The 54,836-nt window shown below is 58.8% G+C and carries 62 protein-coding genes and 1 other RNA gene (2 of these 63 running past the window's edge); 30 read left to right on the top strand and 33 right to left on the bottom strand.

Features of this window, described 5'->3' with window-relative positions:
* The 13 genes from BCF46_RS01045 to cysE all read left to right on the top strand — a co-directional run.
* A protein-coding gene (locus BCF46_RS01045; protein WP_121020872.1) for a head-tail connector protein crosses the window boundary here: on the top strand, positions 1-511 show its 3' portion. 86 nt of this gene lie to the left of the window's left edge; only the last 511 of its 597 coding nucleotides appear in the window; its start codon lies off the left edge, out of view; the stop codon is at positions 509-511.
* The gene (locus BCF46_RS01040) at positions 508-843 is read left to right on the top strand and encodes a phage head closure protein (protein ID WP_121020870.1); all 336 of its coding nucleotides are present in this window, start codon (positions 508-510) and stop codon (positions 841-843) included. The genes BCF46_RS01045 and BCF46_RS01040 overlap by 4 nt, the downstream gene beginning before the upstream one ends.
* Positions 840-1,250, top strand: coding sequence for a DUF3168 domain-containing protein (locus tag BCF46_RS01035; protein WP_121020868.1), 411 nt, complete (start codon positions 840-842; stop codon positions 1,248-1,250). The genes BCF46_RS01040 and BCF46_RS01035 overlap by 4 nt, the downstream gene beginning before the upstream one ends.
* Before the next feature lie 110 nt (positions 1,251-1,360).
* Positions 1,361-1,795 (top strand): phage major tail protein, TP901-1 family, encoded by a 435-nt coding sequence (locus BCF46_RS01030; RefSeq protein WP_121020866.1) that lies wholly within the window; start codon positions 1,361-1,363, stop codon positions 1,793-1,795.
* On the top strand, positions 1,795-2,112 hold the full coding sequence (locus BCF46_RS01025) for a gene transfer agent family protein (protein ID WP_121020864.1): 318 nt from the start codon (positions 1,795-1,797) through the stop codon (positions 2,110-2,112). The genes BCF46_RS01030 and BCF46_RS01025 overlap by 1 nt, the downstream gene beginning before the upstream one ends.
* Entirely contained in the window at positions 2,109-2,300 is a 192-nt protein-coding gene (locus BCF46_RS01020; protein ID WP_121020862.1) for a phage tail assembly chaperone, read from the top strand. Before BCF46_RS01025 ends, BCF46_RS01020 begins: the two co-directional genes overlap by 4 nt.
* Positions 2,300-2,962, top strand: coding sequence for a phage tail tape measure protein (locus BCF46_RS01015; protein ID WP_121020860.1), 663 nt, complete (start codon positions 2,300-2,302; stop codon positions 2,960-2,962). The genes BCF46_RS01020 and BCF46_RS01015 overlap by 1 nt, the downstream gene beginning before the upstream one ends.
* 19 nt (positions 2,963-2,981) lie before the next feature.
* Positions 2,982-3,614 carry a DUF2460 domain-containing protein gene (locus tag BCF46_RS01010; RefSeq protein ID WP_121020858.1) on the top strand — a complete coding sequence of 211 codons (633 nt, stop codon included), beginning with the start codon at positions 2,982-2,984 and terminating at the stop codon, positions 3,612-3,614.
* Positions 3,611-4,486: a DUF2163 domain-containing protein gene (locus BCF46_RS01005; RefSeq protein WP_121020856.1), complete on the top strand. Its 876-nt coding sequence runs from the start codon at positions 3,611-3,613 to the stop codon at positions 4,484-4,486. Before BCF46_RS01010 ends, BCF46_RS01005 begins: the two co-directional genes overlap by 4 nt.
* Positions 4,483-4,929: an NlpC/P60 family protein gene (locus tag BCF46_RS01000; protein ID WP_121020854.1), complete on the top strand. Its 447-nt coding sequence runs from the start codon at positions 4,483-4,485 to the stop codon at positions 4,927-4,929. Before BCF46_RS01005 ends, BCF46_RS01000 begins: the two co-directional genes overlap by 4 nt.
* Positions 4,929-8,882: a baseplate multidomain protein megatron gene (locus BCF46_RS00995; RefSeq protein ID WP_121020852.1), complete on the top strand. Its 3,954-nt coding sequence runs from the start codon at positions 4,929-4,931 to the stop codon at positions 8,880-8,882. The genes BCF46_RS01000 and BCF46_RS00995 overlap by 1 nt, the downstream gene beginning before the upstream one ends.
* Positions 8,875-9,585: a DUF2793 domain-containing protein gene (locus tag BCF46_RS00990; protein ID WP_121020850.1), complete on the top strand. Its 711-nt coding sequence runs from the start codon at positions 8,875-8,877 to the stop codon at positions 9,583-9,585. The genes BCF46_RS00995 and BCF46_RS00990 overlap by 8 nt, the downstream gene beginning before the upstream one ends.
* 106 nt (positions 9,586-9,691) lie before the next feature.
* Complete coding sequence (gene cysE, locus BCF46_RS00985) at positions 9,692-10,501, top strand: serine O-acetyltransferase (RefSeq protein ID WP_121020848.1); 810 nt, start codon at positions 9,692-9,694, stop codon at positions 10,499-10,501.
* Positions 10,502-10,567: 66 nt separating this feature from the next.
* On the opposite strand, the gene BCF46_RS00980 is transcribed toward cysE, so the two are convergent.
* The 14 genes from BCF46_RS00980 to BCF46_RS00920 form a co-directional block, all read right to left on the bottom strand.
* Positions 10,568-11,872, bottom strand: coding sequence for a pyruvate dehydrogenase complex dihydrolipoamide acetyltransferase (locus BCF46_RS00980; protein WP_121020846.1), 1,305 nt, complete (start codon positions 11,870-11,872; stop codon positions 10,568-10,570).
* A 10-nt stretch (positions 11,873-11,882) separates the two neighbouring features.
* Positions 11,883-12,374 (bottom strand): hypothetical protein, encoded by a 492-nt coding sequence (locus tag BCF46_RS00975; protein WP_121020844.1) that lies wholly within the window; start codon positions 12,372-12,374, stop codon positions 11,883-11,885.
* A gap of 3 nt (positions 12,375-12,377) precedes the next feature.
* On the bottom strand, positions 12,378-13,748 hold the full coding sequence (locus BCF46_RS00970) for a pyruvate dehydrogenase complex E1 component subunit beta (protein WP_121020842.1): 1,371 nt from the start codon (positions 13,746-13,748) through the stop codon (positions 12,378-12,380).
* A 3-nt stretch (positions 13,749-13,751) separates the two neighbouring features.
* On the bottom strand, positions 13,752-14,753 hold the full coding sequence (pdhA, locus tag BCF46_RS00965; protein ID WP_121020840.1) for a pyruvate dehydrogenase (acetyl-transferring) E1 component subunit alpha: 1,002 nt from the start codon (positions 14,751-14,753) through the stop codon (positions 13,752-13,754).
* A gap of 160 nt (positions 14,754-14,913) precedes the next feature.
* Positions 14,914-15,153, bottom strand: a complete 240-nt coding sequence (locus tag BCF46_RS00960) for an FtsB family cell division protein (protein WP_245989799.1) — start codon at positions 15,151-15,153, stop codon at positions 14,914-14,916.
* Positions 15,154-15,332: 179 nt separating this feature from the next.
* Positions 15,333-16,226: a fructose bisphosphate aldolase gene (locus BCF46_RS00955; RefSeq protein WP_121020836.1), complete on the bottom strand. Its 894-nt coding sequence runs from the start codon at positions 16,224-16,226 to the stop codon at positions 15,333-15,335.
* 85 nt (positions 16,227-16,311) lie between these two features.
* Entirely contained in the window at positions 16,312-17,082 is a 771-nt protein-coding gene (locus BCF46_RS00950; RefSeq protein WP_121020834.1) for an SDR family NAD(P)-dependent oxidoreductase, read from the bottom strand.
* A gap of 3 nt (positions 17,083-17,085) precedes the next feature.
* The gene (locus BCF46_RS00945) at positions 17,086-18,264 is read right to left on the bottom strand and encodes a phosphoglycerate kinase (protein ID WP_121020832.1); all 1,179 of its coding nucleotides are present in this window, start codon (positions 18,262-18,264) and stop codon (positions 17,086-17,088) included.
* Between the two features lie 93 nt (positions 18,265-18,357).
* Positions 18,358-19,362 carry a type I glyceraldehyde-3-phosphate dehydrogenase gene (gap, locus tag BCF46_RS00940; protein WP_121020830.1) on the bottom strand — a complete coding sequence of 335 codons (1,005 nt, stop codon included), beginning with the start codon at positions 19,360-19,362 and terminating at the stop codon, positions 18,358-18,360.
* Between the two features lie 264 nt (positions 19,363-19,626).
* Positions 19,627-20,388: a hypothetical protein gene (locus tag BCF46_RS00935; RefSeq protein ID WP_121020828.1), complete on the bottom strand. Its 762-nt coding sequence runs from the start codon at positions 20,386-20,388 to the stop codon at positions 19,627-19,629.
* A gap of 178 nt (positions 20,389-20,566) precedes the next feature.
* Positions 20,567-20,710 carry a hypothetical protein gene (locus BCF46_RS19655; RefSeq protein WP_170157826.1) on the bottom strand — a complete coding sequence of 48 codons (144 nt, stop codon included), beginning with the start codon at positions 20,708-20,710 and terminating at the stop codon, positions 20,567-20,569.
* Between the two features lie 24 nt (positions 20,711-20,734).
* Entirely contained in the window at positions 20,735-21,733 is a 999-nt protein-coding gene (gene gap, locus BCF46_RS00930; RefSeq protein ID WP_121020826.1) for a type I glyceraldehyde-3-phosphate dehydrogenase, read from the bottom strand.
* 187 nt (positions 21,734-21,920) lie between these two features.
* Positions 21,921-22,304, bottom strand: coding sequence for a cell division protein ZapA (locus BCF46_RS00925; protein ID WP_121020824.1), 384 nt, complete (start codon positions 22,302-22,304; stop codon positions 21,921-21,923).
* Between the two features lie 3 nt (positions 22,305-22,307).
* Positions 22,308-22,757, bottom strand: a complete 450-nt coding sequence (locus BCF46_RS00920; protein ID WP_121020822.1) for a hypothetical protein — start codon at positions 22,755-22,757, stop codon at positions 22,308-22,310.
* Positions 22,758-22,970: 213 nt separating this feature from the next.
* Here BCF46_RS00920 and tkt point away from each other — a divergent pair, with 213 nt between their 5' ends.
* Positions 22,971-24,986, top strand: coding sequence for a transketolase (tkt, locus tag BCF46_RS00915; protein ID WP_121020820.1), 2,016 nt, complete (start codon positions 22,971-22,973; stop codon positions 24,984-24,986).
* A 73-nt stretch (positions 24,987-25,059) separates the two neighbouring features.
* Here the strand turns inward: tkt and BCF46_RS00910 are convergent, their stop codons facing one another.
* From BCF46_RS00910 to BCF46_RS00885, 6 genes are all read right to left on the bottom strand, one after another.
* Complete coding sequence (locus BCF46_RS00910; RefSeq protein ID WP_121020818.1) at positions 25,060-25,425, bottom strand: glutaredoxin domain-containing protein; 366 nt, start codon at positions 25,423-25,425, stop codon at positions 25,060-25,062.
* A 12-nt stretch (positions 25,426-25,437) separates the two neighbouring features.
* The gene (gene grxD / locus BCF46_RS00905) at positions 25,438-25,800 is read right to left on the bottom strand and encodes a Grx4 family monothiol glutaredoxin (protein WP_121020816.1); all 363 of its coding nucleotides are present in this window, start codon (positions 25,798-25,800) and stop codon (positions 25,438-25,440) included.
* A 3-nt stretch (positions 25,801-25,803) separates the two neighbouring features.
* Positions 25,804-26,028, bottom strand: coding sequence for a BolA family protein (locus tag BCF46_RS00900; protein WP_121020814.1), 225 nt, complete (start codon positions 26,026-26,028; stop codon positions 25,804-25,806).
* 73 nt (positions 26,029-26,101) lie between these two features.
* A complete protein-coding gene (gene purL, locus BCF46_RS00895) occupies positions 26,102-28,261 on the bottom strand; it encodes a phosphoribosylformylglycinamidine synthase subunit PurL (protein WP_121022211.1) in 2,160 nt (719 codons plus the stop codon).
* 174 nt (positions 28,262-28,435) lie between these two features.
* Complete coding sequence (locus tag BCF46_RS00890) at positions 28,436-28,726, bottom strand: hypothetical protein (RefSeq protein ID WP_121020812.1); 291 nt, start codon at positions 28,724-28,726, stop codon at positions 28,436-28,438.
* Positions 28,727-28,922: 196 nt separating this feature from the next.
* Entirely contained in the window at positions 28,923-29,828 is a 906-nt protein-coding gene (locus BCF46_RS00885; RefSeq protein WP_121020810.1) for a LysR family transcriptional regulator, read from the bottom strand.
* 150 nt (positions 29,829-29,978) lie between these two features.
* Here BCF46_RS00885 and BCF46_RS00880 point away from each other — a divergent pair, with 150 nt between their 5' ends.
* Complete coding sequence (locus tag BCF46_RS00880) at positions 29,979-33,386, top strand: indolepyruvate ferredoxin oxidoreductase family protein (protein ID WP_121020808.1); 3,408 nt, start codon at positions 29,979-29,981, stop codon at positions 33,384-33,386.
* A 39-nt stretch (positions 33,387-33,425) separates the two neighbouring features.
* Here the strand turns inward: BCF46_RS00880 and BCF46_RS00875 are convergent, their stop codons facing one another.
* Positions 33,426-33,653 carry a sulfurtransferase TusA family protein gene (locus tag BCF46_RS00875; RefSeq protein WP_121020806.1) on the bottom strand — a complete coding sequence of 76 codons (228 nt, stop codon included), beginning with the start codon at positions 33,651-33,653 and terminating at the stop codon, positions 33,426-33,428.
* Positions 33,654-33,736: 83 nt separating this feature from the next.
* On the opposite strand from BCF46_RS00875, the gene BCF46_RS00870 reads away from it, so the two are divergent.
* From BCF46_RS00870 to BCF46_RS00855, 4 genes are all read left to right on the top strand, one after another.
* A complete protein-coding gene (locus BCF46_RS00870) occupies positions 33,737-35,017 on the top strand; it encodes a hypothetical protein (protein ID WP_121020804.1) in 1,281 nt (426 codons plus the stop codon).
* Positions 35,014-36,366, top strand: a complete 1,353-nt coding sequence (locus BCF46_RS00865) for a cytochrome P450 (RefSeq protein ID WP_121020802.1) — start codon at positions 35,014-35,016, stop codon at positions 36,364-36,366. The genes BCF46_RS00870 and BCF46_RS00865 overlap by 4 nt, the downstream gene beginning before the upstream one ends.
* Positions 36,359-36,835, top strand: a complete 477-nt coding sequence (locus BCF46_RS00860; RefSeq protein WP_121020800.1) for a DUF3592 domain-containing protein — start codon at positions 36,359-36,361, stop codon at positions 36,833-36,835. Before BCF46_RS00865 ends, BCF46_RS00860 begins: the two co-directional genes overlap by 8 nt.
* A gap of 288 nt (positions 36,836-37,123) precedes the next feature.
* Positions 37,124-37,402 carry a hypothetical protein gene (locus tag BCF46_RS00855; RefSeq protein WP_121020798.1) on the top strand — a complete coding sequence of 93 codons (279 nt, stop codon included), beginning with the start codon at positions 37,124-37,126 and terminating at the stop codon, positions 37,400-37,402.
* Here the strand turns inward: BCF46_RS00855 and BCF46_RS00850 are convergent.
* From BCF46_RS00850 to BCF46_RS00820, 7 genes are all read right to left on the bottom strand, one after another.
* Entirely contained in the window at positions 37,399-37,614 is a 216-nt protein-coding gene (locus BCF46_RS00850; RefSeq protein WP_121020796.1) for a ribbon-helix-helix domain-containing protein, read from the bottom strand. The genes BCF46_RS00855 and BCF46_RS00850 overlap by 4 nt on opposite strands.
* Complete coding sequence (locus BCF46_RS00845; protein ID WP_121020794.1) at positions 37,611-37,784, bottom strand: DUF4169 family protein; 174 nt, start codon at positions 37,782-37,784, stop codon at positions 37,611-37,613. Before BCF46_RS00845 ends, BCF46_RS00850 begins: the two co-directional genes overlap by 4 nt.
* Positions 37,781-39,172 (bottom strand): class II fumarate hydratase, encoded by a 1,392-nt coding sequence (gene fumC / locus BCF46_RS00840; protein WP_121020792.1) that lies wholly within the window; start codon positions 39,170-39,172, stop codon positions 37,781-37,783. The genes BCF46_RS00845 and fumC overlap by 4 nt, the downstream gene beginning before the upstream one ends.
* Positions 39,173-39,268: 96 nt before the next feature.
* Positions 39,269-39,793 carry an SspB family protein gene (locus BCF46_RS00835; RefSeq protein WP_121020790.1) on the bottom strand — a complete coding sequence of 175 codons (525 nt, stop codon included), beginning with the start codon at positions 39,791-39,793 and terminating at the stop codon, positions 39,269-39,271.
* Between the two features lie 69 nt (positions 39,794-39,862).
* Positions 39,863-41,068, bottom strand: a complete 1,206-nt coding sequence (gene chrA / locus BCF46_RS00830; protein WP_121020788.1) for a chromate efflux transporter — start codon at positions 41,066-41,068, stop codon at positions 39,863-39,865.
* Entirely contained in the window at positions 41,065-41,850 is a 786-nt protein-coding gene (locus BCF46_RS00825) for a chromate resistance protein ChrB domain-containing protein (RefSeq protein WP_121020786.1), read from the bottom strand. The genes chrA and BCF46_RS00825 overlap by 4 nt, the downstream gene beginning before the upstream one ends.
* Positions 41,851-41,959: 109 nt before the next feature.
* Positions 41,960-42,289, bottom strand: coding sequence for an NIPSNAP family protein (locus BCF46_RS00820; protein WP_121020784.1), 330 nt, complete (start codon positions 42,287-42,289; stop codon positions 41,960-41,962).
* Positions 42,290-42,415: 126 nt separating this feature from the next.
* Here BCF46_RS00820 and BCF46_RS00815 point away from each other — a divergent pair, with 126 nt between their 5' ends.
* Positions 42,416-43,090 (top strand): ArsR/SmtB family transcription factor, encoded by a 675-nt coding sequence (locus BCF46_RS00815; RefSeq protein WP_121020781.1) that lies wholly within the window; start codon positions 42,416-42,418, stop codon positions 43,088-43,090.
* A 12-nt stretch (positions 43,091-43,102) separates the two neighbouring features.
* Here the strand turns inward: BCF46_RS00815 and ssrA are convergent.
* Positions 43,103-43,455, bottom strand: a transfer-messenger RNA (tmRNA) gene (gene ssrA / locus BCF46_RS00810).
* A 179-nt stretch (positions 43,456-43,634) separates the two neighbouring features.
* Here ssrA and BCF46_RS00805 point away from each other — a divergent pair.
* The 4 genes from BCF46_RS00805 (at position 43,635) to BCF46_RS00790 (ending at position 47,062) form a co-directional block, all read left to right on the top strand.
* Complete coding sequence (locus BCF46_RS00805) at positions 43,635-45,149, top strand: sensor histidine kinase (RefSeq protein WP_245989671.1); 1,515 nt, start codon at positions 43,635-43,637, stop codon at positions 45,147-45,149.
* Positions 45,146-45,751, top strand: coding sequence for a response regulator transcription factor (locus tag BCF46_RS00800; protein WP_121020779.1), 606 nt, complete (start codon positions 45,146-45,148; stop codon positions 45,749-45,751). Before BCF46_RS00805 ends, BCF46_RS00800 begins: the two co-directional genes overlap by 4 nt.
* 106 nt (positions 45,752-45,857) lie before the next feature.
* Positions 45,858-46,340, top strand: coding sequence for a GlcG/HbpS family heme-binding protein (locus BCF46_RS00795; protein WP_121020777.1), 483 nt, complete (start codon positions 45,858-45,860; stop codon positions 46,338-46,340).
* A 56-nt stretch (positions 46,341-46,396) separates the two neighbouring features.
* Complete coding sequence (locus BCF46_RS00790) at positions 46,397-47,062, top strand: ankyrin repeat domain-containing protein (RefSeq protein WP_121020775.1); 666 nt, start codon at positions 46,397-46,399, stop codon at positions 47,060-47,062.
* A gap of 247 nt (positions 47,063-47,309) precedes the next feature.
* Here BCF46_RS00790 and BCF46_RS00785 read toward each other — a convergent pair whose 3' ends face one another.
* The 4 genes from BCF46_RS00785 to BCF46_RS00770 all read right to left on the bottom strand — a co-directional run bounded on the left by BCF46_RS00785 (position 47,310) and on the right by BCF46_RS00770 (position 51,074).
* On the bottom strand, positions 47,310-48,545 hold the full coding sequence (locus BCF46_RS00785; RefSeq protein ID WP_121020773.1) for an alpha/beta hydrolase family protein: 1,236 nt from the start codon (positions 48,543-48,545) through the stop codon (positions 47,310-47,312).
* Positions 48,546-48,606: 61 nt separating this feature from the next.
* The gene (locus BCF46_RS00780; RefSeq protein ID WP_121020772.1) at positions 48,607-48,918 is read right to left on the bottom strand and encodes a cupredoxin domain-containing protein; all 312 of its coding nucleotides are present in this window, start codon (positions 48,916-48,918) and stop codon (positions 48,607-48,609) included.
* Positions 48,919-49,207: 289 nt separating this feature from the next.
* Positions 49,208-50,257: an ABC transporter substrate-binding protein gene (locus BCF46_RS00775; protein WP_121020770.1), complete on the bottom strand. Its 1,050-nt coding sequence runs from the start codon at positions 50,255-50,257 to the stop codon at positions 49,208-49,210.
* Between the two features lie 88 nt (positions 50,258-50,345).
* Positions 50,346-51,074, bottom strand: a complete 729-nt coding sequence (locus tag BCF46_RS00770; RefSeq protein WP_121020768.1) for a FadR/GntR family transcriptional regulator — start codon at positions 51,072-51,074, stop codon at positions 50,346-50,348.
* Between the two features lie 106 nt (positions 51,075-51,180).
* On the opposite strand from BCF46_RS00770, the gene BCF46_RS00765 reads away from it, so the two are divergent.
* The 6 genes in view from BCF46_RS00765 to acuI are tightly spaced (at most 15 nt apart) and all read left to right on the top strand, a layout consistent with a single transcriptional unit that may run on beyond the window.
* A complete protein-coding gene (locus BCF46_RS00765; RefSeq protein ID WP_121020766.1) occupies positions 51,181-51,918 on the top strand; it encodes a DUF2182 domain-containing protein in 738 nt (245 codons plus the stop codon).
* 15 nt (positions 51,919-51,933) lie between these two features.
* Positions 51,934-52,575 (top strand): DUF1326 domain-containing protein, encoded by a 642-nt coding sequence (locus tag BCF46_RS00760; RefSeq protein WP_073138896.1) that lies wholly within the window; start codon positions 51,934-51,936, stop codon positions 52,573-52,575.
* The gene (locus tag BCF46_RS00755) at positions 52,572-53,078 is read left to right on the top strand and encodes a DinB family protein (RefSeq protein WP_121020764.1); all 507 of its coding nucleotides are present in this window, start codon (positions 52,572-52,574) and stop codon (positions 53,076-53,078) included. The genes BCF46_RS00760 and BCF46_RS00755 overlap by 4 nt, the downstream gene beginning before the upstream one ends.
* Positions 53,078-53,332: a hypothetical protein gene (locus tag BCF46_RS00750; RefSeq protein ID WP_121020762.1), complete on the top strand. Its 255-nt coding sequence runs from the start codon at positions 53,078-53,080 to the stop codon at positions 53,330-53,332. Before BCF46_RS00755 ends, BCF46_RS00750 begins: the two co-directional genes overlap by 1 nt.
* A gap of 2 nt (positions 53,333-53,334) precedes the next feature.
* Positions 53,335-54,435, top strand: coding sequence for a dimethylsulfoniopropionate demethylase (locus BCF46_RS00745; protein ID WP_121020760.1), 1,101 nt, complete (start codon positions 53,335-53,337; stop codon positions 54,433-54,435).
* A gap of 12 nt (positions 54,436-54,447) precedes the next feature.
* Positions 54,448-54,836 carry the 5' portion of an acryloyl-CoA reductase gene (gene acuI / locus BCF46_RS00740; RefSeq protein WP_121020758.1) on the top strand. Its footprint extends 595 nt past the window's final position, so only the first 389 of its 984 coding nucleotides appear in the window; its start codon is at positions 54,448-54,450; its stop codon lies off the right edge, out of view.

Genomic DNA, 54,836 nt, shown 5'->3' with positions numbered 1-54,836 from the left:
TGCTGACGCGAGCCTGCAAGACGACGTGCTGGACGGGTATCTCCGTGCGGCGCTGGCAGCGATCGAAGCACGCACCGGCAAGATTTTGTTCGAGCGGGTCTTGCAATGGCGCCGGACCCGATGGGCAGCCTACGGGCATCAACCGCTGCCGGTGGCACCGGTGACGGCGATTGCCAGCGTTGCGTTGCGCCGTGCGGATGGCGTGGTGGGCGAGATAGCCGAAGAGCTGTACGGGCTGGAGCGCGACACGCATCGCCCGCGCTTGTTCGCTTTGGGCCGCAGCCTGCCTGCGATTGCGGAAGGTGGCGAAGGTGTTGTGACGTTTACGGCGGGCTATGGCCCTGCTTGGGACGACATTCCAGCCGACCTGCAACAGGCAGTGCAGCTGTTAGGTGCGTATTATTACGAGCACCGCGATGATTTGAGCGGTCCGGATGGTGTGATGCCGTTTGGCGTGGTGTCGCTGCTGGAGCCGTATCGCAACATCCGTGTGCTGGGTGCGCGCGCATGAGCGTGGAGTTGAACAGACGCCTGACGTTGGAACACGCGGTCCGTGTGGCGGACGGGGCAGGTGGCTACACCGAGGCTTGGGTTGCCTTGGGCGATCTGTGGGCGCGGGTCAAGGCGGGGTCCGGCCGCGAGCGGTTCGGGGCGGGGGTGACGGTGTCGACCGTGCCTTACCGGATCGTGGTGCGCGGTGCGCCTGTGGGCTCGGATGCGCGGCCCAAGCCGGAGCAGCGGTTTCGGGACGGGGCGCGGGTATTCCGGATTGTCGGGGTGGCCGAGTATGAAACCGACGCCCGCTATCTGACTTGCTTTGCCACAGAGGAGGTCGCGGGATGACCTATGCAGTTTCAGCCGCCTTACAAGCGGCGGTGTATGGCGCACTGGCAGGCGATGGGGAGTTGAGTGCGCTGGTCGGTGGTGCCGTGTTCGATGCGGAGCCTGCGGGCAGCCTGCCGGAGCTTTATGTGACTCTTGGGTCGGAGCGCGTGCGCGCGGGGTCCGACGCGTCGGGTGGCGGGGCGGTACATGAGTTTGTGATCTCGGTCGTGACGGACGCGGCGGGGTTCTCGACGGCGAAGCAGGCGGCGGTGCTGGTCTGCGATGTGCTGATCGACGCGGACTTGCCCCTGACGCGCGGGCGGCTGGTGTCGTGCCGGTTCCTGAAGGCGAAAGCGGCGCGGGCGGAGCGCGGCAATGCCCGCCGGATCGACCTGACGTTTCGAGCGCGGGTGGATGACGAGTGAGGTCTGCGGCTTTGGCGGGCGGCGGAATTAGGTATTTTTGAAGCAATGATGGGGGCGGGTGCTCTGCGGGGCGCGCGTTAACCTTAATGAAATATGGATGGAGATGAGCCATGGGCGTGCAACGCGGCAAGGACTTATTGTTGAAAGTGGATCTGACCGGCGACGGGCAGTTCGAGACCATCGCGGGCCTTCGCGCCACGCGGATTTCGTTCAATGCGGAGCAGGTGGACGTGACCTCGATGGAGAGCGCAGGGGGCTGGCGCGAGCTGTTGGCGGGTGCGGGGGTGAAGAGTGCTGCGATCTCAGGCTCGGGTGTGTTCCGTGACGAAGGCACCGACGAGCGGGCGCGGCAGATATTCTTTGACGGGGAAGTGCCGCAGTTTCAAGTGATTATCCCCGATTTCGGGATCGTGGAGGGGGCGTTCCAGATCACCTCCATCGAATACGCAGGGGCGCTGGAGGGGGAGGCGACGTATGAGATGTCGCTGGCCTCGGCGGGGGCGCTGACGTTTACCCCGATCCTTGATGCGCCGGTGGGGCCGTGATGGCGAACCCCTGGGCGGGCGAGGTCCGGTTGGTGCTGGACGGTCAGGCGCATGAGTTGCGCCTGACACTCGGCGCGCTGGCGGAGCTGGAAACGGATTTGGCGGGCGAGACCGTGCTGGACCTGATCGAGCGGTTCGAAGCGGGCAGGTTTTCCACGCGGGACGTGCTGGCATTGATGGTGGCTGGCCTGCGCGGTGGGGGCTGGCGCGGCGTGGCGGCTGATCTGGTGTCCTCGGAGATCGAAGGCGGCTTGCTGGAATGCACCAAGGTGGCGGCACACCTGCTGGCGCGGGCGTTTACCACGCAAGGGTCATGAGCGGCTTTGACTGGCCCGCCTTGCTGCGGGTTGGCGTGGCGGGCGGGCTAAAGCCTGCGGAGTTTTGGGCGCTGACCCCGGCGGAGCTGGTTTTGGTTTTGGGGCTGGAAGCGGTGGAGAAGCCGTTGAACCGCGCTCGGCTGGCAGAGCTGGAGCGCATGTATAGCGACATGAAGGGAGCGCCGTGATGGGTGTTTTGGACGGGATAGACGGGCTGGAAGGCCGCATCGAGGGGTTAGAGACGTCGCTGGGTGGCGCGGAAGTGGTCGTGAGCACCTTCGAGACGGAGTTGGCGGCGATGCGCTCGACGATGCTCTACACCTCGCGGGAAGTTGCGTCGCTGTCATTGTCGATTGGCGGTGGGTTGCGCAAGGCGTTCGAAGGGCTGGCCTTTGATGGCATGAAGCTGTCGGATGCGCTGAAAACCGTGGCCGAGAGTATGGTCAACGCCGCCTATAACACCGCGATGAGGCCGATCCAGAACGGGTTGGGCGAGGTGATCGCCAATGGGATGAACGGCTTGGTGTCGGGGATATTGCCGTTCAAGAAAGGCGGCACGTTTAGCCAAGGCCGCGTGATGCCGTTTGCAAAGGGGGGGGTCGTCAGCTCGCCCACGAATTTTGCCATGCGTGGTGGCATGGGGCTGATGGGCGAGGCGGGGCCCGAGGCGATTATGCCTTTGGCGCGCGGGCCGGATGGCAGCTTGGGGGTGCGCGCGGGTGGCGGCGGTCAGCCGGTGCAGGTGGTGATGAATATATCCACGCCTGATGTGGCGGGGTTCCAACGCTCGCAAAGCCAGATTGCAGCGCAGATGGGCCGGGCGTTGAGCCGTGGCCAGCGTAACCGTTGATCCTGGGGAGGACACATAGATGAATTTTCATGAAGTGCGGTTTCCGGCGTCTTTGTCCTTTGGCTCGCTGGGTGGGCCAGAGCGGCGCACGGAGGTGGTGACCCTCGCCAACGGGTTCGAGGAGCGCAACACGCCTTGGGCGCATTCACGCAGGCGGTATGACGCGGGCGTGGGGATGCGGTCGCTGGATGACGTGGAAGCCATGGTGGCGTTTTTCGAGGCGCGTCAGGGGCAGCTTTTCGGGTTCCGTTGGAAGGACTGGTCAGACTTCCGCTCGTGCAAGGCATCGGGAGAGGTGACGTTTGAAGATCAGGTGATCGGGCGTGGGGATGGCGAGCAGACCGAGTGGCCGTTGATCAAGACATATGCGTCTGGCGGGTATGACTACGCGCGGCCTGTGAAGAAGCCGGTTTCGGGGACCGTGTTAGTCGGGTTTGACGGCATCGTGCTGCAAGAAGGCGTGGATTGGGAGATTGATCTGAATACGGGTGTCGTGAGTTTTGGCGAGGCACCGGATGCGGGTGTGGAGATTACCGCCGGATACGAGTTCGACGTGCCCGTTCGGTTTGCGGTGGACGCGATCCAGACCAGTGTAGCGAGCTTTCAGGCAGGTGACGTGCCGAGCGTGCCGGTCTTGGAGGTGAGGGTATGAGCTTGCAGGAGCATTTGGCCGGTGGCTTGACCACCGTGTGCCGCTGCTGGGCTGTGACGCGGCGCGACGAGCGTGTGTTCGGCTTTACCGATCATGACGAAGGTCTGTCTTTTGAAGGGGTAGACTTCAAAGCGGACACGGGGCTGACAGCGAGTGCGTTGCAACAGGTCACTGGACTGGCGGTGGATAACACTGAAGCCGTGGGGGCGCTGTCGGATGACGCGGTGACGGAGGCCGACATCAATGCGGGGCGTTTTGATGGGGCTGAGGTGACCGCGTGGCTGGTGAACTGGCGCGACGTTGAGGCGCGGGAGGTACAGTTCAAGGGCTCGATTGGTGAGTTGAAACGCGCGGACGGCGCGTTTCACGCGGAGCTGCGCGGGCTGTCTGAGGTGCTGAACACGCCTGTAGGGCGGGTGTATCAGAAACCTTGTCAGGCGGTGCTTGGGGATAAGCGCTGCTGCGTTGATCTGACCGCGCCGGGGTATCGCAAGGAAGTGGCCGTTGAGCAGGTCGAGGCGGGGCGGGTGTTTCGCTTTGCCTCGCTGGCGGGTTTTGACGACCGCTGGTTTGAGCGGGGGCGGCTTGAGGTGCGCTCGGGCGCTGCCGAAGGCTTGGTTGCCATGGTCAAGAATGACCGTGTCGTGGAAGGCGCGCGGGTGATCGAGCTTTGGGAGGAGCTGCGGTTGCCGGTTGAGAAGGGCGACTTGGTGCTGCTGGAAGCGGGGTGCAACAAGCGGATCGAGACCTGCCGATTGAAGTTCCAGAATGTTGCCAATTTTCAAGGCTTTCCGCATATTCCGGGTGAGGACTGGCTGATGACCTACCCGCAGGACTCGGGCGTCAATGATGGCGGGAGCCGTTATAAATGAGTGGCATTTCTGAACAGATAGTAGCGGAGGCTCGGGAGTGGATCGGCACGCCCTACCTTCATCAGGCGAGTTGCAAGGGGGCGGGAGCTGATTGCCTTGGCCTTTTGCGCGGGGTGTGGCGGGCTGTTTATGGCACGGAGCCGGAAGCGGTGCCCGCGTATTCGGCGGATTGGTCGGAGCCGCAGGGTGAGGAGCGCCTGTGGGCGGCTGCACGACGGCGGCTGGTTGCCAAGGCGCTGGATGAGGCCGCGCTGGGCGATGTGGTGCTGTTTCGCATGCGCGAGCAGGGGGTCGCCAAACATCTGGGGATCACCTCGACACTGGGCGATGCCCCGAAATTTATTCATGCCTATTCGGGGCATGGGGTTGTGGAGTCTCCGTTCTCGGAGCCTTGGGCACGGCGCGTTGTCGCGCGATTTGAATTTCCGAAAGCAGGTAGCTGATGGCAACTATACTTCTCTCTGCGGCGGGGGCCGCTGTTGGCGGCGCATTGGGCAGCGGCGCGTTTGGGATCAGCTCTGTCGTCATCGGGAGGGCCATCGGCGCGACGATTGGCCGTGCGATTGACCAGCGACTTCTGGGGGGTGGCTCCCAGACGGTGGAGACCGGCCGTCTGGACCGGATGCGTGTCATGGGTGCCAATGAGGGCGGGGTGATCCCGCGTGTGTTTGGGCGTATGAGAGTGCCCGGGAACGTGATCTGGACCTCGCGATTCAAGGAAAAGGTGACGGTTACCCAGCAGCGGGGAGGCAAAGGGGGCGGCCCCAAGGAGACCACGCGTCAATACAGCTATTGCATCTCGATAGCGGTTGCGTTGTGCGAGGGTGAGATCGCCCGCGTTGGCCGGATCTGGGCGGATGGTACGATCATCCGCAAGTCGGATCTGAGCTTGCGGGTGTATCGCGGCACCAAGGACCAGCAGCCTGATCCTGTGATGAGCGCCATTGAGGGAGACGGAAGCGTTCCTGCCTATCGAGGGCTGGCCTATGTCGTTATTGAGGACATGGACCTCAGCGAATACGGCAACCGCGTGCCACAACTGACGTTTGAGGTGATCAGGCCATCGCGGGCGGAGGGCATCACAGAGCCGTTGGTGTCGGACCTAGTGAAAGCTGTTGCTTTGATGCCGGGTTCAGGAGAGTTCGCTTTGGCGACGACGCCTGTATATCGCACAGGAGAGTTCGGCGAAGAGGTTGCGGCGAATGTGAACAGCGCTGAGGGGGTGCCGGACTTAGTGTCTTCATTGGATGCATTGACGGAGGAATTGCCAAAGTGCCGATCCACCTCGCTTGTGGTGAGTTGGTTTGGAGATGACCTACGCGCTGGGCATTGTCGCGTTGCCCCGAAGGTGGAGGATCACGCGAGCACTGCTTTTGCCATTGGGAGTTCACCGATAGCAGGCGCTGATCCGTCGGTGTGGTCGGTGTCCGGGGTTGCGCGCGAGCAGGCTCAGATGGTTGCCCGAAAAGATGGTGTGCCTGTCTATGGGGGAACGCCGTCTGATGCTTCGGTCTTGGAGGCCATTGCCGCGCTGAAAGATGCCGGTCAAGGCGTCATGTTCTACCCGTTTATTTTGATGGAGCAACTGGAGGGGAATACTCTGCCTGACCCGTATAGCGGCAATGCTGGACAGCCTGCGTTGCCGTGGCGTGGGCGGATCACGTCTGAACGGGCGCTCGGGGTTGCGGGCTCTACCGATGGGACGGCGGCTGCCACTGCTGAGATTGCGGCGTTCACGGGGGCCGCGCAGGTTTCCGACTTCGCGGTAAGCGGTGGTGCGGTGAGCTATACTGGCCCGGCCGAATACACTTACCGTCGGTTTATTCTGCACTACGCGCATTTATGTGCTGCTGCCGGAGGGGTTGAAGCGTTCTGCATCGGCTCGGAGATGCGAGGTCTGACGCAAATCCGGGACGCCAGCGGGGGCTTTCCTGCGGTGGAGGTGCTTCGGGTACTGGCCGCAGAGGTGCGTGGGATCTTGGGTGCAGAGGTCAAGATTGGCTATGCTGCCGATTGGTCGGAATATTCTGGGTATCAGCCGCAAGATGGCTCAGGCGATTTGCTGTACCATTTGGACCCTCTTTGGGCGGACGACGCGATCGATTTTGTTGGGATCGACAACTACATGCCGATTTCTGATTGGCGCGATGGGGAGACGCATTTGGATGCGGATTCTGGCTCAATCTACGATCTGGACTACCTGCGCGGCAATATTCGCGGCGGTGAAGGCTACGACTGGTACTACCGCGACAGTGAGGAGCGGGCGTTGCAGATCCGTACTCCGATTGAGGACGGGGCGCATGGGGAGCCGTGGGTCTATCGCTACAAAGATTTATGGAGCTGGTGGGGCGAGGCACATCATGAGCGTGTTGGCGGCGTGCGGTCCACTGAGTCGAGTGCATGGGAGCCACAATCGAAGCCGATCTGGTTCACCGAGATGGGGTGCGCTGCGATTGATAAGGGGCCGAACGAGCCGAACAAGTTTCTTGACCCGAAATCGAGCGAGAGTGCGATCCCGCATTTCTCCAATGGCAAGCGGGATGACTATGTGCAGATGCAATATCTGCGCGCCTACTACGGGTTCTTCGGGGCTGTCGAAAACAACCCCGAAAGCGCAGTCTACGGCGGCCCCATGGTGGATATGTCGCGGGCGTTTGTCTGGGCGTGGGATGCAAGGCCCTGGCCGGACTTTCCGAGCAACCTGTCGGTTTGGAGCGACGGGCAGAATCACGTGACGGGGCACTGGCTGACGGGACGGACCTCGGTGATGCCGCTGGCGCATGTGGTTGGTGAGATATGCGAAAGCGTAGGGCTGTTGGCGTATGACGTGGATGGTCTGCATGGGATCGTGCGCGGGTTCAGTGTGGCTGAGTTCGACACACCGCGTTCGGCGTTGCAGCCCTTGATGATCGCGCTGGGGTTTGATGCCATAGAGCGTGGCGGCAAGGTCGTGTTCCAAGCGCGCCAAGCTGCCCGTGATGTGGCAATCAGCGACGCGGAATTGGTCGTTGATGGTGGCGAGGCTGCGCTAGAACAGATGCGCACGCCGGAGGCTGAGGTCGTCGGTGAGGTACGCCTCGGCTATGTCGAGGCCGAGGGCGAGTTCGTCGCACGTGTGGCGGGTGCGCGGTTCCCGCATGACGGGGCCGCGGACGTCACCCAAAACGAGTTGCCGCTTGCGCTGACCGATGCCGAGGCCACAACAATTGCGGAGCGCTGGCTGTCAGAGGCGCGGGTGGCGCGGGATGCCGTGAGCTTTGCGGTGCCACCTTCACGCAGCGATTTGCGCGCTGGGGATTTGGCAGAGCTTGCCGATGCCCGTGGCGACACAACCTTGTACCGCGTTGATCGTGTTGAGGATCGCGGTGCGCGCCGTATTGAGGCGGTGCGGGTCGAGCGTCAAATCTACACGCCGAGCGAGGCGGTGGAGAGTGTTGGAGAGGTGCGGCCCTTCGCGGTTCCGGTGCCTGTGTCGGCCCAATTTATGGACCTGCCCTTGTTGAAAGGCGATGAGGTGGCGCATGCGCCGTATATTGCCGCGACGGCGCGACCTTGGCCGGGGGGCGTGGCGGTGTACAGCGCGTCTGAGGATAGCGATTATGCGCTGAACTCGGTAATTGAGACACCTGCAAGGATGGGTGTACTGGCGTCGTCACTTGGATCGGCGGAAGCGGGGCTTTGGCAACGGGGCGCGCCGATGCGGGTTAAGGTTTCGGGCGCGCCTCTGAGCTCGGTCTCGCGCGATGCGGTGCTGAACGGGGCCAATGTGGCCGCGATCGGAGATGGCTCGTCTGATGTGTGGGAGATCATCCAGTTTGCGCGCGCGGAACTTGTGGGGCCGGATACTTACGAGCTGTCTGATCTGCTGCGGGGCCAAGCGGGCAGCGACGGGTTGATCCCTGATATCTGGCCTGCGGGCAGCCGCTTTGTGATGCTCGACGGTGGCCCGACACAGATCGAGATGCAGGCATCAGCGCGCGGATTGGCGCGGCATTACCGGATTGGTCCGTCGTTGCGGCCTTATGATGATCCCTCGTTCCGTTACTATATCGAGGCATTCCAAGGGATTGGCTTGCGGCCTTACGCTCCCGCGCATCTTAAGGTGCGCAACTCGGGACCAGATATACAGGTCAGCTGGACGCGTCGCACAAGGGTTGATGGTGACAGCTGGGCGGCGGTCGACGTGCCGTTGGGCGAGGACGTCGAGCGGTATCTGGTGCGGGTGATCCAAGCGGGCAGCGTTGTACGGGAAGCCGAAGTTGGCGCGGCGGCATGGACGTATTCAGGTGCGGACCAAACGGCGGACGGGCTGACGGGGCCTTACACACTCGAAGTGGCGCAGGTGTCCTTGCGCTTTGGACCGGGACTTTTCTCAAGGATTGAAATTAATGGCTGATACAGCAACTCTGAAACTTCCGCTGCTTGCGGCCTCGCAAGCGCAAAAACACGTTACAATGAATGAAGCCTTGGCGCGGATTGACGCGGCATTGCAGTTGAGTGTGGTGAGCCGGTCCTTGGTCACGCCACCTGTGCTGGCTGAGGAGGGCGAGTGTTACCTTGTGCCCCTTGGCGGTGTGAATGCGTGGGACAATGAAGACGGCAAACTGGCGTTCTACTTGAACGGCGGTTGGGAGTTTTTGTCGCCTTTGGCGGGATGGAAGCTGTTTGTCGGGGATGAGGCCGTGGATGTGCGCTTTGACGGGGTGGAATGGCAGGATAACCCGCTGTCGTCCTCGCCATTCGGGGCAAGTATGCGGGCGGAGACGGTGGAGTTTGACTTTGATGTTGGCACTGGTGCCAGCGCGCTTACAGGCTTTGTGATCCCGCAGGGTAGCGTAGTGCTGGCGGTAACCGGGCTTGTTGTGACGGCCATCACCGGCACATTAAGCGATTGGTCTTTGGGAGTTGATACTTCTGACGCCCGGTATGGATCGGGTCTGGGGATTGGTGCGGGATCATGGGTGCGTGGGCTGACAGGACAGCCGCAGGCTTATTACGGCAATACCCAGTTGAAACTAACGGCCAATGGTGGCGACTTTGCAGGTGGCACCGTGCGTCTTGCGGTGCACCTTCTACGGTTCGATTTGCCGCGACCATAACGAAACGTGATCAACCCGTTCACAGTTTCGCGCGTGACAGGGGTTTGGAATTGCCAGATTTTACCTATGTGGTGTATGAACGTAAGAACACTTTAAAGGACATCTGATGGCACATTCCGACCCCAAGTTGGCGAATATCGATCCGGTCTGGTCGCAAATCACAGAAGAAGCGCGTGTGGCCATTGCGGATGAGCCGCTCTTGGGCGGACTTATCCACGGCTCTGTCTTGCACCACGGCAAACTGGAAGCCGCATTGGCCTATCGGTTTTCGCAAAAACTGGCGTCTGCGGAGATGTCAGAACAAATTTTGCGCGAAATCGCAGATGAGGCCTATGCGAGTGATCCCACGCTTGGGGAAGCGGCGCGCGCTGACATTGTTGCGGTTTATGATCGTGACCCCGCGTGCGATCGGTTCCTTCAACCTGTGCTGTTCTTCAAAGGATTTCAAGCAATCCAAGCCTACCGCATCGGGCATTGGCTGTGGAAGCAGGGCCGCAAGGACATGTCTTACTTCGTACAAATGCGGACCTCGGAGACCTTTGGTGTGGATATCCATCCTGCGGCGCGGATCGGCAAGGGTATCATGATCGACCACGCCCATTCCATCGTGATTGGTGAGACGGCTGTCGTTGGCGACAACGTCTCCATGTTGCACTCGGTCACGCTGGGCGGGACGGGGAAAGAGCATGACGACCGTCACCCGAAAATCGAGAACGGTGTGCTGATTGGTGCGGGCGCGAAAGTTCTGGGTAATATCACGGTGGGGCATTGCTCCCGCGTGGCTGCAGGTTCTGTGGTGTTGGAAGAGGTTCCACCGATGAAGACTGTGGCCGGAGTTCCCGCCAAGATTGTGGGTGAGGCGGGGTGCACGCATCCTTCGATCTCAATGGATCAGATGATTGGTACCAAAGGCTGATATTAAATAATTAGGTAGAAAAAGGCCGGATCGTTTGATCCGGCCTTTTTTATTGAATAGCGAGGGCTAGGCGAGCATGCCCATCGGGTTCTCAAGGTTATCCTTGATCGCGTTGAGCAAATTGGCCCCAAGTGCGCCGTCAATCACACGGTGATCGACGCTCAGCGTTGTGGACATCACGGTCGCCACTTTCAGCTCCCCATCTTCGCCCACAACAGGTTTTTTTGCACCTGCGCCCACAGCCAGAATTGCGGCGTGGGGTGGGTTGATGATGGCGTCGAAATTGTCGATCCCGAACATACCCAAGTTGGAGATCGCAAAACTGCCGCCCATGTATTCATGTGGTGCAAGTTTGCGGTCGCGGGCGCGCGTTGCAAGGTCCTTCATCTCTGTAGAGAGGGCAGACAGCGATTTCATGTCGGCGTCTTTCAGGACCGGTGTGAATAACCCGCCTTCGATTGCCACCGCTACTGCAACGTCGGAAGGCTTTAGGCTCAGCGTACGATCGCCAGCCCAGACGGCGTTCGCATCCGGCACTTGTTGCAAGGCCAGTGCGCAGGCTTTGATGATGAAATCGTTAACCGACAGTTTCACGCCGCGGGCTTCCAGTTGCTTGTTCAGTGTTGCGCGGAACTTGAGAAGCGCGTCCAGTTGGATGTCACGACGCAGATAGAAATGCGGAACCGACTGCTTAGCCTCTGTCAGGCGGGCCGCGATGGTTTTGCGCATGCCGTCGAGTGGCTGCTCCTCGTACTCGCGGCCCTCATACATCTTGCGCACTTGGTCGGTGGTGGGGCCAGACGCCATCGCCGGAGCGCTGGCGGCCCCTGCTGGCGCGTCGGTCGATGTTGCTTGTTGAGCTTTTGGTGTGGCTTTTGCACCTTCCACGTCGGCCTTCACAATGCGCCCTTTAGGGCCGGAGCCCTTTAGATCGGCCAAATCAATTCCTTTGTCCGCGGCTATCCGGCGGGCAAGAGGGGATGCGAAGATACGTTCACCGTCAGATTTGGATGGTGCAGCAGCGGGGGCGGCTGCCGGTGTAGGCGCGTCATTTTTAGGGTCTTCAGTTTTGGACCTCGGCGTTTCTGTAGGCTTGGATGACGTCTCGCCAATGTCGTCGGCGCTTTCGCCGTCTTCCAGCAGAACCGCAATCGGTGTGTTCACCTTCACGCCGTCGGTGCCCTCCGACACAAGTATCTTGCCGACGACACCTTCGTCTACAGCTTCAAATTCCATCGTGGCTTTGTCGGTCTCGATCTCGGCCATGATGTCGCCGGAATTAACGGTATCGCCTTCTTTCACTAACCATTTGGCAAGCGTGCCTTCCTCCATAGTGGGGGAGAGCGCGGGCATGAGAATTTCTATTGGCATGGTCTGGTCCTCAGATTGAGAATGAGTAGAAAAGCGTGGCGATGTCGATCACAAGGACAGCCGCGCAAAATGTGAGAAAGGCTACGATAGAAAGCCGTTTGGCTCGTGACACCATTGGGTGGCGCTGCTCGAGCCAGTCGGAAAACGAGTCGATCTGGGCAGCCTCGCTTTGTTGCTGTTTAGCGAGGTAGTCTACCCCCAGTTCGAGACGTTGCTGCTCGAGAACCACGTAGACAATTGCCGCAAAAGTCACGAAGCACACCACGGACATCATCGCGCGGATAGGGAGGGTCGAGGTCAAACTCCCCTCGATTGACAGCGCTTGGAATGCGATGTTTTCAATCGCACCCAAGTTAAACGCAACCGTTAGAAATGATGCGAAGAGGAACGCCCCACATACCCAGATCAGGTTGCGGTTGTTTTCACGCTGCGAGGTTGTGAAGCTTTCGAAAAGCCACCTGCTTGCCTCGATGGAGTGTAAATTTTGGCGTTCCTGAACCATCTTCTAGCGGTAGGTGACAGCTTTTACCGCGTCGATGACCTCTTTGGTCGTCGTCAGTGCAAGCTTTTCGAGGTTGGCCGCATAGGGCATGGGGACGTCCTTGCCAGTGCAGTTGATGACGGGCGCGTCGAGGTAATCGAACGCCTCCTGCATCAGGACCGAACTGATGTAACTGCCAATGGAGCAGACAGGGAAACCTTCCTCCACAGTGACGCAGCGGTTGGTTTTCTTGACGCTTTCGATAATCGCACCAGTGTCCATCGGGCGCAGCGTTCGTAGGTCTAAAACTTCGGCGCTGATACCATCTTCTGCCAATTTATCAGCGGCCTCCAGTGCGTACTTCATCCCGATGCCGAAGCTGACGATGGTCACATCCGTGCCCTCACGCCAGATTTTCGCCTTGCCGAACGGTACCGTGTAGTCATCCATGACCGGGACGTCGAAGGACTGGCCGTAGAGAATTTCGTTCTCAAGGAAGATCACCGGATTGGGGTCACGAATAGCGGTTTTAAGCAGTCCTTTGGCGTCTGCGGCCGAGTAGGGCATCACGACTTTCAACCCCGGAATTTGCGAATACCAGGCAGCGTAGTCGTGGGAGTGCTGGGCGCCGACGCGCGCCGCGGCCCCGTTGGGGCCGCGGAACACAATCGGGCAACCCATCTGGCCGCCGGACATATACAGTGTCTTGGCTGCAGAGTTGATGATGTGGTCAATCGCCTGCATGGCGAAGTTGAAGGTCATGAATTCCACAATCGGGTTCAAACCACCGAACGCAGCGCCCACGCCGATACCGGCAAAGCCGTGCTCCGTGATTGGTGTGTCGATGACGCGTTTGGAACCGAACTCGTCCAGCAACCCTTGGGAGATTTTGTAAGCGCCTTGGTATTCGGCGACTTCCTCGCCCATCAGGAATACTTCCGGCGTGCGGCGCATTTCCTCGGCCATGGCGTCGCGCAGGGCTTCGCGGACCGTTGTTGGCTTCATTTCAGTGCCTTCAGGGATGTCCATTTCGGCAGGAACGACCACCGCGACAGGCGCGCCGGGGTTGGCGGACATCGGCTCGTCAATCGGGGCTTTGTCCTCGTCGTCAGAACCAGCACCAGAAGACGCTTCAAGGTCATCGGCGCTTTCGCCTTCCTCAACCAAAATCGCTATGGCGGTGTTCACTTTCACGCCTTCGGTGCCTTCCGTGATCAGGATTTTGCCGATGATGCCTTCGTCTACGGCTTCAAATTCCATCGTGGCCTTGTCGGTTTCGATTTCAGCCATAATGTCGCCGGAGGAGACAGTGTCGCCTTCCTTCACAAGCCACTTGGCAAGAGTGCCTTCTTCCATGGTGGGCGAGAGGGCGGGCATTAGAATTTCGGTCGCCATGTCTTAAGCCTCCGCTTCCATGTAAATGTCGGTATAGAGCTCGTCCAAGCTAGGCTCGGGGCTTTCTTTGGAGAAATCGGCCGCTTCGTTCACGATGCCCTTGATCTCCTTGTCGATGGCTTTCAGATCATCGTCAGTTGCATGTTTTCCGGTCAGCAGCATGTCGCGGACCTGTTCGATGCAGTCCCGCTCGTCGCGCATCTTCTGAACTTCTTCGCGCGTGCGGTATTTCGCAGGATCTGACATGGAGTGGCCGCGATATCGATAGGTTTTGACTTCAAGGATATAGGGGCCTTTGCCCGCGCGGCAGTGCGCCACGGCTTTCTCTGATGCTTCCTTGACCTTCAGAACATCCATGCCATCTACTGCCTCGCCTTTAATCCCAAAGGCGGCGCCACGGGTGTAGATGTCGGGCGACGAGGTAGAGCGGGCCATGGCAGTGCCCATCGCGTATTCATTGTTCTCGATTACGAAAATCACCGGCAGATCCCACAGCGCGGCCATGTTAAACGCCTCGTAGACCTGACCTTGGTTCGCGGCACCGTCGCCGAAATAGGTAAACGTCACATTGTCATTGCCGCGGTACTTGTCAGAAAACGCCAGACCTGCGCCCAGAGGCACCTGAGCCGCGACGATGCCGTGCCCTCCATAGAAATGCTTCTCCTTGGAGAACATATGCATGGAGCCGCCCTTGCCTTTGGAATAGCCGCCTTCGCGGCCCGTCAGTTCGGCCATAACGCCTTTAGGGTCCATGCCGCAGGCCAGCATGTGGCCATGGTCACGGTAAGAGGTGATGCGCTTGTCGCCCTCTTTGGTGGCTGCTTCCAAGCCTACAACGACGGCCTCTTGACCAATGTAGAGGTGGCAGAACCCACCGATCAGGCCCATTCCGTACAGCTGGCCCGCTTTTTCTTCAAAGCGACGGATCAAAAGCATGTCGCGGTAAAAGCTTAGAAGCTCTTCCTTGGAGACATTCGCTTTCTTGGTGGTTTTCTTGGCGGCCATGCTGGCAGTCCTCCCAAAATCTTAGCGCAAAAGGGTATAGTTTAACGTTAAACTATCTTTTACCAGAGCTTTTGGGAAAGATCACCCCGTTTAAGTGCCGCAAGGAAAATTTTGGCAGGGGTGCGCTGAAATTAAAATATAAAGGATTAAACTTAGTGGGTTAACGCAGCAATATTTCGTCGGAGCGCATCAAACCCAAAGTTAAGCGAGCCTGAACATCTAGTAGATCCAGATCAAGATAATTGTCGGAGAGACGCCGCGTCTTGTTGCGCATCTCTGCCACTTGAGCCTCAAGAGTGTCCAGTTCAGCGCGCAAGGTTTCGATCTCGGCTTCAACCTGAACTCTGCGGAAGATGCCGTAGTCGCCTTGCACTGCTGCAAAAACGAAATACGCCCCCATCAGGAGGAATACCGAAAAGATCAGCAAGGGCGTGATGCCAAAAGTGGTGCGCGAATTGGTCAATGTAAACCTCGGGGTGCGCCTCTTTGCGGACGCTACCCGAAATGAATCGCACATGTGATTCGATTTGTGAATCCCCTAAATTGCTAAATCGGCATTTTTGTTAAGGTTTTTGCCAATTATCCCGCCACAGATGCCTGATAAATGCTGTCGATGGTTGCCGCGATCAGCTCGTTGAACTCGGCGTCGGTCTGTTGGGCGGATAGCCCTTCGGTCAACGCACGAGAGAAGCTGGCAATCACACCTGTGTTCTTGGACAACCGGGCGTTGGCCTCGGCGCGGGAATAGCCGCCCGACAGTGCAACGATGCGCATAACGCGCGGATGGCTGACCAAGGGGTGATACAGGTTCGCGACCTCTGGAAGGGTCAGTTTCAGCATCACGTCTTTGCCTTCGGGCAGGGCATCCAGTTGCTTGGTCAGTTCCACCAGCAGGATCGCCTCGGCTTCGGCCTTGTCAGCGATGGTAATGTTTATTTCCGGCTCAATAATCGGCACCAGACCGTGGCCCATGATCTGGCGACCCAGATCAAACTGCTGCGCCACGTTGGCCGCGATGCCAGACGCCGACGCTGCGTTGATGACCGAGCGCATCTTCGTCCCGAACATGCCCTTTTCCACGCCGCGTTTCAGCAGTGCATCAAGACCGTCAATATGTTTCATCAACTGGACGCCATCGGCCTCGGCTTCCAGACCCTTGTCGATTTTCAGGAACGGGACGACGCCGCTGTCTTCCCAGATGAACTTGCCGGACGGGACGCCATCCATCTCGCGGTCCATGGTCTTCTCGAACAGGATCGCGCCGATGACTTTGTCGCCCCTGAACGCTGGCGCTTTCACGATGCGGGTGCGCATTTGGTGGATCTGGTCGAACATTTCTTCGTCATTGGCGTAGGCGTCTTCGGTGACACCATATTGGCGCAACGCTTTCGGGGTCGACCCGCCGCTCTGGTCCAACGCGGCGATGAAGCCGTTGCCGTTGCGGATTTGCTCGAGTTGTTCGGAGTTCGACATGATAGGCCTCGCCTTGGATACGCTAAATTGCGCAATCTCTAGGCTAGGGGGCGTGCGGTTGCAACGATGCTTGCGCTAACGGCGCTCAGGAGCGCACATAAAACTGCGCGACAACCCACGTCAGAAGCCCGCGCGGGGTGAAGCGGGGCATGAAGGCGAACACTTTGTTCATGAACCCCGGCACGATCACCCGCTTGCCGCGCAACATGCCGGACCAGCCAGCGTCAGCCACATCCTCGGCGGTCATGGACAGGCTCAGCTTCAGCAGCCGCACATCCTTCATGTCGGCGTCTTTGAAGAACTCCGTAGCGGTGGGGCCGGGGCAAAGCACCGACACGGAGATGCTGCTCCCCGCCAGTTCCTGCGCGACGGCCTCGGACAGCGACAGCACATAGGATTTGCTGGCGTGATACACCGCCATTTGTGGGCCGGGCATAAAAGCGGCGGTTGACGATACGTTGAGGATTTTGCCGCCGCCGTTTTGCTCCATGTGCTGCACGCCCGCCTTCATCAGCTGGGTCAGCGCGATCATATTGACCTGCGCTGTAGCCTCTTCGCGGGCGGTGTCGGTTTTCAGGAATGGCCCGTTGATGCCAAGCCCCGCGTTGTTCACTAGCACGTCGATGGGGCCGATTTGTGTGGCCTTGGTCCAAAGCCGTGTCGCCCCGTTCGCGGCATTCAGGTCTGCGATTACCACGTGAACATCTCGTCCGGTCTGGCGCAACTCAGTGGCCAGCGCTTCCAATTTATCTTCCGAGCGAGCGCTCAGGATCAGGTCACGCCCGTCTTGCGCGGCGCGACGGGCGATGGCTTTGCCGATCCCCTCGGAAGCCCCGGTGATCAGCACATAGCCCATGTCCTATCCTTCCAACGCGGCAACACCGGGGAGGGTCTTGCCCTCCATCCACTCCAAAAACGCGCCGCCCGCGGTGGAGATATAGGTGAAATCATCCTCATGCCCGCTCGCATTCACGGCCGCCACGGTATCGCCACCGCCAGCGACAGAGACCAGTTCGCCAGCCTTGGTCTGGCGCGCGATTTCGTCGAGCACATCGAAGGTCGCTTTGTGAAACGGTGCCAGTTCGAACACGCCAAGCGGGCCGTTCATAATGAGCGTCTTGGCGTCTTTCAGGACGCCCATGATGTAGTCCACGGTTTCGGGTCCGGCATCGAGGATCATCTGGTCCTCGGGGCAGTCGCCAGCGGCAACAGTCTGATGTTGCGCGTTTTCCTTGAACTCCTTGGCGACGACGATGTCGCGCGGCAGGATGATTTCGCAGCCGGTCGTCTTGGCCTTGGCGATGATGTCGCGGGCGGTGCCGGCCATCTCATGCTCGGCCAGCGATTTGCCCACGCCGATCCCCTGTGCTGCAAGGAAAGTGTTGGCCATGCCGCCCCCGATCACCAGATGGTCGACCTTTTCCACGAGATTGCCCAGCAGGTCGAGCTTGGTCGACACCTTCGCCCCGCCAACAATCGCAACCACAGGGCGTTCAGGTGTGCCAAGGGCGGCTTCCAGCGCGCTGAGTTCTTCTTGCATCAGGCGCCCCGCGCAGGCGGGCAACAACTTGGCGAGCGCTTCGGTCGAGGCATGCGCACGGTGTGCGGCAGAGAACGCATCGTTGACATAGACATCGCCCAGCGAGGCGAGGCGCTGTGCGAAGCCCGCGTCATTTGCCTCTTCGCCGGGATTGAACCGCAGGTTCTCCAGCAAGGCGATTTCGCCAGTTTGCAATGCCGCGATACGCTCACCGTAGCTGCCGTCAATAAATGCGACAGGCTGGTCCAGAATGTCGGATAAGGTCGGGACCACATGGCTCAGCGACATGTCCGGCACCACCTTGCCTTTTGGGCGGCCGTAATGCGCCATCAGGATCGGTATGCCGCCAGCGGCCAGCACGTCACGTACGGTGGGGATGATGCGGTCGATGCGGGTGGTGTCGGTAACATGGCCATCTTCCATAGGCACATTGATGTCCACACGGATCAGCACGCGTTTGCCATCCAAATCCATATCGTCGAGTGTCTTCCAAGCCATGTGCCGTCTCCATAAATGCTTACGGCCCGCTTCTATAAGGAGCGGGCCGTGTGATCTAGTCGTGGCATTTGAATATTTATGCCAAGATGAAGTCTAGAGGAGTTTCCCCATCGCGACGGCGGTGTCGGCCATGCGGTTGGAGAAGCCCCATTCGTTATCGTACCATGTCAGGATGCGAACCATGTTGCCGTCCAGAACTTTGGTTTGATCCGCTGCAAAGATCGACGAGCGCGGGTCGTGGTTGAAGTCGGAACTCACCAGTTTTTTCTCGGTGTAGCCAAGGATGCCTTCGAGCGGGCCGCTTTCGGCTGCCGCAGCGATTAGAGCATTGACCTCCTCTATGGTCGTATCACGAGACGCTTCGAAGGTCAGATCCACAACCGAGACATTCGGTGTGGGCACGCGGATGGCGACGCCGTCCAGTTTGCCATCCAGCTCTGGTAGAACCAATCCGACGGCCTTTGCAGCGCCGGTCGAGGTTGGGATCATGGACAAGGCCGCTGCGCGCGCGCGGTACAGGTCATTATGCATAGTGTCCAAAGTTGGCTGGTCACCCGTATAGCTGTGGATCGTCGTCATGAAGCCTTTGACGATGCCGATATTGTCTTGCAGCACATGTGCCACCGGCGACAGGCAATTGGTGGTGCAGGATGCGTTGGAGACGACGATATCGTCCTTGGTCAGGCTGTCGTGGTTCACGCCATAGACGATTGTCTTGTCCGCGCCTTTGCCCGGTGCCGAGATCAACACGCGCGACGAGCCGTTTTCCAAATGCGCTTGGCAGGCTTCTTTCGAGTTGAAGATGCCTGTGCATTCCAAAACGATGTCCACGTCACCCCAAGGCAGGTCGGCAGGATTGCGCAGGGCGGTCACTTTGATCGGGCCTCGCCCCACATCGATAGTGTCGCCGTTGACGACTACTTCTTGCGGGAAACGGCCATGGACTGAGTCGTATTGCAGCAAGTGGGCGTTGGTCTCGACCGGCCCCAAATCGTTGATCGCGACGACTTCAATGTCGGTGCGACCGCTCTCGATGATGGCGCGCAAGACGTTGCGACCGATACGGCCAAATCCGTTGATGGCTACTTTAACTGACATGGGGGAGACCCTCCTGATGGGAGATTAGAAAAACTGTTACCGCTAACAATCGCATTTTCGAGCAAAGGTCAACCTGTGGGCGTCAAATTTGGAAGGGTGTGCAGGAAGGATCGACAGCCGAGCAAACGCTTTGCCGCACAAAGTTGACGATACGTTTGCGCCAGATTTCCGATGCTTCAGGCTGTTCAATGGTGCAGCTGACGTGTTAGCGGGTTTCAAAGACCGACACTGCCGGACGACCGTCAATCTTAGACGCGCGATCCGTCAGGATTTCCGGACCAATACGCGCTTGGATTTCGTATCCTCATAGACCGTTGTCATCGTTCGTCCATCCAAAAGTCTGGCCGCACTGTCGGGGTGGTTTGCAGTGTAATTGTTTCGCAAGTCCAGACAAACCGCACCTCCCGCTTCGATGACCCGATCAAAAAGCGGAACGTATTCATCAACGGGGTAGTGGAAGCCGCAGGAATACAGGCTGGTGACCAGATCGCCGGTTAGTCCCTCTAGGGCATCGGGTGTCTTGCGCGGGTTGATAGTCACCGCCTTTGATTTTGCAACGCCGTTTGCGTGCAGCAGGGCTTTGGCATTGTCCAAGCTGGCGTAGCCGCTGCCTTGATTGGACCACTGATGGTATTGATCGGGGGTGTGTTCGATATCGACCAATGTGAAATGCGGCTTAAAATCCCGATGTAGGAACAGATCATTGATTGCCTGTCCGCACCCGATATCGATAACCCGCTTTGGCGCAATCTTCAGGGCTTTCAGCTGGTCTCGTAGCGGGACGTATTCTTGGTAGATCTCCAGCAACGCCCCTTCAAAAATTTCGCGACGTCGGGTTTCGGCCTCGGCCTGAAGCGGCGCGGGGTTGCCGTTCATCCAAGATAAACGCGCCTTGCGCCCGATTTGTTTGGTACGCTGAAATCCGAGCAACATAATCGCATCTGTTGTCAGACTGCTGTCGGAGAGGTCCAATTTCGTAATGTCGTCGGCAGTTGCTATGGAGTCTATTGCGGGTCTGTCGAGCATTACGTTTCCTTTGCTGGTCGTCGAGCTGGCCATGAATGAGCCGGGTGTGTGTGACTGTTATTGACAGTGTGTTGGTGTTCGTCAACGAAATCCCATTCAGCCCGATTGATCGTCGCAAGATGCGCCAAAACTGCACTGGATGTGATCCGCGGCCGGCCGGAATGCCGACGCAGCCAACTTACCGCCAGAAAGCCATATATTCTGTTAGAATCATCAGCTTCTTTCCCAAGAAGATGTGCAAATCCCAACCGAACACCAAAAGATCAGCGGCAATGATGCCGCCGATCAGGATCGCCAAAACGATAGCTATCTTGTTGGTCATGTAAGGCGCGGGCCCTCTGAAGTATCAGAGGCGTCCCATTGCAGAGGCCACGTCGGCCATGCGGCAGGAAAAGCCCCATTCGTTGTCATACCAAGCCAATACCCGAACCGTGCGGCCACCGACAACCTTTGTCTGGTCCGGCGCGAATATGCAGGAGTAATTGGTGTGGTTGAAGTCGATGGAGACTTTCTGCTCGGGGTCATAGCTAAGCACGGCCCCCATATGGCCAGCGGCAGCCTCTGCCACCACAGCGTTCACGTCCTCGACAGTGACGTCCTTGGACGCCTCGAATGTCAGGTCCACGGCGGATACGTTGGGGGTAGGGACGCGCATCGCGGTGCCGTCCAGTTTGCCTGCCAGTTCCGGCAGCACTTCGCCCAAGGCTTTCGCGGCACCTGTGGAGGTCGGGATCATCGCCATGGCTGCTGCGCGGGCGCGATACAGGTCGTCGTGGCGGCGGTCCAGTGTCGGCTGGTCGCCGGTGTAGCTGTGGATCGTGGTCATGATGCCGCGCTCGATACCAATCGCGTCGTTCAACACTTTTGCCAGCGGGGCAAGGCAGTTGGTGGTGCAGGAGCCGTTGGAGATCACCTTGTGTTCTGGCAGCAGGTCGCGGTGGTTCACGCCGTAAACGATGGTGCGGTCAACGCCAGACGCTGGCGCGGAGATCAGCACGCGCTTCGCGCCACGTGTCAGGTGAACTTCTGACTGTTCCTTGGAGTTGAACTTGCCGGTGCATTCCAGCACGACATCAACGCCGCTCCAGTCCAATTCCTGCGGGTTGTAGGTCGAGAATACTTTCATCGGACCACGACCGATATCCATTGTGTCACCGTCAACGCGAACCTCTTGGCCAAAGCGGCCGTGGACGCTGTCGTATTTCAGCAGATGAGCGTTTGTCTCGATCGGCCCGGTGGCATTGATTGCGACAACTTGGATGTCGTTGCGGGCACTCTCGGCGATATGGGCGAGGGTACAACGGCCAATACGGCCAAACCCGTTAATTGCTACGGTGGTGGTCATGGTCACTTGTCCCTCTACGCTCCGCTTAATCTTGTCACGTGGTATAAGGGTAGACACTACATGTGGATAGGTTGATTTGGCTTAAAAATTAAGCTGTTAGCGTTAACACGTAAACAATAAGCCGACGCAGAATGCCGCAGTTTCCGTGTTAGCGTTAACGTTTTGCGGGCGCGCGTGGCTCAGAGGCTCACGCGCGTTTGGCTTCAAGTGATTCTGCCAGCGCTTCGGAGCGTGCCGCCAGCTCTGCCAATGTGTCTGTGACCGACGCAGGTACGACCGGTACTTCCACAGTTTTCTGCGGGGCGGCTCTGAGGTTTTCCACCTCGCGGGTCATCTTTTCGAGGCGATCGTCGGCGGCGCGTAGGTCTTCTTCCAACCCGGCGGTTTTGTCAGCCAGCATCAGGCCCGCCATCAGCAGCATGCGGGTTTCCGGCATGCGCCCGATTTGATCGGCCAACACGCTGGCTTCATTGTCCAGCAATTTGGCGGCAGTCTGCAAGAAATGCTCTTCACCGGTTTGGCAGGCAACCTGAAAGGTGCGGCCCCCGATTTCGATATTGATCTCAGGCATGGGTTAACCCTCCTTAACCAGTGGCGCGATTTCGCTCAAAATGTCGTCGAGTTCCGCCAGATCAGCGGTTCGGGCGGCTTGCAGCGCGTTGTTTTCGGTTTCCAGCGCTGTGTTGATCGAGGCATCCGCACCTTGATGTTCGGCGTTGGCCGCGCGCAGCTGCTTGTTGGTTTCACGCAGCGCATCCATGGCTGCTTGCAGGCGCTTGTTTTCGGCTTCCATGGTTTCCAGCCGGTCCGTCAGACGGGTCACTCGGGTTTCCATTCGCTCCATGCGGGCCAGGTTTTGCTGTCCGGCTTCAACCAGCCGCGCGTTGGTATCACGCTCAATTTCAAGTTCTTCAACCATATCGGCATCCGGTGCCGCAGGGGCGCTGGCAATCTGGTCTGCGCTATACGCAATTCTGTCCAACGCGGTGATAATGCGTTGCTCCAGCTCGGTGACGTCAGTCATGTTTGTCCCTCGTCTCGTAGGAGGACCCGAAGGCGGGATATCCCGCCACGAATCAACTCCGTGCCTCACAGGCTTGATTTTAACCACAGATTGCGGCGAATGCCTCCCCTTTAAGCGCATGTAGTGGTGACGCGACGTCTTCCACGACTTGAACTTCGCGCCCACGCTGGTATCACCGCGGTCGACAAGCCCCGCCAAATAAGGATCAGACCCTTGGATATTGCAGCTCTGCGCAAAGCCCACCCCGAACATTGGATGCGCGCAGCCGCCATCCGAACCCTGACGCTGGACGCCGTAGCGGCGGCGAATTCCGGCCACTCCGGTATGCCGATGGGTATGGCCGACGTGGCGACGGTGCTGTTCGAGAAGCACCTGAAATTCGACGCCTCCGCGCCGCAATGGCCTGATCGTGACCGGTTCATTCTGTCCGCTGGGCACGGCTCCATGCTGATCTACTCGCTGCTGCATCTGACCGGCTATGCCGATATGACGCTGAAGCAGATCAAGGACTTCCGTCAAATGGGTGCAATCACTGCCGGTCACCCCGAATATGGTCACGCGACTGGCGTAGAGACCACCACCGGCCCGTTGGGCCAGGGTTTGGCCAACTCCGTCGGCTTCGCCATTGCCGAGGAAAACCAGCGTGCGCGCTTCGGCAAGAAGCTGGTCGACCATTATACGTATTGTATCGCGGGCGACGGTTGCCTGATGGAAGGTATCAGCCAAGAGGCTATCGGCCTTGCAGGTCGCCACGAGTTGGGCCGCCTAATCGTGTTCTGGGACAACAACAACATCACCATCGACGGCACCGTGGAATTGTCGGATCGCACCGACCAAGCCCAACGCTTCAAGGCGTCGGGCTGGCATGTGCAGGAAATCGATGGCCATGATCCAGAGCAGATTGATGCTGCCATCGAGAAAGCCAAGAAAACCCGCAAACCGTCGATGATCGCGTGCAAAACGCATATCGCACTGGGATCTTCGGCGCAGGACACCTCCAAGGGTCATGGCGCCTTGACGTCGGACGATCTGATCCGCGACACCAAGGCGGCCTATGGCTGGAGCTATGGCCCGTTCGAGGTTCCTGCTGATGTCAAATCCCAGTGGGAAGCTATCGGCAAGCGCGGTGCCGCAGATCGGGAATCGTGGGAAGGTCGCTTGAGCGAGGTTTCCGGCTCCAAGCAGAAAGAATTCGCCCGCTGCTATGCAGGCGATGCACCGAAGAAGCTGTCGGCCACGATCAAGGCGTTGAAGAAGCAAATCAGCGAAACCAAGCCGAAAGTGGCAACCCGCAAGGCATCCGAAATCGCGTTGGAAGTGATCAACCCGATCATGCAAGAAACCTTTGGTGGATCCGCCGATCTGACAGGGTCGAACAACACTCTGACGACGGATATGGGCGTGTTCTCCCCAGAGAATCGTAAGGGCCGCTACATGTATTACGGTATCCGCGAACACGGCATGGCTGCCGCGATGAACGGCATGGCTTTGCATGGCGGAACAAAGGCTTACGGCGGAACATTCATGTGTTTCACCGATTATGCACGTGGTGCTATGCGCCTGTCTGCCCTGATGGGCGTACCGGTGACCTACGTCATGACGCATGATAGCATCGGTCTGGGCGAAGACGGCCCGACCCACCAACCGGTGGAACATCTCGCCATGTTGCGCGCGACGCCAAACACCAACGTCTTCCGCCCTGCGGATGCGGTGGAAACGGCCGAGGCGTGGGAGCTGGCGCTGACATCCAAATCGACGCCATCGGTTTTGGCGCTATCACGTCAGAACCTGCCCACCGTGCGCACCGATCACACGCTGAAAAACCAGACCGCCATGGGCGCTTATGTCTTGGCCGAGGCCGAGAGCAAGCGTCAGGCGATCATCATGGCGACCGGCTCCGAGGTCGAAATCGCCTTGGCCGCCCGCGAGTTACTGGAGGCCGAAGGCATCGGCACCCGTGTCGTGTCCATGCCCTGCTGGGAGTTGTTTGAGGCGCAAGACGAGAAGTATCGCCGCAAGGTTCTTCCTGCGGGTCCGGTGCGCGTCGCGGTCGAAGCGGCAATCGGCTTTGGGTGGGACAAATGGCTGCTGGGCGAGCGTGGCAAGACCGGCAAGGCGGGCTTCGTCGGCATGGAAAGCTTCGGGGCGTCGGCTCCGGCGGACGAGCTTTACGCGCATTTTGGCATCACCGCCCAAGGCGTGGCTGACAAAGTGAAGAGCTTGCTATAACCAGCTAAGAAGACAATAAAAAAAGCCCGGAGAAGCGATGCTTCAGCCGGGCTTTTTTGTGTCAGGCAACGGCCTATTTGTTCATTTCGCGAAACTGATCCGCAGCGGCTTTACTGAACGCAACGCTCTTCGTGTTCAGGATCTTGTCCAACTGCTTGGATTTCAGCGTCGGCGACATGTTGTAGGTGTCGACGATAAACTGTCCGTCAATGAACAGTTGCGCCAGTTGCTGCCACTCCGACCGCTCTTGCACAGCAACCAACAAACGTGGGTCGCGGCTGACATCTACAGGGTAAAACTCGATCTGGAGTGCAGTCAGAAGGTCCAAGGCCATCATCGATTCCGCATCCGCAGGTGATTGGACAGCTCCATTCATGAACAAGACAACGCGATGCTCCGAGAAGATATCGTCTAGGTATTCCTCAATCTCGTCGCTCATCGCATGTGCCCCTTAGGTGTTATGCTCACGAATTTTGTTAGCCGCGTCTTTGTCGAAGCCTACACCGTTTTGCTCCAGCAGGGTATCCAACTCGCCCGACAGGGTCATCTCGGTGATGATATCGCAGCCACCAACGAATTCGCCTTTGACATAAAGCTGCGGGATGGTGGGCCAGTCCGAAAATTCTTTGATGCCGGAGCGGATGCCTTCATCTTCCAGAACATTCACGTCTTTGTACTGAACGCCCATATAGTTCAGAACGCCCGCTACTTTGGACGAGAAACCACATTGCGGCATGCTTGAGGTACCCTTCATGAACAACACGACGTCGTTGCCATTCACGGTGTCTTTGATTTGTGCATTTGCGTCAGTCATGTCTTACTCCGGTGCTTTTGTTGTCAGGGCCAGGGCGTGCAATTCGCCGCTGTCCACCTTGTCTTTCACAGCTGCCATCACCGCACGTTGTTGCTGCACACGGTTCTGGCCTTTGAAACTTTCATCCACCACAAGCGCCGAGAAATGTGCGCCGTCGTCGCCTTGTACTTCGATCTGTGCGTCTGGGAAGCTTACGCGGATCAGATCCTCGATATCTCTGGGTTGCATGGGTGCTCGTGGCTCCTGTCAGATGGTCGTTGGTTAGAAGGTAGGTAGCGGAGTGTCAGGTGACAACCCACGTTCAGCCGACGGCTGCCTCAAAGCTTGTGTGATAGACCTCGGACAACTCGGCCAGTGGGGCCGAGGAGGCCCCGATTGTGACCGCATCGCCCCCGAATTTACCCACTGTGGTAAGCGTCACGCCAGCCAGACCGGCCGCGCCCATCAAGGCCTCGGCCTTATCGAACGAGCAAGCGATCAAGTAGCGGGCTTGATCCTCACCAAAGGCCATCGCGGTGGTGTCATCATCCAAGGTAACGCCAACACTAGCTGCGTCGGCTAGCTCGAACGCGGCCAAGGCCACGCCGCCGTCAGACACGTCCGTGCACACGTCGATCCATTCGCGCTGCGCGCGGATGAAGTCGCCGTTCAGTTTCTCGGCCGCCAGATCGACATGCGGCGCGTCGCCATCCTCGCGGTTGAACACTTCGGCGAGCAGGGCGGACTGGCCCAGATGGCCCTCCGCGTCGCCGACCATCAGCAGCACATGACCCTCGCGCACGATGCCTGCGATGATGCCGTCTGAGTGCTGGATCAGGCCGACCGCTCCGATTGTTGGGGTCGGCAGGATGCCGGTGCCGTCGGTCTCGTTGTAAAGCGACACGTTGCCCGACACGATGGGCATGTCCAGCGCTTTAACGGCAAGCCCTATACCTTTGATTGCGCCCACAAATTGCCCCATAATTTCGGGTTTTTCGGGGTTGCCGAAGTTCATATTGTCGGTGGTCGCCAGCGGCACAGCGCCAACGGCCGTCAGGTTGCGGTAGGCCTCAGCCACCGCCTGCTTGCCGCCCTCGACTGGGTTCGCTTTGACGTAGCGCGGAGTCACGTCGGAGGTGAACGCCAGCGCCTTGTCTGTGCCGTGCACCCGCACGATACCGGCGCCCGCACCGGGCGCGTTGATGGTGTCGGCCATGACCTGACTGTCATATTGCTCCCACACCCATTGCTTGCGGGCATAGTTCGGGCTGGACAGGATCATGCGCAGCGCGTCGATGGCGTCGACCTGCGGGATATCCTCCAGCGGGGCGGCGGCAGGGGTTTCCACCCAAGGGCGGTCATATTCAGGGGCAGAGCCGGACAGGGTCTTCAGCGGCAGGTCAGCTTTGACCTCGCCGTTGTGCAAGACCAAGAAGCGGTCCTCGGCGATGGTTTCTCCGACGATGGCAAAATCCAGATCCCATTTGACAAAGACTGCGCGGGCTTCGGCTTCCAACTCCGGCTTCAGCACCATCAGCATGCGCTCTTGCGACTCCGATAGCATCATCTCGTAGGCGCTCATGTTCTCTTCACGCTGCGGCACGTCCTCAAGGTTCAGCTTCACGCCCAAGCCGCCTTTGTCACCCATCTCCACGGCGGAGCAGGTGAGGCCAGCGGCCCCCATATCCTGAATGGAAATCACCGCACCGGTCGCCATCAATTCCAGCGTCGCTTCCATCAGGCGTTTCTCGGTGAACGGGTCGCCGACTTGCACGGTGGGGCGCTTGTCCTCGATGGTGTCGTCAAACTCGGCGGACGCCATGGTCGCGCCGCCAACCCCGTCACGTCCGGTTTTGGCACCCAGATAGACAACGGGCATGCCGACGCCGGAGGCCGCCGAGTAGAAAATCTTGTCAGTATCCGCGATGCCTGCCGCAAAGGCGTTCACAAGGCAGTTGCCGTTATAGGCCGGGTGGAAGCGCACTTCGCCGCCCACGGTCGGCACCCCGAAACAGTTGCCGTAGCCGCCGACGCCCGCAACCACGCCAGAAACAAGCTGGCGGGTCTTGTGGTGGTCCGGCTCTCCGAATGACAGCGAGTTCATCGCAGCGATGGGGCGCGCGCCCATGGTGAACACATCCCTAAGAATGCCGCCCACACCGGTCGCAGCTCCTTGGTAGGGCTCGATATAGGACGGGTGATTGTGGCTCTCCATTTTGAAGACCACGCATTGACCGTCGCCAATATCCACGATGCCTGCATTCTCGCCCGGACCGCAGATCACTTGCGGGCCTTCGGTAGGCAGCGTGCGCAGCCATTTCTTGGAGGATTTGTAAGAGCAATGCTCGTTCCACATGGCCGAGAAGATGCCGAGCTCCGTGAAGGTCGGCTCGCGGCCCATGATCTCTAGGATGCGGTCGTATTCGTCAGGCGAAAGCCCGTGCGCCGCAATCAAATCATCGGTGATGTGTGGTTCCTGCATGCCGTGAATTCCCCAGATCATTTCTGCTTGCGGACCTCATATTGCACAGGGGCCGCAGGGGGAAGGGGGGATGGAGTTTTCTTGGCTGCGTCGACGGACAGACTTTCGAGAAAAGTCTGTTGTCAGATACTCGTCGAGGATCTGCTCGGTTTCGGAGCTTTGGCACTCCGCAGACTATTTGAGCCAAAGCCAGTAGATCGGCAAAACGGTTAAAACCATAAAGAATATGGATAATGGCTCTCTTTTACCTTGTTGAAACAGCGCCGATTTTTCTTCCAGCGACGTGAAGACATCCAAAATCAACAAATTCACACCGGCGCTGAACAGCGCGATCGGGGCAACTGTCTCAAATAAGGTCAAATCGTCATCAACCGCCTGACTGATATTTTTGACGAGGGGAAAGCTGAATCCCACCAAAAAGGCGTCCAAAATCAAGCGTAGAGCTATATTTGCTTTTGTCGTCATCTTTTCTTGCCTGACAATTTATGCTGTTGCCAAAAAAAGGCCGAGCATAAAGCTCGGCCGAAGTCCAACAGGGAGGTGGGAAGCGCATCAGCGCCGCCCATGCATAGGAATTAGGCGTCGCCCTCGCGCGTTTCAAGAAAAATGGGCAGTTTTTAAAGCATATCCGCTATGCATTTGACGCATAGCAAGCCCTAAATCACCCGTTTTCAATCATTTGCGCGCGTTTCTTCTGCTCGCCGATTTGCTCCACAACAAAATCCCGGAAAGCTGAAATGCGTTTGGATTGCCGCAACTCCTCGGGATAGGCGAGGAAAACCGGCACTGCGTTCGATTCGACATCAGGCAGGACGCGCACCAGTTCAAGGTCATCTATAGCCACATAATCCGGCAGCACACCGATGCCCAGTCCGTTCCGCACCGCCTGCAAGCAACCAAAGTAATTGTTCACGGTCAGAAGATGGGGCAGGTCATAGCTCATCAGTTCGCGTACCAGGGTGGCACCCGCCGACACTTGCTCGGAGTTTACGTTTTGACAGATCAGGCGGTGGTCCTGCAGGTCCTCCATGGATTGAGGGACTTCGTGGCTCGTCAGATAGGCGCGTGACGCGTAGAGGCGCATGCGCACGGACATCAGCCGTTTTCGCACCAGATCGGCCTGCGATGGCTCTTTCATGCGAATTGCAACGTCGGCCTCGCGCATTGGCAGATCCAACACATGTTCATCCAGCATCAAGTTGATGTTGAGGTCGGGATAATTCGCGTAGAAATTCGATAGGCGCGGGGCCAGCCAGAGCGTGCCGAAGCCGATGGTGGTTGTGATGCGCAACTCGCCAAACACCTCTTCCTCGCTGTCGCGTATTCGTGCGGAAGCCGCATCCAGTCGTTTGGTCATCGCGCGTGTGGCGTCGAACAGCAGCTCGCCTTGTTCGGTCAGAATCAGTCCGCGGGCGTGGCGGTGGAACAGGGTGGTGTTGAGCGATTCTTCCAGCGCGCGCACCTGCCGCGACACAGCCGATTGCGACAGATGTAGCGTGTCACCGGCATGTGTCAGGCTGCCGGCATCGGCCACCGCGTGAAAAATTCGCAACTTGTCCCAATCCATAAAGGACCCACTTTCTTACTAAAATGCTTTAAGCTGCGGACATGTAACCCTTTGCGGGGCAAGCCGAAAAGGTTTCATTTAGAAAAACCGCTTGGTAGGTCAGCTTTTGTGACCTATAATACCTGTAACCTGAGCACTGGGAGGCGCGGCATGGGCGATCAATCAATTTCACTGAATGACCGGTTTGATCTGGATAAATCGCCCGTTCTTTTGAACGGCACGCAAGCGCTGGTGCGCCTTGTTTTGATGCAAAAGGCCCGTGACAAGGCCGCGGGGCTGAACACTGCCGGTTTGGTGACCGGCTATCGCGGCTCGCCCTTGGGCGCGGTCGATTTGCAGATGGCCAAGGCCGAGAAGGTGTTGGCGCCAGCCGATATCAAATTCCAACTGGGCTTGAACGAAGACCTAGCCGCCACCGCGATCTGGGGCGCCCAACAGGCGGAGTTACGGGGCGAGGGCCGCTATGACGGCGTCTTCGGCCTGTGGTACGGCAAAGGCCCTGGTGTGGACCGCTCCGGCGACGTGATGCGCCACGCCAACATGGCAGGCACATCGCCGCATGGCGGAGTTCTGATGGCGATGGGGGATGACCACACGGGCGAATCTTCGACCACGCTGCACCAATCCGACTGGGCCATGGTCGACGCCTATATGCCGGTCCTGTCGCCCGCTGGCGTGCAGGAAATCCTCGACTACGGCATGTATGGCTGGGCCTTGTCGCGGTTCTCCGGCCTCTGGGTGGGTCTGAAGACGATGAAAGACACGATCGAGGTCACCTCGGTCGTTGATGGCAGCCCTGACCGGATGCAATTCGTCACGCCTGAGTTCGATATGCCCGAAGGTGGGCTGAACATCCGCCTTGTGGATACACCGCAACTGCAAGAAGCGCGGGTCATTGATCACCGCAGGTTCGCGGCAGAAGCCTTTGCGAAGGCTAATAAAATTGACAAACGGGTCTGGGGAAAACCCGGCGCGAAAATCGGCTTCGTCGCCGCTGGCAAGAACTGGCTGGACCTGCAACATGCGCTGTCACTTTTGGGCATCGACGCCGTCGAGGCGGAGCGTCTGGGCCTCACCACCTACAAGGTTGGTCAGGTCTGGCCGCTGGACATGGACAGCTTCCACGACTTCGCCAAAGACCTTGATCTGGTGATCGTGGTCGAGGAAAAGCGCAAGCTGATCGAGGTGCAGGTCAAAGAGGCGCTGTTCGATGACCACTATCACCAGCGCGTCTATGGTTGGCACAAGGGCGACACGTGGGAGCATGGCCGGCGGTTGGAGCTGTTCCCGACCCGCGCCGCACTTGATCCGATTGATATTGCAGAGAAACTTGGTGGCATCCTGATCGAGGAAGGCCGCCGCACGGACCGCATCGAAGCAGGGCTTGCCAAGCTGGCCGAGGCCAAACGATCCGACAACGCGCAGGATATCGCGGCACGCTTGCCGTATTTCTGCTCCGGCTGCCCGCATAACTCGTCGACCAAGGTGCCCGAAGGCTCCCGTGCCTATGCCGGGATCGGCTGTCACTACATGGTGCAGTGGATGGACCGCAGCACCGTCGGCTTCACCCAGATGGGCGGCGAGGGCGCGAACTGGATCGGCGAGGCACCGTTCAGCACCCGCGACCACGTGTTCCAGAACCTTGGCGACGGGACCTACAACCATTCCGGCATTCAGGCGATCCGCGCCGCCGTCGCGGCGGGCACCAACATCACTTACAAAGTGCTGTTCAACGATGCCGTTGCGATGACCGGTGGTCAGGGCAACGAAGGCGGGCTGGACGCGCCGCGCATCGTCGCAGAGTTGAAGGCGATGGGCATCAAAGATGTCGTGATGGTCTATGACGACAAGGAAGATGTCGACTTCGCTCAATTCCCCTCCGATCTGGAACGCCATGAACGGGCGGCGCTTCCGTTGGTTCAGGAAAAACTAAGCAAGGTCAAAGGCGTATCGGCCATTGTTTACATCCAAACCTGTGCCGCCGAGAAGCGCCGCCGCCGCAAACGCGGCCTGTTTCCCGACCCCGACAAGCGCGTGTTCATCAACACCGATGTGTGTGAAGGTTGCGGCGATTGCGGGGTGCAGTCCAACTGCGTCTCCATCGTTCCTGCGGAAACCGAGCTGGGCCGCAAACGCGCCATCGACCAGTCGTCCTGCAACAAGGATTTCTCCTGCGTCAACGGCTTCTGCCCGTCCTTCGTGACCATCGAAGGCGCACAGGTGAAAAAACAGGCAACCGCCAAAGTCGAAATCCCTGATTTGCCGGAGCCGAAACTTCCGCTGATCACAGGCACCCATAACGTCGTCATCACCGGCGTCGGCGGCACCGGCGTCGTCACCATTGGTGCTGTGCTGGCCATGGCCGCTCATATTGACGGCAAGGGCGCTGGCATGATGGAAATGGCGGGTCTGGCCCAGAAAGGCGGTGCTGTGCACATCCATTGCCGCCTTGCCAATAGCCCTGACGATATCAGCGCCATCCGCGTGGCAACAGGCGAGGCCGATGCGGTAATCGGCGGCGATCTGGTGGTCACCGCAGGGGCCAAAACGCTTGGTTTGATGACTACCAACCGCACCGGTGCCGTGGTCAACAACCACGAGATCGTCACCGGCGATTTCACCCGCGACACCGAGTTCAAGATCCCCTCCGACCGGCTCGAATTGTCGCTGGAGGCCCGCCTGCAAGACCGCGTGCAGTTCTTCGGCGCGTCGGAACTCGCCCGCGTGCTGATGGGCGACAGCATCTACTCCAACATGATGATCTTCGGGGCCGCATGGCAAAAGGGCCTGCTGCCGATCAGCCACGACGCGCTGATGCAGGCAATCGAGCTGAACGGCGCCTCCCCCGAGCGCAACAAACGCGCCTTCGCTCTTGGTCGCTGGGCTGCGCTGCATCCCGAACAGGCGGCGGGCTATATCGAGGACAAGGTGGTGAACCTGCCCAAGTCCCCGGACGAAAAAATCGCCTTCCGCAGTGACCATCTTCGCGCCTACCAGTCCGGTCGGCTCGCCAAACGCTACGAAAAGGCATTGGCGCAGATTGACGACCCGGCGCTGAAGGAGGCCGTGGCAAAAGGCTACCACAAGCTGTTGAGTTACAAGGATGAATACGAGGTCGCACGACTGCATCTCGACACCGAGGCCAAGGCCCGTGACGCTTTCGACGGCGACCTGAAGCTGACCTACCATCTGGCCCCGCCAATATTCTCCAAGATGGGCGCCAACGGGCGTCCGGTGAAGAAGGAGTACGGCGCATGGATGCAGCGCGGCTTCCGCGTCTTGGCAAAGATGAAAGCCCTGCGCGCCACGCCGTTCGATCCCTTCGGCTATAGCGACGAGCGCAAGATGGAACGCGCGCTGATCAAGCAATACGAGGCCGACCTGCCCAAGATCCTCGCCGCCACCAACCGCGACGCGGCCATTGCTCTGGCGGAGCTGCCGCTGCAAATCCGCGGCTACGGTCCGGTGAAAGAGGCCAATGAGGCAAAAGCCGCCAAGCGCCGCGAGGAATTACTCGCCAGCCTCAACGCAAAAGAGCCGTCCATCGCCGCGCAATAGCGTTTCATCTTGGCTAAAATATTCCCCCCGGAGGGCCCGCTAGCCTTTGCGCAAAAGGTAGATTTGGTGCGCGCCGTCCTCGGTCATCGACACAAGCACATGCCCCGCTTCCGCGCAGAAATGGGGCATGTCGATTAGGGCCGCCGGATCATCCGCCAGAACGCGCAAAACTTGCCCCGACGACAGCGCCTGCAAGCGCTTGCGGGTCTTTAAAACGGGCAGCGGGCAAAGCAGCCCCAAGGCGTCGAGTTCGGCGTCGTATTCCATGACCGTGATCTAGGCGACACGCGGGGGCTTGTCCATGCGGGGGCGTTCTTACTTTTGCCAAAACTGCGGGCTAACGTGCCGCCATGGAAGCGGTAGCGGATCAAGCGGGCGAGCAAAGCGTCAAACGGCGGCGGGTGTTCTACATCCCCGGCTACGATCCCATTCACCCGCGCCGCTATCGCGAACTTTACCGCAAAGAAGGTGCAGAGCAGGCGAAGATCAGCGGTTACCAAATTGATCTAAAACCAAAAATGGGTGAGGGGGCTTACGGCTGGTACGCCTCCAGCGAGATAGACGGGGTGCAGGCAAATGCGCAGGTGGATGTGCTGGTCTGGTCCGACATCGTGCGTAACTCCATGTCGAACTCCATCCCCGCGACCTACTGGCAGTTGGTTCGCACCGCCTTCACCTATATCTCCACAGGCGCATTGTTCCGGCTGATGCGCCTGCGCAAAGGCCCGATCATCGCGGCGCTTTATCCCATTGGAATGTTGCTGGGGCAGTTGCTGCTGACATTCCTGCTGGGCCGGATTGCCGCTGGCCTGCTGGAATGGGGCGGCGAGCGGGTGCTGCGCATGGTGCTCGGCCCGTTGATTTCGGGCCAATACCTGTGGGTTCTCAATGCGTTGGGATGGGTTGTTACAGCCGCGGTGATCGTCGTCATTCTGCGCTGGTTTCAGAAGAAGGACGGCAAGCTCTACGCGTATTACCTGATGCACGACTACGCCTATTCCGCCCGCTACATGGGGGCCAATCCCCCCGCGTTGGAGGACCGGATGGCCCAGTTCCGCGCCACCATCGCGACTGCTTTGCGCGACGATGTGGACGAGGTACTCGTCGTCGGCCATTCCTCCGGTGCGCATTTGGCGGTGTCCATTCTGGCGGATCTGATCCGCGACGGCAGGGTGCCCAATGACGGCCCGAAGCTGGCGTTTCTCAGCCTTGGCCAAGTGGTTCCGATGGTCTCGTTCTTGCCTAAAGCCAATAAGTTACGCGCTGACCTTCATATGCTTTCCGCAAGCGAACAACTCACATGGATCGACGTCACAGCCCCCGGCGACGGCTGCTCTTTCGCGCTGTGTGATCCGGTGTCGGTGTCCGGTGTCGAGCCTGCAAACAAGCGCTGGCCGTTGGTGTTCTCCGCCGCCTTCACCCAGTCCCTCAGCCCCGAGAAATGGGCCGAGCTGCGTTGGCGTTTCTTCCGTCTACATTTCCAGTATCTCTGCGCTTTCGACCGTCCCAAGGATTACGACTATTTCCAGATCACCGCAGGCCCGCTGACCCTGCACGAGCGCTACCATGACCGCCCGCAATCACGCTCGCGCATCGACGTTCCGGCGTCGGGCTACACGGATATGACATGATCCCGCCCAAGCCGTCCGCGCGGCCCGACAAGGTGTCTTTGCTGAAATACCTGCGCCTGTTCCGGCAGGACATCCTGTCGGCGCAACCCGCGAAACTCTACCGCGCGTGGATGGCGGAGTTCAGAACCCCGTTCTTTCGCAGCTACCTGATTAACCAGCCCTCGCTGGTTAAGACGGTGTTAAACGAACGCCCCCGAGCGTTCCCCAAGTCCGACCGCATCGGCGCGGGGCTGCGACCGCTGCTGGGCAACTCGGTCTTCCTGACGAACGGCGAGACGTGGGAGCGGCAACGCCGCATCATCGACCCCGCCTTCGAAGGCGGTCGCCTGCGCGACACCTTCCCCGCGATGTGGGCCGCAGGGCAGGCGGTCACTGCGCGGCTGGACGAAGGCACGCAAGAGGTCGAGGAGGCCACCAGCTTCGCCGCCGCCGACGTGATCTTCCGCACGCTGTTTTCCATCCCCATAGAGGACCGCATCGCGCAGGCCGTGTTCACCGAGTTCCGCGACTACCAGCGCACGCAGCCAATCCTGAACCTCGCGGCCTTCGTCAAAGGCCCCGCGTGGATGCCGCGCCTGCACCGCTCGAAAACCAAACAGACCGCGCGGTCCATCCGTGCGTTGATCCGGCAGTTAACCGAGACCCGCATGGAGCAGATCAAAGACGGCACCGCGCCGGACGATCTGGCGACCAAGATCATGACCACGGCAGACCCTGAAACCGGCAAGACCTTCACCACCGAGGAAATGGTCGACCAAGTGGCGATCTTCTTCCTTGCAGGCCACGAGACCAGCGCATCGGCCCTTGCGTGGACGCTTTACTTGCTGGCGTTGTTTCCCGACTGGCAAGACAAATTGGCCGAAGAAGCAACGGCCTTGGATGCAGGCTGCGACTTCAAGGTGATGTCGAAACTGCGCATCTCCCGCGATGTATTCCGCGAGGCACTGCGGCTTTATCCGCCGGTGCCGATGATGGTGCGGGAAAGCACATGCCCCGAGCGTTTCCGCGACCGCGACATCAAGCCCGGCGCGCAAATGGTGATCTCGCCCTGGCACCTGCACCGGCATGAACGGCTCTGGGACAACCCCGACGGGTTCGACCCCGCGCGATGGGCCACCGAGAACGGCAAGCAATGTATGCGCGAGGCGTTCATCCCGTTCTCCAGCGGGCCACGGGTCTGTACGGGCGCGGGGTTCGCGATGGTCGAGGGGCCGCTACTGTTGTCCATGCTGGTGCGCAATTACAGCTTCGAGACCACCGAGCGCACCCCTGTTCCCGTGGCGCATTTGACCGTACGCTCCAAAGACGGGATTTGGTTGAAGATCAGCAAGAGGGCGGCAGATGGATGAACCCAAGACGCGAGGCATCATGCCATGGAGCCTGATCCTTATTCTGTTCGGCATCGGGATGGGTCTCTTGTTTCTGGGCAATATCGACCGCCTGATCTGGAGCCTGACCCGCGACGGGGAGCAGGTTTCGGGCAGGGTGGTGGACATGCACAGCCGCCGCACGCAACCCACAGACACCTACCTGACCTTTCTGCCGCGCGTTGCGTTCACCGATCCGGGTGGAGTGCCGCGGGAAATGAGCGTCAAACGTGGCTCTACGCATTACAACTTTCGAAGAGGTGATAAAGTCACTGTCTTGTGGCGGGCGGAAAGCCAGTCAATTGCGATTGACCTGCCCTTTAAGCGGCATTTCGGAACGTGGTTGGTTTTGGGGCTTACCACTCTGGTCGGTGTCGCTATGGTGGTTGCGTCGCTCTGGTTTGCATTCGGACGCTGGCGCGCGCATCGAGCGTCACGGATTCGGACTTAATCGCGGCCTACTGTTTCCGAATTGGAAACAAGCGGTTGACTTTATACAACATTAATCAACCAATCAGTCTTTGGAAATTTATTTTGTAGTGCCCATATTTTTGTTTGACGTGGCGTCATAACCTCACTTTGAAATTCGCAAAACGATACATTTATTATAATTAACAAAGCATTAAAGGAATTATCTCAAAGATTCTCAATTGCGCCGGGGGAAATATTTTTCTCGTTCCCCCTGAATTTTTCGGCCGGATCAGCGAAGTTTAGCTCACTGACCGAGAGGAAAGCTGCCATGACGAATTTTGAAAAAGTTGATAAGAGTGCTCGACGCCCGTTTGGTTTGAATTGGATGCCTCATATTCGCATCGCGATTCCGGCTCTTGCGCGTCAATCATATATTAAGAAAAAAGCCCATTGCGAAGCTCGACTTGAACGAGATGATTTAATGGAATTGTTTCAGTCCGATCTTTCCGGAATGAAAACGCTAAAGTCCCAAAAGGCGCAGCACAACGTGATCCAGTTGCGTCCATATCGAGTTGCCAATTTTACCGGGCTGGATCGCGCCGCTTAGGACGACTTTAAGTCCTGCAAAACAAATAATCGGATCGCGGATGCCAAGCCAATGTCGGTTCCGCGGTCACTATCTATCTGAGCCGCCAAATCATTAATTGGCCGACCCGCGTTTGTCGCGATGCGCCGGAATTCCGCCCAGAACTCGTCTTCGAGGGACACCGACGTGCGGTGCCCCTTCAAGGTCAAAGAGCGTTTCTTGGGTCTGCTCATTCGTCCAGCTTGTGTCCGTCAAGCTTGGTACGCGCGGCAAGCTGCGCTTTCATATCAGCCTGCTTTTGCGCTTTGGTGCGCCCGAATTTCATCGCGTTGGCGTCGCCAATCGCGCGTTTATCAAGACGTGTGCGTTCCTTGCGAGCCTTGCTCAGGTTTCCAGCTTTCATTTCGGTCCAATCATATCTTCAGGCCGCACGACACGGTCGAAGGTTTCTTCGTCTACCAAGCCAAGGGCAATCGCCTCTTCCTTGAGGGTCGTGCCGTTCTTATGGGCGGTCTTGGCGACTTTGGTTGCGTTGTCATAGCCAATTGTCGGGGCCAGCGCTGTCACCAGCATCAGCGACTCTTTCATCAGCTTGTCAATGCGTTCCTTGTTGGCCTGCGTGCCGACCACCATGTTGTCGGTGAAGCTGCCCGCCGCGTCGCCCAAGAGTTGCATGGACTGGATGACGTTGTAGCTCATCATCGGATTGTAGACGTTCAGCTCGAAGTGACCTTGGCTGCCCGCCATGCCCACGGCGGCATCGTTACCCATGACGTGGATACACACCATGGTCAGCGCCTCGGCCTGCGTCGGGTTCACCTTGCCCGGCATGATCGAAGAGCCCGGCTCGTTTTCCGGCAGGATCAATTCGCCAAGGCCGGAGCGGGGGCCGGAGCCCAGCAAGCGCATGTCGTTGGCGATCTTGAACATTGAGGACGCGACCGTTTTCAGCGCGCCGGAAAACATGACCATCGCGTCATGGGCAGCCAGAGCCTCGAACTTGTTGGGGGCTGTCACGAAGGGCAGGTCGGTGATGGATGCGATTTCAGCGGCAACCTTCTCGGCAAAGCCCTTGCGGGTGTTCAGGCCGGTGCCGACCGCGGTGCCGCCTTGCGCCAACTCGTAGATGTCGGGCAGGCACATCTCGACCCGCTCGATGCCCTTTTTCATCTGGTGCGCGTAGCCGCCGAATTCCTGACCCAAAGTCAAAGGCGTCGCGTCCTGCGTATGGGTGCGCCCGATCTTGATGATGTCTTTAAACTCTTCGGATTTCGCTTCCAAAGCCGCATGCAGCTTGCGCAGGCCCGGCAGCAACGTGTCGCGGGCGACCATGCCGATGGCGACATGCATCGCGGTCGGGAAAGTGTCGTTGGAGGACTGGCCCATGTTGCAGTGGTCATTGGGGTGGACGGGTTTCTTGGACCCCATCTCGCCGCCCATGATCTCGATGGCGCGGTTAGAGATCACCTCGTTCGAGTTCATGTTGCTTTGCGTGCCGGAACCCGTCTGCCAGACCACCAGCGGGAAGTTGTCGTCGAACTTGCCGTCGATCACCTCTTGCGCCGCCTGCTTGATGGCAGGGGCAAGCTCCGCGTCCAGATCACCGAATTCCAAGTTTACGGCGGCGGCGGCTTTCTTGATCACCCCAAGCGCGCGGACGATGGCGACAGGTTGCTTTTCCCAGCCAATCGGGAAGTTCATGATCGAGCGTTGCGTTTGCGCGCCCCAGTATTTGTCGGCAGGAACCTCCAAAGGGCCAAAGCTGTCGGTCTCGGTGCGGGTCGCGGTCATGAGGATCGTCCTTCAAAATGCAAGAATGGCCCCGATGTAGCGGGGTGCAGGCGGCTTGACAATTAGGGGAAGGCTTAAGGTTGCGCTAACACGCCCTCAAGTCTTGCGAAATGCGTCCAAGGAGACGACTTCGGCCTCTTTTGCGGGGGCGTCTTCGCCCTCATCCGTTTTGGATTTTGGCTTGGGGTCGTCCGACTTGTCGAGTTCCAGCGCTTCGGCAAGGTCGACATCCGGCAGTTCCACCACCTCGTGCTCTTCTTCCTCATCGTCCTGAGACTCGAACCGCAGGCCGAATTCCACCGACGGATCGACAAAGGTGCGGATCGCGTCGAACGGGATCGCCAGCGGTTCGGGGTTGTCGCCGAAATTCAGCGTGATCTGGAAGCCGTCAGGGGCCACGATCAGATTGTCGAACCAGTGCTGCACCACAATCGTCATCTCGGACGGGTAGCGGTCAAACAGCCAGTCGGCCATTTCGACGTCTGGGTGACGCGTGTCGAAGGTGATGAAGAAATGATGCTCGCCGGGCAGGCCGTTGGCGCCGACCTCTTCCAACACCTCGGCAATCAGCCCACGCATGGCGCGGTGCATTTTGTTGCCATAGTCGATTGTGTCGGACATGTCGTCTCAGCCCCCGGGTTGACCTTGGATCACACAATGCGCGGATTCGTTGGTGAGGGAAAGGGGGGCTTATGCGACCCCGACAAAAACCAGACCGAGTGTCGCGCAAATAGGCAAAACCACCAACATATCCCACTTGCGCCACAGCAGCAGCGCGGCGGCGATCACGGCGATGACAAGCGGGACGGGTTGCACTGTACCTGCGTCGAAGAACACGGCACCGGCGAACCAAAGCCCCAGATTGGCGATGACACCGACCACGGCGGCGGTGATGGCACTCAGCGCGCCCGACAGGCGTGGCATATGGGCGAGGCGGTCGATATAGGGCGCGCCGGCGAAGATCCACAAAAAGCACGGCGCGAAGGTGACCCAAAGTGTCACCAGCCCCGCGACCAGCGCCAACCCGACGCCGCCCGCCTTGAAGCCCGCCACCATGGCGACGAATTGCGTCACAAGGATCAGCGGGCCGGGGGTTGTCTCGGCCAGCCCCAAGGCGTCGACCATCTGCGCGGTGGTTAGCCAGCCGAAATCGCCGACGACCGCTTGGGTCATGTAGGCCAACACCGCGTAGGCCCCGCCGAATGTGACCACGGCAAGGGTGGAGAAGAACTTTGCCATATCGACCAAGATGCCTGGTGCGACCAGCGCCAGAACCAGCACCGGCGCGAACCAGATGACCAGCCACAGAGCGACGGTTTTCAGGGTCGCCGTTAGGGGTGTTTTCGGGGCAGGGGCGCCGCCTTCGGCCTCGCCCTTTAAGGTGAGTGCGCCAACACAGGCTGCGACGACGATCACCAAGGGGAACGGAGCGTTCAGCGCGAACAGCGCCAGAAAGCTGGCGACCGCAATGGCAACATGGACGGGGCCTTTCAGGGCTTTCTTTCCGACCTTGATCAAGGCTTGGATCACGATCACCACCACACAGGCTTTCACGCCGATGAATAGTGACTGCACCAAGGGCAGTTGGCCGTAGAGGCCGTAGGCCAAAGCCAGCGCCATGATGACCAGCGCCCCCGGCACCACAAATAAAAGCCCCGCCAGTAGCCCGCCAGTGACCCCGCGCATCCGCCAGCCGGAATAAGTGGCAAGCTGCATCGCTTCAGGCCCGGGCAGCAACATGCAGAACGACAGCGCGCGCAGGAATTGCGCCTCGGTCAGCCACGGCCGGTCCTCGACCAGTTCCTTGTGCATCAACGCGATCTGCGCTGCGGGGCCGCCGAAGGACAACAGCCCGATGCGCCCGAACACGCGGGTCATCTCGGACAGAGGTGTCATTTGCCTACTCCGGGCCAGTCATGTCCTTCGCCTTGTCCGTCGCGCGCCCAGCGGTAGAGCGCGTCATAGAGCGCCATGCCCGCTTCCAGCTGCGCGGTGTCGTCCTTGTATTGCCGTGACAACCCGACCGATAGGGCCAGCAAGCCCGCAGCCTCCGGTGCGAGGTCGTGGCGATTGGTATCCGCCGCGCGGATCACCGTGGCCATGGTTTGCAGTGGTGGGGTGTCGAGGTCGAAGGTGGTGAGCATGGTGTCAAAGCTGCACCGCTCGCCCTCATGCGAAAATGCAACGCCCTCCGCATCGAACGGGGTTGCGTCGAATTTCTCGGCGACCGCGAGCACCTCCGATGGAGGGACGAAGAGGAATTGAGCGCTCGGGTCTACGAACCGCCGGATCAACCACGGGCAGGCGATGCGGTCGATCTTGGGGCGGTGACGTGTGACCCATAAAGGCGAGGGGACCGCGGCAGCGGGGATCAGCGGAAGCCCCGCATCCCGCCACGCGTAATTGCCGCCCTCAAGCGCTTCGGCCTGAATGCCCTTGGCGCGCAGCACCGCCGCCGCCCCGTGGCTGAGCTTGCGGCCCTTCTGGCAGACGACGACGACGGGGCCTTCGCCTTCGTAGTCACCGATGCGGCTATGCGGAAAACGCAGCGCAGTGGGGATCAGGCGCGGGTCCTCCGCAAAATCGTCGTCGATGCACACGTCCAGAATGGTCGGCGCATCAGGCGTGCCGATCAGGCGCATCAAGGCGGTGGAGGAGATTTCAGTAAAGCCGGTCATGGTAAAGCACCCCGTGTTTTTGTGTCTAAGGGTGCGAACTTTCGGCTGTCGCCTCACGGGGTGTCGCGGGGTCCCCATGGGCGTAACCTGCCTTGCGCCGTGGCAGGCGTCAAGGCGTGTTGCGGCTTCCATGCGGCGCGCTTGCCAGCTTCAGGAAGGTGCGGTCCTCGCGCAAGATGAACTTTTCGGTCTGGGCGAATTCGTAGTTTTCACGGCCCAATGGATCAGCGGACAGGCGGGCGCGATACGCCTCGTACTCGGCCAGTGACGGGATGTTGTACACACCGTAGGCCAGCGTAGAGGACCCCTCATGCGGGGCGTAATAGCCGATCAGCTCCGCCCCGTTGCGTGGGATGGCTTGACCCCAGTTTCGGGCGTATTGCTCGAACTGGGCGCGTTTGGTGGGGTCGATCTGGTAGCGGATGAAGCAGGTCAGCATTGGGGTTCTCCTTTGTGGGCTGTTCTAGCTCACCTTCTGACGTGAATGGTTCGGCGCAGGCCGAACTGTGCTTGCCATTCCGTGTTGTCCATGCTTCGGTCCATCCCGAACCATGGAGAGCATCACATGAAAGACGGACCCGACATTGCCCGCATCGCAAACCTGATCGGTGATCCCGGTCGCGCCAATATGTTGGCCGCGTTGATGAGTGGCAAAGCCCTGACCGCGGGCGAGCTGGCGTCCGAAGCAGGGGTGCGGGGCCAGACTGCCTCCGGTCATCTGACGAAATTGGAAGAAGGAGGCTTGATTGCCCGCGAACGGCAGGGGCGACACCACTACTTCCGTCTCGCCGATAGTGACGTGGCCGGTGTCCTCGAGGCCTTGATGGGGCTCGCTGCGGCGAAAGGGCAATTGCGCACCCGTACCGGCCCGCGCGACCCAGAGTTGCGCCATGCGCGGGTCTGCTACAACCATCTGGCGGGTGAGTTGGGAGTGACGCTTTACGACGGCCTGCGCGCGCGCGGCGTCCTTGTAGGGTCAGGTGATGACGTAACCCTGAGCGATCCTGGGCGAGAAGAGATGGCCCGCTTGGGCATTGAGCTGTCGACTAAATCCCGCAGTCCCGAATGCAAGTCCTGCCTCGATTGGTCCGCCCGCCGGATGCACTTGGCGGGGCGGTTGGGGCGCGCAATCCTTGATCATGCGTTTTCCGAAGGCTGGGCCATGCGACCGGAAGGCACACGGATTGTGCGGTTCACGGGGCTGGGTGAGGGCGCGTTTCGCAAGACGTTTCAAGTTTGAAATAGGGGAATTAGCGCAGGTTTCTGTTGCCAGGTACCTGCAAACCCCGCCAAACGCTGCTAAGCGAGAGGACTTAAGTTTTCAATAGTTCCGACTGCTTACGCAGCCATCGCCATTGGAGCTTTGTTGTCATTTGCAACTAGCTTGAATGTACCGATAACGGTGGTAACTCACCGAGACAAAGCAAACCCCTTTAGACGTTCGTCGATCCTATTTCGACCCCGTGCTCCCCAAATGAGGGAGATGTTGGTGGAGTCGCCGGGTACCGCCCCCGGGTCCGATCCGCTTATTACGAGCGCGTTTATGTCCATAGTCCCCGAAGAGACAAAATATATATAGGGCGGGGTGTGGGGTAATACAATCGCTGTGATGTTGGTTTTGGGGCGTTTGTGAACGACTGCTTCGTGCCCATTTGCCTAATTCTGCAATCTGCACCAATGCCCGCTCTTGGGCGCGGAAGTTCCATCGAGTTGGCATTGCGGCATAGCCTTGTGACCGTAGAAATACGGATTGGTGTTCGCGCCCACACCTGCGATGAAAGAAAATGGCTGTCTCATACTCAAAAAAATTCTGGCGATATGCATTGCTGTGGGCGTTTGCCGTCATACTCGTGCTCAGCGGTTTGGCAGTCTTCGAGCGGCAAAACTTGGTTCGTGAACTGACGGTCAAAAGTGCAACGCTGCATCGCTTGGCCTCACAGCGGGCTGATCAGCATGATGCGCATTTGACGTCTTTGTCTGCGATTTATGTGGCAGGTGGCGTGGAGCGGCAAGATTTGTTACTCGATGTCGCCGCAACGATCACGCGCTTCTACCCGCGTATTACCTCGGTGAATGTCGTCCCATACGTCCGGTCTCGACCGACGATAGAAACGCAGCCCGGTTTGTCGGCGAAGGCAAGGGACCGTGTTGTTGAATTGGCGCGCCGCTCGACCGGGGCATTGCAAATGGGGCAAATGCCGGACATGCCGGATCACTACCTGCTGGTGAAACGCACACCTAACTCTGAGGCAGCACAGCATGGTTTGGCGTTGGTGATTGACGCCCGTGCATTAATCGCCACAGACGATCCGTTTTGGGACAGGCCCTCGGCCTCGTTGCGACTTTTGACCCCGGACGGTCAAACAGCGTTAGTAGGACAGCTTTCATCAGGTGAGATCGGGTTTTCCAAACCCCTTGGCAGCGTGTCGCAACCTTTGATTTTCGAAACGTCTCTGGCCATCGGGCTGTCTGACGTTTTGCCATTGGGAAAAGTGCTGTCTGTCATTGCTCTGGTCACAACATTCTTTTGGCTGTTGTCCTTGGGTTTGAAGCAACGCGCCCGCACCAAAGATGCCGAAAGCCGCGCAAAGCTCAGCGCGCAGGAAACCCAACTGGCACATGCGTCGCGCGTCAATGCTATGGGTGAAATGGCCAGCGGAATGGCGCATGAACTGGCGCAACCGTTGACCGCAATCCTGAGCCAAGCACAGGCGGGCCGACACTTGGCGCGACGCGGTGATGTTGAACGCCTCGGCACAGTTCTGGATGATACGGTGGCACAGGCACAGCGCGCGGCGAATATTCTTGATCGCTTGCGAAGGTGGAGCAAGCCGAACCGAGCGCCGGCTGAAGCCTGTTCTGTCCATAAAGCGGTCCAAAGCGTTCATGACCTGTTGGCATTGGAGGCGAAATCCAAGGGTGCGGTGATTTCCATGTCGCTTCATAATGAACCCCTCGCCGTCGATGCCGATCCGGTTGAGTTGGAGCAGGTTGTGTTTAATCTGGTGCGAAACGCGGTTGATGCGTCAGATGATGCACAGGTCAAGATTAGCACACATGTAGAAGGTCCGTCGGTCGTTCTTGATGTCAGTGACACTGGACCGGGTGTGCCTGAACACCTAAAATACCGCATCTTCGAGCCTTTCGTGACGGGCAAACCGGATGGCACGGGATTGGGCCTCGCACTCTGTCAAAGACTGGTTGAAGAAATGGGCGGTGACATTGCGCTACTAGACGATACTGCCCAGACCACTTTTCGGTTATTATTGCCGCGCTCGAAGAACGCAGTCACGCCATGACCAATCACGTTTACCTCGTTGATGATGATGAAGCAGTCCGCAACGCCTTGAGCCTGTTGTTGGAAACGGTCGGGCTAAACGTGCGCAGCTTTGCGTCACCCGAAATATTCCTGAACCAGGCAGCCGACCTTACGCCGGGTTGCCTGATCCTTGATATCAGGATGCCCGCAATCTCAGGTCTGAAATTGCAGGAAAGACTGACTGACCAAGGCGTGACATGGCCCACAGTTATTATCAGCGGGCACGGCGATATCGAGGCTTGCAGGCGTGCATTTCGCAATGGAGCGATAGATTTTCTAAGCAAACCTGTGGACGAGCAAGATCTGATCGACGCGATCCAAAAGGGTCATGCAGAACTCGAAACCCGGCAACAAGTCTTGTCTGAACGCGCAGAGGCCGTTGCTTTGATCAAACATCTAACCACACGTGAACAACAAGTCTTGGAGATGATCGCCAAGGGCCTGACAACCAAGCATATCGCCGACGCGCTTACCCTGTCACCCCGCACTGTTGAAAGTCACCGTGCCGCGATTGCGGCCAAGGCAGGCACGTCTTCGGCGGCGGAACTGACGCGGTATTGGCTGGATGCGCAGGCGGATTAACGGGCTGTTCAGTAGAACTACGGAGACCTTTGCGGATGCTACGAATATCGCGGTCTCACCCAGCGGATTAGAACCGGAGCATCAGTTCAACAAAAGGAAATACACCATGATCCGTTCCTCTGCTCTTGCGGCCGCACTTCTGGCTCCCATCGCGGCGTTCGCCCAAGAACTGCCGACAGCACCTTACCTGCCGTTGGATATGGCAACCACGGCTGCTCAGGCCGCACAGACTGCATGTTCTGCTGAAGGCAACAATGTCAGCGTGGCAATCGTTGCCCGTAGCGGCGTGACCAAAGTGCTTTTGCGCGCCGACAACGCAGGGCCGCACACAGTTGGTTCCAGCACCGGCAAGGCATTCACATCTGCTAGCATGGGCCGTGACACAGCAGGTCTGGCTAACTTCATCGGCGGCAAACCTGAAAATGGTGGTCTGCGCGATATGGACAGCCGTCTGGTGATCCAAGCTGGTGGTCTGCCGATCAAGATCGGTGGCGCTTTAGTGGGTGGCATCGGTGTCGGTGGCGCACCATCCGGCGCGATTGACGAGACATGCGCACGTGCAGGTCTTGACGCAATCGGCGCTGAATAATCCAATCGCGGCTCGTCCCTCATGGGGGCGGGCCACTCTATTTGAAAGGTGACATTATGCTTCGTTTCTTACTACTCGCTGTGGCAATTGGCATCAGCGGTTTGGCCCATGCGCAGACAGCCCCATCCGCGTCAGACATCGCGTCTTACACAGGTTTGCATCTTGCCGCCCATGAGGGCGACGTGGATGAGATAGACCGTTTGATTGCTGCGGGAGCCGATGTGGACATCCGGGATCGGTCTCAGCGCACTCCCGCGCATGTCGCGGCCTTTGCATCACACGATGATGCGCTCACAGCACTGGCAAACGGTGGAGCGGATATGAATGCCTTGGAAAACCGCGTTTATGATGTGCTGACAATCGCCGCCGTCGCGAATGATCCCGAAATGGTGTCACTGGCAATGGAACTTGGGAACGCGCCAGACTTGATCACGAGCGTTTATGACGGCACCGCCTTGATCGCTGCGGCCCATCTTGGGCACCACGATGTTGTTGCGCGCCTGGTGTCTGGTGGCGCACCGCTGGATCATATCAACAATCTGGCGTGGACAGCTTTGATAGAGGCTGTCGTATTGGGCGACGGCGGCCCTGACCATATCAAGACGGTGCAAATTCTCGTTGATGCAGGGGCAGACAAATCCATCGGAGATCGCGATGGGGTCACGCCGCTGCAACACGCCACGTCACGCGGCTACGCCAGAATGGTCGAACTCCTGAAATAGGCGGTATAACGGTGATGACACCAAAATGTATTATTTTGGAAAGTTGCCATGTCATCTAATGTCGTTACACCCTTGCTTTTGACGTCTTTGATGCATCAGCGAAAGGAGGCTGTCGAATCTGGTCGTCGCGCGACTAAGGTCTGGCGAGAGCCCATTTTGCCAAGCTGGGCGGAAATGGTGAAGATGGGCGTGATAGCCAAATCTGAGACCAACCTTGGGGCGCGACAACAATTGCGAACAGTCCAGATCAACGGTCAATGGAGTTAAGATATTCGCCAATGACTTCTTCCCAAAGGTTTGGCTGGGTGGTCACCCAATGTCCTTTGCCATAGCCCGGCACTTCGACGATCAGGAGTTCACTATTCGCCCCTTCCATTTCCATTTCTGCGAGGTTCGATCTGGAATGGTCAATGCTATAGAAAGCGTCTTCTTCACCGTAAATCGAAAGGACTGGGCCGTCGAATAATCCAATTCGCCGAAACAGCGGCCGGTTGATTGGGGCGTCGCAGCACCCCTCACTGACCCATCCTCCAACAAAGTTGATAACCCCAGCGGCTTCGTCAGGGCTTTGCCCTGCTTGCATAATTGCAACCACGCCTCCCCGTGACACGCCACCCAGAAGTGTTTCGCCTGATTGAACCATTGGAAGTTGTTTCAAGGCCGCCAAAGCTGCATTTGCATCCTCAAGCGCTCTCTCGGCGCCCGCGATGGAGATGGCGGCATCTGACGAATATCCTTGCGAACGATCCGTCGCAAACCCTTCATCGTACAGCCCATCAGATCCGCCCCGACCGCGTCTTTGTGGAAAGGCCGCGATCCAACCATTTTCGTTTAAGATGTCGGCGAGCCAATCGTTGGTCCAAATGTTTTTGAACCATGTGGGTTGTTTTCCAGTGCCCGTTGATCCGTGATGAATCAGAGCGAGCGGAAATGGCCCATCCCCACTCGGGCTGTAAATCACCACTGAAAGCCCGATTTTCTGTTTGTCCTCGACAAGATCGGTTTCCAGTCGTTCCAGATCGCCAACCGAGAACCAATCTTCGTTTGGAGAGGACAGCATCGCCGGAATGTCCTGTCGCTTCAGGATCGCAAATCGCTCATTGTCGCCGTAGACGCCACGCATTCGACCCGTGGCTGAAATGGAATACCGAACCGGAAAACGCTCATCCGTAAATACTAACTCGTCACCATTGATTTTTGCCTCTAACCGGAGCCAATTACCTCTACCATTATGTTCGCTACTCGCCGCGTATATGACATCTGCAACGCCGTTCGCTTTGACGCGTTCAACGATCAAAATGTGGTTTCGCCAGTTGTCCCATTTTCCGCCCCAAGCACCCAAGAACGGTGACTCCGCGTCTTGCGGCACGACTGCGTCTTGCGGCAATGGCACATTTCCAATGAGGACCGAGCTTTGAGCGCTGACGCCAAATGGTGAGAAAATCAATACAGCAATCGTTAGTGCCGCCAGAAAGACATTCATCAAATCCCTCCCGGATCGCGTAGCTCACGGATCACGAATTCCCGTTTGCTACCGTCACATCTTAGTTGACCTTGATCTGACCTTTCATCTTGGGGTGGATTTTGCAGAAATAGCCGAACGATCCGGACGAAGCGAAAGTCACCGTGTTTTGCGCGCTCCGCGCCAATCGACCAGTGTCGAAGGCACCATTTTTGTGTGTGGCAGTATGAGGCGCACCGTCTTTGTTTACGAAAGTGACGCGGTCGCCAGCGGCGATGGTCAGGTTGGCGGGTTGGAAGGCGAACCCACTGATTGTGACAACATGGTCAGCCGCATTTGCAATGGTTGTCGAAGCCAACAGGGCGCCAGCAATTAGAAGTGATCTAAAAGTCATGTCAAAATCCTTTGATGAATTGTGCCAACACTACGCCAGCTGCAAAACTAAAAGCGAGGCGAGTGCTTCAATAGCACTACGCCTGAGCGTCAAAGAGTATTCTCACGTCTGCAAAAAAGGTAGGAATTTCTTTGAGGATTCGCGCGGATGGGCCGCTAGGTCGGCTTTTTCCCATCTCGGTATCCGGAGGGATCTGGCGCTAACGGCAGCTTTTGTCCGCAATGCGGACAATTGCCCTAAACTCGGACTTGAGCGGCAGCCGGCAAATGTGACGGCTGCCGAAACGGCTTTAGAAGCCGGCTTTGATGCGTTCAAATTCCTTGATCATCATTTCGCGCAAGGCGATGTCCATCGGCAGTTGCTCCAACTGCGGCGCGCTGATCTGGTTCAGACCCACGCCGGTCAGGGTTTCCTCGTCAAAGCTGCCCATTGCGGTGGTGTTGGAGTGGCCGTAGCCCCATTCATTGACGATGTAATCGGCGGTCTCCTGGCTCAACCAGCTTTCTACGAACTCATGCGCCTTGTCTTCGGAGCCGGGACCGTCTTTGAGGTTCACGTAACCACAGAACCACGCGGAGGAGCCTTCTTTGGCCTCCCGCTCGAACCCGATATTGTAGCCGTCGCCGACCATTTGCACGGGTGTTTCGTTCCACGCCCATGACACGAGCACTTCACCCGTCGCCATCAACTGAGCCAGTTCCGCGCCGTCGGCCCAATAGGCGCGCGCGTTGGCGTGGGCTTTGCGCAACCAGTCGGAGGCTTTTTTGAAGTCCTCTTCGGTGGCTTTGGTCCAGTCGGAGGTGCCGGTGGCCAGATAGGCCAGCGCATAAGCGTCCTCGACATTGTCTGGCAAGGAGATACGGCCCGCCATTTCGGGGTCGAGGAAGATTTCCAGTGATGTCACCTGTTCGGGTGTGACTTTGTCCGCGTTATACGCAATGCCGGTCATGCCCAAATCGGTCGGGATGAAGTAGACCTCGCCGTCGCGCACGAAGGTCGGGTCGGAGCGGTAGGTTTCCGCCAGTGTTGCGTAGCTGGGGATTTTGGAGATGTCCCAAGGCTCGATCAAATCCGCCTGAGCCCATTTTTCGATGGACTGGGAGCAGGGATGCGCCACGTCGGCCTTGAAACCGGAGCGCAGCTTCTGGAACGCTTCTTCTTCTTCGCCGAAGAACGCATAGGTCGGGCCGGAGCCGTGCTTTTCAGCGTATTTGACGAAGAACCCGTCTTCCTCAAAACCGGACCAGTCAAAGACCAGAAGGTCAGGATCAGCCGCGAAAGCTGTAGTTGTAGCCAAGGTGAGGGCAGCAGTGCCCAGCAGTTTGGTCAAGCGGTTCATTTATAAAGTCTCCCAGATGGATAAAGGCGATACTGGGGGCGGAGCGTAGGGGAGCAACCTTATTGCGGCAAGCAATAAACTGTGTCGTTTAACGATGTGCGCGGGCGTCCAGCACATCTTTGGCCAGCGAGATTGTGTAGGCTTCCAACTCGGTCAGGGCGTCGTCGGCATTGGCGGCGTTCTGGGCTTCCAGCGCATCGGCGATTTGCCCGTGCAGGGCGACGATCTTTTCGCGAGACCGCGCCGTGAAGGTGATCATATTCATCAACGGTTGCATCGCCTCGACGGCCCCTGCCAGTTGGTACGACATCACAGGGTTTTGCGCCCCGTCGACCAGCGCACGGTGGAAGGCGACGTCGGAGGCGCAAAAGGCCTCGTCGCTGAGGCCGGGCTGGGACTGGCGGAACATCTCGGCCCGCATGGTGGCCAGATGATCGGGGCTACGCCGCTCTGCGGACAGACGGGTGCAGGCGCGTTCTAGCGCGAAGCGGGCCTCGCAGGCGGTGGCGATGGACACCTCGTTCATCGACAACAATAGCGTCGAGGTGGTGATCTGCTGGTCATAAGCGTCGGGGTATTTCAAATGGTTCACGAAAGCACCGCCCGTTGCCCCGCGTTGCGTACGGATCAGGGCTTGGGCCGCCAGCCGTTTCAGCGCCTCGCGCACGGTGGGGCGGGAGACCTTGAATTGCTCCGACAACTCCGCCTCAGACGGCAGGCGGGCGTCTACGATCAGGTCACCGGCGATGATGGCGTCGCGGATGGAGGCCGCGATCTGGGCGGACAGGTCGCCTTGTGGTGTCGAAGAATTTTTCATCGGTCTCGCATCAAAATCAATTGTCAGACATATAAAAATCTGACAATTTAAACTATCAGGTCATACGGGAGTCGCAACGCACATGTGGTCAGATCGGATCAGAGCAATGTCTGGCGCTCACTGGCTTTCGCTGTTCGGGCTGATCGTGCTGTCCTGGATCGCGCTTTATGCAATGTCGATTCCGCCGGAGCTGCGCCTGCTTGAGCAAGCATATGGCCGGGACTTTTGGGTGAGTCTGTGCACCATCACGCCCGACGCCGCTGGATATCTGCGCATGGTGCTGATGTGGTCGCTGATGTCGGCCGCGATGATGGCACCGACGGTATTACCCGCTTTGGCCACCTATGATGATTTGACCCATGTGAGTGATCGCGCGAATTTCGGCGCTTTGGTGTCTGGCTATCTTGTTGTCTGGTTCGGATTTTCGCTGGCTGCGGCGGGTCTGCAAATCGCCCTTTTTCAAGCGGGCTTGATCGGCGGTTTTGGCGGCAGCTTGTCGGCTGGGTTGTCGGGTGCATTGCTAATTTTGGCGGGATTTTACCAGTTCTCGACGCTGAAAGAAGCGTGCTTGAGCAAGTGCCGCCAGCCAATGACATTCTTCATGCAGCATTTCGACGAAGGTCCGTGGCGCAACGGATTGCGGCTGGGGCTGGTATGCCTCGGCTGCTGCTGGGCTTTGATGCTTTTGGCCTTTGTGGGCGGCGTGATGAGCGTGGCTTTCATGGGATTGGCGACCGTGATCATGGTGGTGGAAAAACTTCCTGATCTGGGTCGCTTCATTACGAAACCACTGGGGGGGCTTTTGCTGTTGGCAGGAGCGTGGACCCTCGTGACCGCGATTTAAGAGAAGGAAAGAACCATGGCTTTAGACGCGCAAGAACTTGGAACCGTTCCGTGGAACATCAAGGGCGAGCTTATTCTCAACTGTAACTGCACCGTGTTTTGCCCCTGCGTGGTCTCGCTGGGCAAACACCCCCCGACCGAGGGCTATTGCCAAGCATGGTTGGGCATTCGCATCGACGAGGGCCATTACGGCGACGAAGACCTGTCTGGGATGGCCGTGGGCATGTTGATGGATATTCCCGGCAATATGGGGCGCGGCAACTGGAAGGCGGCGGCGTATATTGACGACCAAGCCAGCGACGCGGCTTATGCGGGGCTGGAGGCGATCCTGTCGGGGGCCGCGAAAGGCACGACGGGCCTGTTCAGCATGTTGGTCGGGGAGTTTTTGGGGGCCGAGCGCGCGCCTGTGTCCTTCACCACCGAAGGCAATGTGCGCCGCCTGATGGTCGGCAAGAAAATCCAAGGCGAGGTTGTTCCGGTCGCGGGCAAGGACGGCGCGGATATGGTGATCACCAACACCGAATACTGGATGGGTAAAGACATCACCGTGGCCACGGCCAAACGCGGCAAGGTCCGTGCTTATGGTCGGGTTTGGGACTTCGATGGACGCTCTGCCGAGATTTGTCAGATCGACTGGGGAGGACCAGCACCAAAATGATCACGATTGAGTATTGCCGTGAAATGGCCCGCTACAACGCGTGGCAGAACCGCGGGCAGATGGAGATTTTCAAATCCATGAAGCCCGCGGAGTTGCGCAAGGATCGCAAGGCCTTCTTCGGGTCGATTTTTGCGACCGCCAACCATCTGCTTTGGGCCGATCAACTATGGATGTCACGCTTCGATGGCGGGCTGGGCCCAAAGAGCGGCGGCGCGGATAGCGTAAACCTACATGACGATTTGCAGCTGTTTCTGGATGACCGCCTGCGCACGGATGCGCGGATCGAGCGGTGGGCGAAAGGGCTGAACCAGATCGATTTGGTTGGGCCGCTGGCCTATTATTCTGCCATGTCAGATCGCGAGTTCAGCAAGCCGATGGCGTTGTGCGCGGTGCATTTCTTCAACCATCAGACCCACCATCGCGGGCAAATTCACGCGATGCTGACGGCGGCGGGGCACAGGCCATATGATACCGACCTTGTGCTCATGCCGGATGACGCCTGATGCCCGTCCTGCTTGCGATCTTGCTGGCCGTCGCCGGCTTTGTCTGGTGGAGTTGGGGACGCAGGCGGGCGGGGGATGAGGTTGCCTTCCGGCTCGACAAGCTGTTCCGGCGTAAGCCGTGCAAATGGCGGCCAACCGGCGACGGCAAGGGCGCGTTGCAGGAGTTTCGGTGCGAGACCTGCGGCGTGTCGGCCTATAGCCGCACCAGCCGTGGGCCGGTTGATTGCAAACGAAGTTTAAGGGGAGGGCTATAAGCATGGCCACGATTGCACCATCGCGCCGCGTGCGCCGGACGCCGTTCTCGGACGGGGTCGAGGCGGCGGGCGTCAAGGGCTACACCGTCTACAACCACATGCTGTTGCCGACGGTGTTCCGCTCGGTCGAGGAGGATTACCACCACCTGAAATCCGCCGTGCAGGTCTGGGACGTCGCTGTGGAGCGTCAGGTGGAACTACGCGGCCCTGACGCGGGACGTTTGATGCAAATGCTGACCCCGCGTGATTTGCGGGGGATGTTGCCGGGGATGTGCTACTACGTGCCTTTGGTTGATGGCACGGGCGGGATGCTCAACGATCCGGTAGCCTTGATGCTGTCTGATGATCGCTATTGGTTGTCGATTGCGGATAGTGATTTGTTGCTTTGGGTCAAAGGCTTGGCGCACGCTCTGTATCTCGATGTAATCGTAGATGAACCCGATGTCTCGCCATTGGCGATCCAAGGGCCGAAAGCCGATGAGCTAGCCGCGCGGGTTTTTGGCGACGGAGTTAAGGATCTGCGGTTCTTCCGCTACGGGTATTTCGAATTTCAGGGCCACATGATGCTGGTGGCGCGCTCGGGCTACTCCAAGCAGGGCGGCTTCGAGATTTATGTCGAAGGCACCGAGAAAGGCATGCCGCTGTGGAACGCGCTGATGGAGGCGGGGCGTGACTTGGATGTCTATGCAGGTTGTCCCAACCTGATCGAGCGGGTCGAGGGCGGCTTGCTGTCCTACGGCAACGACATGACACGCGACAACACCCCGCATGAATGCGGGCTGGGGCGGTTCTGCTCGACGCAAACCGCCATCGGCTGCGTTGGGCGCGATGCGCTGCTGCGTGTGGCAAAGGAAGGCCCGGTGAAACAAATCCGTGCCTTGAGCATTGAGGGAGATATACCGCCCTGTGACCGCCTGTGGATGGTCACAGCGAAGGGCAAGGTGATCGGGCAGGTAACCTCGGCCGCGAAAAGCCCTGACTTTGGCACCAATGTCGCCATCGGCATGGTGCGGATGACCCATTGGGATGACGGCACGCAGGTGCAGGTTGAAACGCAAGACGGGCCGCGCATCGCGACGGTCCACGAAGAATTCTGGATTTAGAAGGAGATAATTATGTTTAACGCATTGATCGTCGAGAAGGATGAAGAGGGCAAGACAAGTGCCTCTGTCCAAAGCATTTCCTTGGACCGACTGCCGGAAGGCGAGGTGACCGTTGCGGTGGAATATTCCACCGTGAACTACAAGGACGGGCTGTGCGTCGGTCCGGGCGGCGGCTTGGTGCGGAACTACCCGCATATTCCGGGCATCGACTTCGCAGGCACCGTGGAGGCGTCGGACGATGACCGTTACAAACCCGGCGACAAGGTGGTGCTGACCGGCTGGCGTGTGGGCGAGGCGCATTGGGGTGGCTACTCCCAAAAGGCGCGCGTGAAAGCCGATTGGCTGGTGCCGCTGCCTGATGGCTTGGACACACGACAGGCGATGGCGGTCGGCACGGCGGG

Origin of the sequence: Litoreibacter meonggei (assembly GCF_003663885.1) — a bacterium.
GTDB lineage: Bacteria > Pseudomonadota > Alphaproteobacteria > Rhodobacterales > Rhodobacteraceae > Litoreibacter > Litoreibacter meonggei.
This window is presented reverse-complemented; position numbering and strand designations above follow the sequence as displayed.

Coding starts and splice junctions, on each gene's coding strand:
- BCF46_RS00770 (WP_121020768.1), bottom strand. CDS start 51,074: ATGAAAAATTCTTCGACACCACAAGGCGACCTGTCCGCCCAGATCGCG.
- BCF46_RS00750 (WP_121020762.1), top strand. CDS start 53,078: ATGCCCGTCCTGCTTGCGATCTTGCTGGCCGTCGCCGGCTTTGTCTGG.
- BCF46_RS01030 (WP_121020866.1), top strand. CDS start 1,361: ATGGGCGTGCAACGCGGCAAGGACTTATTGTTGAAAGTGGATCTGACC.
- BCF46_RS00990 (WP_121020850.1), top strand. CDS start 8,875: ATGGCTGATACAGCAACTCTGAAACTTCCGCTGCTTGCGGCCTCGCAA.
- BCF46_RS00805 (WP_245989671.1), top strand. CDS start 43,635: ATGGCTGTCTCATACTCAAAAAAATTCTGGCGATATGCATTGCTGTGG.
- BCF46_RS00950 (WP_121020834.1), bottom strand. CDS start 17,082: ATGGGCTATGTGCTGATCACCGGGGCTTCCGAGGGGATCGGCAAAGCC.
- cysE (WP_121020848.1), top strand. CDS start 9,692: ATGGCACATTCCGACCCCAAGTTGGCGAATATCGATCCGGTCTGGTCG.
- BCF46_RS01000 (WP_121020854.1), top strand. CDS start 4,483: ATGAGTGGCATTTCTGAACAGATAGTAGCGGAGGCTCGGGAGTGGATC.
- fumC (WP_121020792.1), bottom strand. CDS start 39,172: ATGACCGCGACCCGCACCGAGACCGACAGCTTTGGCCCTTTGGAGGTT.
- BCF46_RS01035 (WP_121020868.1), top strand. CDS start 840: ATGACCTATGCAGTTTCAGCCGCCTTACAAGCGGCGGTGTATGGCGCA.
- BCF46_RS01010 (WP_121020858.1), top strand. CDS start 2,982: ATGAATTTTCATGAAGTGCGGTTTCCGGCGTCTTTGTCCTTTGGCTCG.
- BCF46_RS01040 (WP_121020870.1), top strand. CDS start 508: ATGAGCGTGGAGTTGAACAGACGCCTGACGTTGGAACACGCGGTCCGT.
- BCF46_RS00795 (WP_121020777.1), top strand. CDS start 45,858: ATGATCCGTTCCTCTGCTCTTGCGGCCGCACTTCTGGCTCCCATCGCG.
- BCF46_RS00875 (WP_121020806.1), bottom strand. CDS start 33,653: ATGGAATACGACGCCGAACTCGACGCCTTGGGGCTGCTTTGCCCGCTG.
- BCF46_RS00800 (WP_121020779.1), top strand. CDS start 45,146: ATGACCAATCACGTTTACCTCGTTGATGATGATGAAGCAGTCCGCAAC.
- BCF46_RS00900 (WP_121020814.1), bottom strand. CDS start 26,028: ATGCAACCCAGAGATATCGAGGATCTGATCCGCGTAAGCTTCCCAGAC.
- BCF46_RS00835 (WP_121020790.1), bottom strand. CDS start 39,793: ATGTCCGACACAATCGACTATGGCAACAAAATGCACCGCGCCATGCGT.
- BCF46_RS00860 (WP_121020800.1), top strand. CDS start 36,359: ATGGATGAACCCAAGACGCGAGGCATCATGCCATGGAGCCTGATCCTT.
- BCF46_RS00880 (WP_121020808.1), top strand. CDS start 29,979: ATGGGCGATCAATCAATTTCACTGAATGACCGGTTTGATCTGGATAAA.
- BCF46_RS00975 (WP_121020844.1), bottom strand. CDS start 12,374: ATGGTTCAGGAACGCCAAAATTTACACTCCATCGAGGCAAGCAGGTGG.
- BCF46_RS00865 (WP_121020802.1), top strand. CDS start 35,014: ATGATCCCGCCCAAGCCGTCCGCGCGGCCCGACAAGGTGTCTTTGCTG.
- BCF46_RS00820 (WP_121020784.1), bottom strand. CDS start 42,289: ATGCTGACCTGCTTCATCCGCTACCAGATCGACCCCACCAAACGCGCC.
- BCF46_RS00790 (WP_121020775.1), top strand. CDS start 46,397: ATGCTTCGTTTCTTACTACTCGCTGTGGCAATTGGCATCAGCGGTTTG.
- BCF46_RS00960 (WP_245989799.1), bottom strand. CDS start 15,153: ATGGGGGCGTATTTCGTTTTTGCAGCAGTGCAAGGCGACTACGGCATC.
- pdhA (WP_121020840.1), bottom strand. CDS start 14,753: ATGGCCGCCAAGAAAACCACCAAGAAAGCGAATGTCTCCAAGGAAGAG.
- BCF46_RS00945 (WP_121020832.1), bottom strand. CDS start 18,264: ATGGCTTGGAAGACACTCGACGATATGGATTTGGATGGCAAACGCGTG.
- BCF46_RS19655 (WP_170157826.1), bottom strand. CDS start 20,710: ATGACCAACAAGATAGCTATCGTTTTGGCGATCCTGATCGGCGGCATC.
- BCF46_RS00995 (WP_121020852.1), top strand. CDS start 4,929: ATGGCAACTATACTTCTCTCTGCGGCGGGGGCCGCTGTTGGCGGCGCA.
- BCF46_RS00780 (WP_121020772.1), bottom strand. CDS start 48,918: ATGACTTTTAGATCACTTCTAATTGCTGGCGCCCTGTTGGCTTCGACA.
- BCF46_RS01025 (WP_121020864.1), top strand. CDS start 1,795: ATGGCGAACCCCTGGGCGGGCGAGGTCCGGTTGGTGCTGGACGGTCAG.
- BCF46_RS00765 (WP_121020766.1), top strand. CDS start 51,181: ATGTCTGGCGCTCACTGGCTTTCGCTGTTCGGGCTGATCGTGCTGTCC.
- BCF46_RS00890 (WP_121020812.1), bottom strand. CDS start 28,726: ATGACGACAAAAGCAAATATAGCTCTACGCTTGATTTTGGACGCCTTT.
- BCF46_RS01020 (WP_121020862.1), top strand. CDS start 2,109: ATGAGCGGCTTTGACTGGCCCGCCTTGCTGCGGGTTGGCGTGGCGGGC.
- BCF46_RS00910 (WP_121020818.1), bottom strand. CDS start 25,425: ATGAGCGACGAGATTGAGGAATACCTAGACGATATCTTCTCGGAGCAT.
- BCF46_RS00955 (WP_121020836.1), bottom strand. CDS start 16,226: ATGTCGAACTCCGAACAACTCGAGCAAATCCGCAACGGCAACGGCTTC.
- BCF46_RS01005 (WP_121020856.1), top strand. CDS start 3,611: ATGAGCTTGCAGGAGCATTTGGCCGGTGGCTTGACCACCGTGTGCCGC.
- gap (WP_121020826.1), bottom strand. CDS start 21,733: ATGACCACCACCGTAGCAATTAACGGGTTTGGCCGTATTGGCCGTTGT.
- purL (WP_121022211.1), bottom strand. CDS start 28,261: ATGCAGGAACCACACATCACCGATGATTTGATTGCGGCGCACGGGCTT.
- grxD (WP_121020816.1), bottom strand. CDS start 25,800: ATGACTGACGCAAATGCACAAATCAAAGACACCGTGAATGGCAACGAC.
- BCF46_RS00815 (WP_121020781.1), top strand. CDS start 42,416: ATGAAAGACGGACCCGACATTGCCCGCATCGCAAACCTGATCGGTGAT.
- gap (WP_121020830.1), bottom strand. CDS start 19,362: ATGTCAGTTAAAGTAGCCATCAACGGATTTGGCCGTATCGGTCGCAAC.
- BCF46_RS00920 (WP_121020822.1), bottom strand. CDS start 22,757: ATGACTGACGTCACCGAGCTGGAGCAACGCATTATCACCGCGTTGGAC.
- BCF46_RS00845 (WP_121020794.1), bottom strand. CDS start 37,784: ATGAAAGCTGGAAACCTGAGCAAGGCTCGCAAGGAACGCACACGTCTT.
- BCF46_RS00785 (WP_121020773.1), bottom strand. CDS start 48,545: ATGAATGTCTTTCTGGCGGCACTAACGATTGCTGTATTGATTTTCTCA.
- BCF46_RS00760 (WP_073138896.1), top strand. CDS start 51,934: ATGGCTTTAGACGCGCAAGAACTTGGAACCGTTCCGTGGAACATCAAG.
- BCF46_RS00885 (WP_121020810.1), bottom strand. CDS start 29,828: ATGGATTGGGACAAGTTGCGAATTTTTCACGCGGTGGCCGATGCCGGC.
- BCF46_RS00755 (WP_121020764.1), top strand. CDS start 52,572: ATGATCACGATTGAGTATTGCCGTGAAATGGCCCGCTACAACGCGTGG.
- BCF46_RS00935 (WP_121020828.1), bottom strand. CDS start 20,388: ATGCTCGACAGACCCGCAATAGACTCCATAGCAACTGCCGACGACATT.
- BCF46_RS00745 (WP_121020760.1), top strand. CDS start 53,335: ATGGCCACGATTGCACCATCGCGCCGCGTGCGCCGGACGCCGTTCTCG.
- BCF46_RS00925 (WP_121020824.1), bottom strand. CDS start 22,304: ATGCCTGAGATCAATATCGAAATCGGGGGCCGCACCTTTCAGGTTGCC.
- BCF46_RS00970 (WP_121020842.1), bottom strand. CDS start 13,748: ATGGCGACCGAAATTCTAATGCCCGCCCTCTCGCCCACCATGGAAGAA.
- BCF46_RS00980 (WP_121020846.1), bottom strand. CDS start 11,872: ATGCCAATAGAAATTCTCATGCCCGCGCTCTCCCCCACTATGGAGGAA.
- BCF46_RS00855 (WP_121020798.1), top strand. CDS start 37,124: ATGACGAATTTTGAAAAAGTTGATAAGAGTGCTCGACGCCCGTTTGGT.
- chrA (WP_121020788.1), bottom strand. CDS start 41,068: ATGACACCTCTGTCCGAGATGACCCGCGTGTTCGGGCGCATCGGGCTG.
- BCF46_RS00825 (WP_121020786.1), bottom strand. CDS start 41,850: ATGACCGGCTTTACTGAAATCTCCTCCACCGCCTTGATGCGCCTGATC.
- BCF46_RS00870 (WP_121020804.1), top strand. CDS start 33,737: ATGGAAGCGGTAGCGGATCAAGCGGGCGAGCAAAGCGTCAAACGGCGG.
- BCF46_RS00850 (WP_121020796.1), bottom strand. CDS start 37,614: ATGAGCAGACCCAAGAAACGCTCTTTGACCTTGAAGGGGCACCGCACG.
- BCF46_RS00775 (WP_121020770.1), bottom strand. CDS start 50,257: ATGAACCGCTTGACCAAACTGCTGGGCACTGCTGCCCTCACCTTGGCT.
- BCF46_RS01015 (WP_121020860.1), top strand. CDS start 2,300: ATGGGTGTTTTGGACGGGATAGACGGGCTGGAAGGCCGCATCGAGGGG.